The 49,259-nt window shown below is 60.9% G+C and carries 39 protein-coding genes and 6 pseudogenes; 14 read left to right on the top strand and 31 right to left on the bottom strand.

Going from position 1 to position 49,259, the window contains the following annotated elements; translation table 11 throughout:
• Nucleotides 1-530 (top strand): NAD(P)/FAD-dependent oxidoreductase (locus NKH03_RS25330; RefSeq protein WP_502913560.1); only part of this gene is annotated, 530 nt, incomplete at its 5' end.
• A gap of 613 nt (nt 531-1,143) precedes the next feature.
• On the opposite strand, the gene NKH03_RS25325 is transcribed toward NKH03_RS25330, so the two are convergent.
• The 11 genes and pseudogenes from NKH03_RS25325 to NKH03_RS25275 all read right to left on the bottom strand — a co-directional run bounded on the left by NKH03_RS25325 (nt 1,144) and on the right by NKH03_RS25275 (nt 13,712).
• Nucleotides 1,144-1,467: an isopentenyl transferase family protein gene (locus NKH03_RS25325; RefSeq protein ID WP_352971320.1), complete on the bottom strand. Its 324-nt coding sequence runs from the start codon at nt 1,465-1,467 to the stop codon at nt 1,144-1,146.
• A 401-nt stretch (nt 1,468-1,868) separates the two neighbouring features.
• Entirely contained in the window at nt 1,869-2,168 is a 300-nt protein-coding gene (locus NKH03_RS25320) for a transposase (RefSeq protein ID WP_352971318.1), read from the bottom strand.
• A gap of 95 nt (nt 2,169-2,263) precedes the next feature.
• Nucleotides 2,264-2,473: pseudogene (locus NKH03_RS25315) on the bottom strand (IS6 family transposase); the annotation flags it as partial.
• A 113-nt stretch (nt 2,474-2,586) separates the two neighbouring features.
• Nucleotides 2,587-5,322: an ATP-binding cassette domain-containing protein gene (locus NKH03_RS25310; RefSeq protein ID WP_352971316.1), complete on the bottom strand. Its 2,736-nt coding sequence runs from the start codon at nt 5,320-5,322 to the stop codon at nt 2,587-2,589.
• On the bottom strand, nt 5,319-7,502 hold the full coding sequence (locus NKH03_RS25305) for an NHLP family bacteriocin export ABC transporter peptidase/permease/ATPase subunit (RefSeq protein WP_352971315.1): 2,184 nt from the start codon (nt 7,500-7,502) through the stop codon (nt 5,319-5,321). The genes NKH03_RS25310 and NKH03_RS25305 overlap by 4 nt, the downstream gene beginning before the upstream one ends.
• On the bottom strand, nt 7,499-8,761 hold the full coding sequence (locus NKH03_RS25300; RefSeq protein ID WP_352606067.1) for an NHLP bacteriocin system secretion protein: 1,263 nt from the start codon (nt 8,759-8,761) through the stop codon (nt 7,499-7,501). Before NKH03_RS25300 ends, NKH03_RS25305 begins: the two co-directional genes overlap by 4 nt.
• A 72-nt stretch (nt 8,762-8,833) precedes the next feature.
• Nucleotides 8,834-10,807, bottom strand: a complete 1,974-nt coding sequence (locus NKH03_RS25295; RefSeq protein WP_352971313.1) for a RiPP maturation radical SAM C-methyltransferase — start codon at nt 10,805-10,807, stop codon at nt 8,834-8,836.
• Nucleotides 10,804-11,322 carry a hypothetical protein gene (locus NKH03_RS25290; protein WP_352971310.1) on the bottom strand — a complete coding sequence of 173 codons (519 nt, stop codon included), beginning with the start codon at nt 11,320-11,322 and terminating at the stop codon, nt 10,804-10,806. The genes NKH03_RS25295 and NKH03_RS25290 overlap by 4 nt, the downstream gene beginning before the upstream one ends.
• Nucleotides 11,276-11,680 carry a GNAT family N-acetyltransferase gene (locus NKH03_RS25285; RefSeq protein ID WP_352971324.1) on the bottom strand — a complete coding sequence of 135 codons (405 nt, stop codon included), beginning with the start codon at nt 11,678-11,680 and terminating at the stop codon, nt 11,276-11,278. The genes NKH03_RS25290 and NKH03_RS25285 overlap by 47 nt, the downstream gene beginning before the upstream one ends.
• Nucleotides 11,670-13,202, bottom strand: a complete 1,533-nt coding sequence (locus tag NKH03_RS25280) for a radical SAM family RiPP maturation amino acid epimerase (RefSeq protein WP_352971308.1) — start codon at nt 13,200-13,202, stop codon at nt 11,670-11,672. Before NKH03_RS25280 ends, NKH03_RS25285 begins: the two co-directional genes overlap by 11 nt.
• Nucleotides 13,203-13,352: 150 nt before the next feature.
• A complete protein-coding gene (locus tag NKH03_RS25275; protein ID WP_352950438.1) occupies nt 13,353-13,712 on the bottom strand; it encodes a Nif11-like leader peptide family natural product precursor in 360 nt (119 codons plus the stop codon).
• Between the two features lie 430 nt (nt 13,713-14,142).
• Between NKH03_RS25275 and NKH03_RS25270 the strand changes: the two genes are divergently transcribed.
• Nucleotides 14,143-14,832: an IS6 family transposase gene (locus NKH03_RS25270; protein ID WP_352971323.1), complete on the top strand. Its 690-nt coding sequence runs from the start codon at nt 14,143-14,145 to the stop codon at nt 14,830-14,832.
• A gap of 178 nt (nt 14,833-15,010) precedes the next feature.
• Here NKH03_RS25270 and NKH03_RS25265 read toward each other — a convergent pair whose 3' ends face one another.
• Together NKH03_RS25265 and NKH03_RS25260 are read right to left on the bottom strand one after the other, a co-directional pair.
• On the bottom strand, nt 15,011-15,367 hold the full coding sequence (locus tag NKH03_RS25265) for a hypothetical protein (RefSeq protein WP_352971305.1): 357 nt from the start codon (nt 15,365-15,367) through the stop codon (nt 15,011-15,013).
• On the bottom strand, nt 15,339-15,593 hold the full coding sequence (locus tag NKH03_RS25260; RefSeq protein WP_352606083.1) for a hypothetical protein: 255 nt from the start codon (nt 15,591-15,593) through the stop codon (nt 15,339-15,341). The genes NKH03_RS25265 and NKH03_RS25260 overlap by 29 nt, the downstream gene beginning before the upstream one ends.
• A 350-nt stretch (nt 15,594-15,943) precedes the next feature.
• Between NKH03_RS25260 and NKH03_RS25255 the strand changes: the two genes are divergently transcribed.
• Nucleotides 15,944-16,180, top strand: coding sequence for a ribbon-helix-helix domain-containing protein (locus NKH03_RS25255; protein ID WP_352971303.1), 237 nt, complete (start codon nt 15,944-15,946; stop codon nt 16,178-16,180).
• Nucleotides 16,181-16,261: 81 nt separating this feature from the next.
• Here NKH03_RS25255 and NKH03_RS25250 read toward each other — a convergent pair.
• Nucleotides 16,262-16,419: pseudogene (locus tag NKH03_RS25250) on the bottom strand (IS6 family transposase); the annotation flags it as partial.
• 26 nt (nt 16,420-16,445) lie between these two features.
• Here NKH03_RS25250 and NKH03_RS25245 point away from each other — a divergent pair.
• Nucleotides 16,446-16,979, top strand: a complete 534-nt coding sequence (locus tag NKH03_RS25245) for a hypothetical protein (protein ID WP_352971302.1) — start codon at nt 16,446-16,448, stop codon at nt 16,977-16,979.
• Nucleotides 16,980-17,005: 26 nt separating this feature from the next.
• On the opposite strand, the gene NKH03_RS25240 is transcribed toward NKH03_RS25245, so the two are convergent.
• From NKH03_RS25240 to NKH03_RS25195, 10 genes and pseudogenes are all read right to left on the bottom strand, one after another.
• A complete protein-coding gene (locus tag NKH03_RS25240; protein ID WP_352971325.1) occupies nt 17,006-17,446 on the bottom strand; it encodes a hypothetical protein in 441 nt (146 codons plus the stop codon).
• Nucleotides 17,447-17,840: 394 nt separating this feature from the next.
• Nucleotides 17,841-18,218, bottom strand: a pseudogene (locus tag NKH03_RS25235) (molybdopterin-binding protein); the annotation flags it as partial.
• Nucleotides 18,197-18,769 carry a MoeA family protein gene (locus NKH03_RS25230; protein WP_352971322.1) on the bottom strand — a complete coding sequence of 191 codons (573 nt, stop codon included), beginning with the start codon at nt 18,767-18,769 and terminating at the stop codon, nt 18,197-18,199. The pseudogene NKH03_RS25235 and the gene NKH03_RS25230, both read right to left, overlap by 22 nt.
• Nucleotides 18,770-18,830: 61 nt before the next feature.
• Nucleotides 18,831-19,181, bottom strand: coding sequence for a c-type cytochrome (locus tag NKH03_RS25225; RefSeq protein ID WP_352698298.1), 351 nt, complete (start codon nt 19,179-19,181; stop codon nt 18,831-18,833).
• 630 nt (nt 19,182-19,811) lie between these two features.
• Nucleotides 19,812-19,934, bottom strand: a pseudogene (locus NKH03_RS25220) (hypothetical protein); the annotation flags it as partial.
• Nucleotides 19,935-20,076: 142 nt separating this feature from the next.
• A pseudogene (locus NKH03_RS25215) lies at nt 20,077-20,465 on the bottom strand (SMP-30/gluconolactonase/LRE family protein); the annotation flags it as partial.
• Between the two features lie 246 nt (nt 20,466-20,711).
• On the bottom strand, nt 20,712-22,208 hold the full coding sequence (locus tag NKH03_RS25210; protein WP_352971299.1) for a radical SAM family RiPP maturation amino acid epimerase: 1,497 nt from the start codon (nt 22,206-22,208) through the stop codon (nt 20,712-20,714).
• A 65-nt stretch (nt 22,209-22,273) separates the two neighbouring features.
• A complete protein-coding gene (locus tag NKH03_RS25205; RefSeq protein ID WP_352950652.1) occupies nt 22,274-22,771 on the bottom strand; it encodes a hypothetical protein in 498 nt (165 codons plus the stop codon).
• 481 nt (nt 22,772-23,252) lie between these two features.
• Nucleotides 23,253-23,537 carry a hypothetical protein gene (locus tag NKH03_RS25200; RefSeq protein ID WP_352971296.1) on the bottom strand — a complete coding sequence of 95 codons (285 nt, stop codon included), beginning with the start codon at nt 23,535-23,537 and terminating at the stop codon, nt 23,253-23,255.
• Nucleotides 23,527-23,748: a hypothetical protein gene (locus NKH03_RS25195; protein WP_352971294.1), complete on the bottom strand. Its 222-nt coding sequence runs from the start codon at nt 23,746-23,748 to the stop codon at nt 23,527-23,529. Before NKH03_RS25195 ends, NKH03_RS25200 begins: the two co-directional genes overlap by 11 nt.
• A gap of 597 nt (nt 23,749-24,345) precedes the next feature.
• Between NKH03_RS25195 and NKH03_RS25190 the strand changes: the two genes are divergently transcribed.
• From NKH03_RS25190 to NKH03_RS25180, 3 genes and pseudogenes are all read left to right on the top strand, one after another.
• A complete protein-coding gene (locus NKH03_RS25190) occupies nt 24,346-25,722 on the top strand; it encodes a radical SAM/SPASM domain-containing protein (protein WP_352971292.1) in 1,377 nt (458 codons plus the stop codon).
• A gap of 69 nt (nt 25,723-25,791) precedes the next feature.
• Nucleotides 25,792-25,890 (top strand): annotated as a pseudogene (locus NKH03_RS25185) (IS5/IS1182 family transposase); the annotation flags it as partial.
• Between the two features lie 379 nt (nt 25,891-26,269).
• Nucleotides 26,270-26,416 carry a hypothetical protein gene (locus tag NKH03_RS25180; protein ID WP_352971290.1) on the top strand — a complete coding sequence of 49 codons (147 nt, stop codon included), beginning with the start codon at nt 26,270-26,272 and terminating at the stop codon, nt 26,414-26,416.
• A gap of 630 nt (nt 26,417-27,046) precedes the next feature.
• On the opposite strand, the gene NKH03_RS25175 is transcribed toward NKH03_RS25180, so the two are convergent.
• The 3 genes from NKH03_RS25175 to NKH03_RS25165 form a co-directional block, all read right to left on the bottom strand.
• Nucleotides 27,047-28,477 carry a gluzincin family metallopeptidase gene (locus NKH03_RS25175; RefSeq protein WP_352971288.1) on the bottom strand — a complete coding sequence of 477 codons (1,431 nt, stop codon included), beginning with the start codon at nt 28,475-28,477 and terminating at the stop codon, nt 27,047-27,049.
• A gap of 1,956 nt (nt 28,478-30,433) precedes the next feature.
• Nucleotides 30,434-32,611, bottom strand: a complete 2,178-nt coding sequence (locus NKH03_RS25170; RefSeq protein WP_352971287.1) for a S46 family peptidase — start codon at nt 32,609-32,611, stop codon at nt 30,434-30,436.
• Between the two features lie 402 nt (nt 32,612-33,013).
• On the bottom strand, nt 33,014-33,526 hold the full coding sequence (locus NKH03_RS25165) for an ATP-binding cassette domain-containing protein (RefSeq protein ID WP_352971285.1): 513 nt from the start codon (nt 33,524-33,526) through the stop codon (nt 33,014-33,016).
• Between the two features lie 393 nt (nt 33,527-33,919).
• Between NKH03_RS25165 and NKH03_RS25160 the strand changes: the two genes are divergently transcribed.
• Nucleotides 33,920-34,213: a DUF6916 family protein gene (locus NKH03_RS25160; protein WP_352971284.1), complete on the top strand. Its 294-nt coding sequence runs from the start codon at nt 33,920-33,922 to the stop codon at nt 34,211-34,213.
• Nucleotides 34,214-34,247: 34 nt separating this feature from the next.
• On the opposite strand, the gene NKH03_RS25155 is transcribed toward NKH03_RS25160, so the two are convergent.
• From NKH03_RS25155 to NKH03_RS25140, 4 genes are read right to left on the bottom strand one after another with little or no spacing between them, the layout of a single operon-like run.
• A complete protein-coding gene (locus NKH03_RS25155; RefSeq protein ID WP_352971282.1) occupies nt 34,248-34,787 on the bottom strand; it encodes a GNAT family N-acetyltransferase in 540 nt (179 codons plus the stop codon).
• Entirely contained in the window at nt 34,787-35,320 is a 534-nt protein-coding gene (locus NKH03_RS25150; protein ID WP_352971280.1) for a phage tail protein, read from the bottom strand. The genes NKH03_RS25155 and NKH03_RS25150 overlap by 1 nt, the downstream gene beginning before the upstream one ends.
• Before the next feature lie 60 nt (nt 35,321-35,380).
• Nucleotides 35,381-35,911 carry a phage tail protein gene (locus NKH03_RS25145; RefSeq protein WP_352695726.1) on the bottom strand — a complete coding sequence of 177 codons (531 nt, stop codon included), beginning with the start codon at nt 35,909-35,911 and terminating at the stop codon, nt 35,381-35,383.
• 52 nt (nt 35,912-35,963) lie between these two features.
• A complete protein-coding gene (locus NKH03_RS25140) occupies nt 35,964-36,494 on the bottom strand; it encodes a phage tail protein (protein WP_352971277.1) in 531 nt (176 codons plus the stop codon).
• Nucleotides 36,495-36,971: 477 nt separating this feature from the next.
• Between NKH03_RS25140 and NKH03_RS25135 the strand changes: the two genes are divergently transcribed.
• From NKH03_RS25135 to NKH03_RS25110, 6 genes are all read left to right on the top strand, one after another.
• Nucleotides 36,972-41,537: a putative Ig domain-containing protein gene (locus tag NKH03_RS25135; protein WP_352971275.1), complete on the top strand. Its 4,566-nt coding sequence runs from the start codon at nt 36,972-36,974 to the stop codon at nt 41,535-41,537.
• A 345-nt stretch (nt 41,538-41,882) separates the two neighbouring features.
• Entirely contained in the window at nt 41,883-43,988 is a 2,106-nt protein-coding gene (locus tag NKH03_RS25130; RefSeq protein WP_502913559.1) for a multicopper oxidase family protein, read from the top strand.
• A complete protein-coding gene (locus NKH03_RS25125) occupies nt 43,975-45,975 on the top strand; it encodes a tyrosinase family protein (protein ID WP_352971271.1) in 2,001 nt (666 codons plus the stop codon). Before NKH03_RS25130 ends, NKH03_RS25125 begins: the two co-directional genes overlap by 14 nt.
• Before the next feature lie 35 nt (nt 45,976-46,010).
• Nucleotides 46,011-48,656 (top strand): LodA/GoxA family CTQ-dependent oxidase, encoded by a 2,646-nt coding sequence (locus NKH03_RS25120; RefSeq protein ID WP_352971269.1) that lies wholly within the window; start codon nt 46,011-46,013, stop codon nt 48,654-48,656.
• Between the two features lie 2 nt (nt 48,657-48,658).
• Nucleotides 48,659-49,075, top strand: a complete 417-nt coding sequence (locus NKH03_RS25115; RefSeq protein WP_352971266.1) for a hypothetical protein — start codon at nt 48,659-48,661, stop codon at nt 49,073-49,075.
• On the top strand, nt 49,056-49,259 hold a 204-nt coding region (locus NKH03_RS25110), incomplete at its 3' end, for an FAD-dependent oxidoreductase (RefSeq protein ID WP_352971263.1). The genes NKH03_RS25115 and NKH03_RS25110, both read left to right, overlap by 20 nt.

Below are 49,259 nucleotides of genomic sequence, written 5' to 3'. Positions count from 1 at the left end.
CTATACACGCTTTTTCGACCGCGCGCCGGGCGGTTGCAGCATGGTTGTCGAGGCGCGTCCCGAAGGCTGGTGGTACAGCGCCGACTTGCGCGTGCCTCACCGATCTGGATCTGGGCAGCGAACTGCGCAAAGCCGGACATTGGTACCGCGCTTTAGCCGCAACGCAGTCCATCGCGCCGCTCGTGCCGCCCAACGCAATCGAGACCGCCAGCATGATCAAGGCGGCGGGAACCGCAACGATCGATCCGGCCGCCGGTGACCGCTGGGTCGCGGCGGGCGACTGCCTGTTCTGTGCCGATCCACTGTCATCACGCGGGATTGTGCATGCACTCCGCTCAGGGATCCTGGCGGCCTACGCGGCATCGGACATGCTGGACGGGCGTGGCGATTCGCCTGCGCCCGCTATGCAAAATCGCCACACGCGGCTTTGCCGATTAGCTCCCGGCGCTGGCTGCCCACTATGCAGCCGCCGCGCGATGGGACACGCCTTTCTCGCAGCGGCGGCGCAGCCATGTCTTCCACGCGTCTAGCATCGTAGGAGGGAGGTCAGAGGTGGTCTCGGGACGGGGTGCTCGGCACTTATGAACCGACCGAGCGCCAGCGAGTGGTCGTCGGCGGGCTCGATGGCGGCATCAGGTCAGGGAACTCGGCCTCCATGATCATCTCCGATTTAATTCAAATTTGTCTGTATATATTGACGATTGCACTACCTTCACCTCGTAGACGGCAATGCGGGCGGGTAGAGAGGGTTCTATGATATGACAAGCGATTTTTCCGCCGCCCGAGTGCATTTAGATCGAGCGTTGACTACCTTTGTGGGGATGACCCGATGAGTCAAAGGGGCCGCGAAGCCTTGGACCTGCTAATTGAGGCGGTTGCCGTTGAAGAGTTCAAGCAGCCACGCCAAAGCGCTGAGGTGCTAAGGTTTCCGATCGGGCGCCGCTGCTGAGGTAATCTCCACGGCCGCCATGTAGCCTCGCGGGTGAGGCGCTCACGGCAGGGACTCGCCGCCCCGTGAGGGCCGGGAACGAACGCATTGGCAAACGGAAAGCCCACTTGCCAGACCAGCGCCCGGCCGGCGTGGCAAGTAGGCCGGCGGTTCCAAGCGGAGACATGCCGGACTATGTCGTGCTTTGCATCGCATTAAGCTGCCATTCTGGAAAGTCGCGTTCCTGCCAACGTTATTGGAGCTCTTTGCGAAGCCGCGGCATTTTCACTGATGGTCAGGCTGTGCTCTCTCGCAAAACGAATGGCGCAAAGATATCCGTCAACGTCTTCCAAGGTGGGACGGGCTGCATCTTCATTCCAGTGAGCCGCAAGTTCCTGTAGCGATGAAGGTCGTCCTTGTCTTGGGACAAACATGTCTGTGACCCGACGCTTTGCTCTCTCTAGAAAGGCGTCCGAGTTGCCGAGCCGCAACCGCCTTACATGCCACTGAAAGCGCCATCCCGATGCTGACTCGCGCATGTGAATTGAGAAGGGAGATCGAGCCGGCTTCGAGGATGAGCCCAGGCTGAGATCTACGCTCAGCCACGTGCATGATCGCTTACGATGGGCAGTCACGGCGTGGATGATGCCCGCGGTTAGGGGGCGTATCCAAGTAAACCCGCTGGGTAGATTGCAGTTCGGAATCCGAGGCACGCCCGCTGCCGGAGTGGTGGTCATGCGGCTTGGCGTAGAGCGAGTTTCTTGTGCTCGCGCAACCGAGGCGGAAGATGCATGGCGCGTTCGAACGTCACCCAGCGCCTTAAACTTGCGGTCGCGGCCGCCGCGGAACGTTACCCGCAACTCGCGCGTCGCTCGACGCACCCGGGATCATGAAACGCCCAGCGCCCTCACCCTCGCCGCCGCCAGTGTCGGCGGCGTGGTCAGCGGAATCCGCAGACGCACCTTGCCGGGATCTCCAGCTCGATCACCGCTGGGGGCGCCGCCGGCACCGAAGCGGCGACAGGCTCATCGGGAACCACGACAACTTCGGCAAAGCCCGTTTCGCGGGCTCTCAGCGTGCGGCGCCACTTATAGATCAGACTGGTCGCGACATCGTACTGACGCGCCACCGCCGCCACCGTGGACAAGGGCGCGAATGCCGCCGCCAGTATCCGGCACTGATCCTCTTCACTCCAACGACGCCGCCGCTCCGGCCCGGTCAATAATGTCACATGGCTCATGCTGTGCTGCTAACTATGCTGGTAAGGACGACCTTATGAGCGCAGCCTCGCTACCATGCCATCCTCCCGCAAGGCGGCCTCCGCCGGAGGCGTACTTTTCCAGTGACGCTCCGCTTGCGCCGGTTGAATCGGTCCAGCAGCTCAAGCGAGAAGTGCACGACCCAGCGGTGGACAGTGGAATGGTCGACGTGAATGCCGCGCTCGGCCATCATCTCTTCCAGATCACGCAGGCTGAGATTGTAGGCAAGATACCAGCGAACCCACAGTAGGATCACGGATCGATCAAAATGGCGGCCTTTGTACATGACAAAACCCGGAAAAAAGAGCAAGCGTTATGCAGCAAATGACCTTTCCGAAAAGTTTGCGACAGAACCATAATGGCCGCGTGTTGCTGGGAACAGTTCTTGTTCCGGCCCTTTTAGAGAAGCTGGCGTTGTGCGAGCCGCTTGAAAATCCGCCCCTTCTGCAACAGCTCGAGATAGCTGCCGCTTTCAGCTATGCGGCCGTCATTGATAACGTAGATCAGGTCGGCGGACTCCAGGGTTGACATCCGCTGAGCGATGGCGACCCGGGTGCACTGGAGGCTGCGCAGATTGTCCATGACGCGACGCTGCGTGACATTGTCGAGCGCGCTGGTGGCCTCGTCCATGATCACGACGCGCGGTTTGCGTGTAACGGCGCGCGCAATCAACAGCCGCTGGCGCTGGCCTCCGGAGAATGTCATGCCGCCCTCGGCGATGGCGGTGTGTAGCCCCATGGGGAGATCCTTGACCACATCATCGAGGGCGGCAATACGCAGTGCTTCCATCGCCTCGTCTTCGGAAAGCGGGAGGCCGGCTGCAATGTTGTCGTAGATTGAGCCTGCTAGCAGGCGGCCGTTTTGTAGCACGACGCCGTATTGACGCCGCATATCCCGAAGATCGACAAAGCGGAGGTCGGTACCGTCGAGATAAATATTGCCCGACTCGGGAACGTCGAAGCCCAGCAAGAGTCGGATGATGGACGACTTGCCAGCGCCGGATGAGCCGACCAAGGCGACAAACCGCTCGGCCGGGATGCGCATCGACAGGCCCTTCAGAACAAGCGGCGCGTCCGGCGCATAACGGAAACGCACGTCGCGCAGCTCGATCTCGCCGCTCACCCGCGAGAACTGGCTGCCCTGACCGATCCGTTCCTCCTTCGCCTCGAGGATCGGACGGACACGCTGGAAGTAGGCTTGCAGTATGACGATGAACAGCGACGCGCGGGTCAGCGACATGACTGCGCTGACGAACTGGCCAAGAGCAACGTTAAAGCTCGCAAACTCGGCGACCGACATCAGCGGCGTATAGGGACGCGGGTCGTTGGTCGAGCGGAAGAAGGCGAACAGGTTTCCGCTGTGCGCACCCAGAACAACCAGCACGACCACGGTCAGCAGCGGTCCGAAGCCAGATCGCAGAATAGAGAGACAATTGCTCAGGATGCTCTGCCGCAGGCTGAGGGTCACCGTGCGCCGGTAGGTGCGGAGCCAAACGAGGAACGCCTCGCGCTCGGAGCCGGCCACCCGCAACTTCGCGATAGCGCCCAGCAGCTGCAGGACAGTGCCCTGCTGCTTTCCCGACAGCTCGAGCGATTCGAAATTGTAGCTCAGGATGCTCTTGCCGATCAGATAGGCAACGCCGGCGAACAGCACCGAGACGAGCACCAGTAGCAAGGTCACGCGCCATTCGAAGTAGAGCATCAGGCCGACACTGAAGATCATCGACACAGCGCCCGAGAAGACCGTCATGATTGATCGGCTGATCAGCTTGCGGGTGACGTTGATGCTATCGGCGCGACTGGCGAGGTCGCCCGCCGTGAAGCCGCGGAAGAATGGCACCGGCAGGTTGAGGAGCTTGATCCACACAGCGGCCTGGATGCGGTTGTCCGCGCGCGCCTCCAATCTCAGGCCGCTCAGCGACTCCACGAGATTTGTGCTGGTCATGCCGAGCGCTAACAACAGCAGCAGGCCGCTGATCACGCCGACTTGGTCGAGTTCGGCATCTGGAATGATGGGGTCCAGCAGCCAGCCGAGGGCCATCGGGGAGGCGAGTGAGAAAAGGCCGGTCAGAACCATCGTAGCGATGATGGCGAGCACGTCGGCACGGCAGTTATGCAGGCCGAAGCGCAGGAGGCGCCAACCGGTTAGCATGCCGTCAGGAAGCGGGATGTAGAAGGCGTAGGCGGTGCGGTTGATCGTTGCGCCGATCTTGGCATCCACTGCCTGCGGGGCGCCACGGCCGTAACACAGGTAGCGATTGCCGGAGCGGATCAGCGCGCAGGGTGCGGATTCGGGTCCCACGGTCGCTAGCAGTGGGCCGAGGTCGCCTTCCCACCAACGGCCCTCCAAGATCAGTTCCCGATACTGTAGGTGGTTGTCCCGAGCGATCTCGTCGATGGCCCGGGCCAGCGGGGGTGGCGTAATCTTATTGCGACGCCGCGGCAGCGCCGGATGGCCGAGCGCACGTGCCACGCGAGCGGCGATCGTGCCGATCGTCTCGGTTTCCTCACTGCCTTCGACCGCAGTTTTGATGCTTATCAGATCAACGAGGTTGCCCAACTCCGTGGCGAAATCGCCTTCCGCCGCGAGACGTGACGCTTCATGCGCCGCGGAGTTTTGGGCAAGTTCCCCTGCACGGCTGGCGATAGCCGCCCTTACGGCTCTTTCGGCAAGTGCCAAGCCTGGGTCTTGGCTAGATGGTCTGGCCTCCCATGGGGCCAGCAACGCAAGCCAGCCGTTCCGGGCTTGTTCGAGCGCCGGCCGGGCCTCCACGTTAGACGCAAGCTCCCACAGCGCCTTGCGCGTCGTCTCGACGATCTCAGTGTCGGCTGATGGCACGCCAATGAAGCGGAACTCATCGCCGGCCGGCAGGGAATCGATTAGCCCACCCGCCTCGACTGACAGAAACGGGTACCGACCGTATCTGTCCACAAGAAATATTTCGACGGATCCCGAAAGCACGAGCCATATCCGGTCCACTGTCGTGACATCGAGCGTGTTGTTTCCGCCCACAATCCGGCGCTGTCCGGCAATGCCCAGCGCCGATGCGAGCGTCGATCCGGGTGCCTTCCAGCTCAGCGTAATGATCGCATTCAGTTTGGCGCTATTATTGAGGAGGACGTCGACGATGTTCATCCAGCCCTCACAAGGGCGGCATAGACGCCGTTGGCCGCCTTGAGCTTTTCATGCGTGCCTCGTTCCACGATGGTGCCATTCTCGAACACGAAGATCTGATCGCAGTCACGAATGGTACTGAGCCGCTGGGCAACAATAAAGCATGTCGTGCCCCTCAGCCGCATGTTATGGTCGATCTGCGCTTCGGTGACGGCATCCAGCGCGGCAGTCGCCTCGTCCAGCACGAGAATCGTTGGGTTGCGGGCCAGGGCGCGGGCAATCTCGAGGCGCTGGCGCTGGCCACCGCTCAGATTGGTGCCCCCCTCGCTCAGCATGCCCTCATATCCGCCGGGACGTCCCAGGATCGTTTCGTGAATACAAGCGTCCCGCGCCCCGCGCACGATCGAACGCGGGGCGGTAGCACGATTGAACAAGGCGAGGTTGTCTTGAATTGTGCTCTCGAACAGGCGGATGTCCTGATCCACCCAAGCGACGTTCGAGGTGAAGACGTCGCGGGGCACCTCGGCAACCGGGTAGTTATCGTAGAGCACGCTTCCCGAGCGCGGGGGGTAAAGACCGAGCAGAAGATGAACCAGGGTCGACTTGCCGCTCCCGCTGCCACCCACGAAGGCGACGCGCTGCCCCGGCTCGACCTTTAGGTTGATGTCGTGCAGTACGGGCAAGTCGAAGGCGCCGTAGGCAAAACTTAGGTCAGCTATCTCGACTCGCCCGGAGAGTTGTCGGGGCGGTTCCGCAACCGGTGCTGCCGCCTTCGCCGGATGCCCCTCGATCAGCGGATCGCTCTTCGCCGCAAGGACGTCCTCGAGCCGCGCCCAGTGGCCCTTTGCCTCCTGAAGCTGAAGGCTGAGGTTGACGATCTGCTGCAAGGGACTCATGAAGCTGCCGAGCAGCATCTGGAACGCCAGTAGACCACCTATGGTCATCTCGCCCCAGATGATCAGGACCGCGCCGAAGCAGAGAACCATTGCCGTCATGATCTGCCCGAGCAGGGTCGGCGCCGCCCCCAGCGACAGGGAAATGCGTTCGCGCGACTGGAACTGGTTCACCGCGTGCGCCTGGTAGCCCGACCAAATACGGAAGAAATCCGACTCGGAGCCCATGGCCTTAATGGTCTCGATCGACTGAAGGCCGGACATCGCGGCGGCGGCTATTTTTGCACTGATATTGAGGATGACCATGTTGCCGTCCTTCAATCTGCGGCGCACAAGTGCGACAGCAGCGACGTTGCAGGCCACCAGCAAAATCGAGACGATGGTGAGTGGGAGGCTGTAGGCCGCCATCACACCTGCATAGACAATCACCATTGCCAACTGGGTGGCCGCTGTCGGCAGGGGACCGGAAACCAGAATGGCAAGCTGATTGGCCGAGTGGGCGCGACTGACGATGTCGCCGTGCTGGCTCTGCGTAAGGAACAGCAGCGGGAGGCGCAGGACGTGCCACAGGAAGCGCGCACCGATCATCACTGCCAATTTCAGCTGTAGACGCATCAGCACGCGCTGTTGCAGCCAAGTGACAGTGGCCTCCAGTGCGACTCCAAACAGCAGCGCCACGATGATGGGAAACAGCCAGGTGTCGAATCGGCGTACTAGGACCTCGTCGACGAACACTTTGATGAGCGCAGGGAGCAGAATCGACGGCAGCGCAAGCATGACGGTTGTGGCCGCCATCACTACGAGCGCGGCTCTTGACCCAGATGTCCAGCCGAACAGGGTCCGCAGCATACCCTGCCTGTAGCCGCCTGGTTTGAAATTGGATCCGCGCTTGAACTCTAGCGCGACGCCCGAATAGTTTTCGTAGAATTCTTGGTGACCGACGATGCGTCGGCCGAGGGCCGGATCGTTGATCCGGATACCGCGACCTAACCGGCCTTCGACGACGACGAAGTGGTCGGCCGACCAGTGGGCGATGAATGGCAGCGCAAGGGAGTTGAGCGCTTCAATCGGGAGCTGCTGCCCGCGCGCCTCTAGGCCATAGTCCCGCGCCGCCTTGACTATATTGCTGGCGCGCGCGCCGTCACGCGAGACGCCGCAGGCTTGGCGCAGTTCGTCCAACGGGACAAAACGGTGGAAATACCCCAGGACCATGGACAGCGCCGCAGCGCCGCAGTCCGCCTCCATCTGCAACACTGTTGGCGTGGCGACAGCCCGCCGCAGCCGCAGGGTGAACTCACGGCTGGTCACAGATGCGCCCATGTCCGCACGATGGGCAGCACAAGAGAGAGAGGAGTGACGCGGTCCACTACGATATTGACGGCGGCGGTCGTGCCGGGCGTCACCTCTGTCAGTGGACGGGCGGCAGATGTCCAGTGTAAGCCGTCCGTTGTATCCGGATCTGCCTCAAGCTCGATCTCGATGCGCACCGGAGCGCCAGCGCCCATCAAGGTGTCGACGAGCGCCTCGTTACCGAGAACGGCCAGCAGGTCGCCCCGGGACACCGGCAGCAGGCTCACTTGGCTGACCTGGCCCTTGATCGACCCGTAGATTTGTTCATCGATGGACGAAGGACTGATAAGTGCATGCATGCCCGCAACCACGCGCTTGCCTTGGTCGATCGGCAAGTAGGCGTGAACGATCATGCGTCTCTCCAAAGTACTGGATTCGACCGTGATCAGGTTGATTCCAGCGGCAACCGTCGCATTGGGGTAGGTTGTAATCTCACTGACCGTGCCGTCGACCGGGCTGCGGATCGCGGAGCCGACCTCGAACTGCACCTGTAGATCACGGTAGCTGGCTTCCGCATCGATCACCTTTATGCGCAGTTCGGTTCGGCTGCGATGAACCAAGTCTTCGAATTCGATCTCCTCAGTCTGTAACTTCTGAATCTGGTCGGTCATTTGACGGATGGAGCGCTGCACGTCGATGAGGCGGCCGAACTCAAGCTGTTCCTGGATGCGGGTGGCAAAACCGCGCTTCACTTCCGTCACAAAGGCCTCGTACAGGCCTTGAATCATCTGGCGGTTCTTCTCTGCATCCGCAAGGCTGGCCTTCAGCGATGAAATCTCTTGGTGGAGAGTCTGCCTGCGCCGCTCCACATCTGCATGGGAAGTCTTATCGTAATTTTCAGACTCCCCGCGTTGCGCTTGGACAGCGATCCGCGCCTGTTCAAGGCGCTCCGCGACCTCGTCGAGCTTAACCGTAACCAGAAGATCGCGGCGGGTGACCGTGTCCCCGGGTTTGACGTGAATTTGCGCGACTGTGCCCCCTGTCCGGGCTACCACGTCGGCAACGACGCTACGATCGAGCAGAATAACGCCTTGACCCTTGGCATGGAAGGCGAGCCGGCCAACAAACCCCCAAGCCACCGCGCCACTTACGCAAAGCGCGAGCGCAACAAACAGAATCCACGTCGACCGCGATGTGAGTTGGATCGCTTGGTTCAAATGCTCAGGATCACGAAGGGCACGTGGGCTCTCTGCGCTCGTCGTCACAGGGTTCAGCATTTTCTCTCCCCAAGCAGCTGAGAACACCAACGGGCTGTCGCCCTGCGGATATGCGATCGCAGCTGTCCTCATTCACGTGGCGGCATTCACAGGCCTGACACGTCGGTCGAAATAGCCTCCCGGAAACGCGGTCGGCGCGGGCATTGGCGTATATGGATTCCAGAGCGGGAGCCCAACCAGCCGCGCATCCAGCCGCACGACCAGCTTGCGAGCGATCATGTCGGCTATCGCCCCGTTAATCTCGGTCTGCATCACATTCGGCGTGCTCAGCCGTTCGCGCAGGCGGGCGTCTGGCATGCCTTCGTCAGCAGCTAAAAGAATTTCGCGCGCCAGGCCTTTGACCCGGTGTTCACGGTCCACTGCTATGGCGCGCGTGTCCTCGACCGTTATCTCGTCGCCGCTGTCGCGCATCGACAGCATCGGCAGCTTCGGCTCGTTCCAGGCTTTCAGCCATGAATCGATACCCTGGGTAACGGCATGCAGCCCCGGACGACGGTTCGCGGCGCGCGCAGCGAAATGGCCGCCGACATCGTTGTCTTCACTGTCGTCGAAGTAGTAAACCAGATTCGCGAGATCGGCCTCCGAGAGCGGATAGACGTAGCGAAAAGAGACGGCTGGGCGCAGCTTCAGCCTATGTTTGTCGGCTGCGCGATGATAGAGGCTGTAGCGCTGGTAGCGCAACCGAACCGCACGTCCTGGCTGGAGATGATGCAGCAACGGCAGCCAGGAGGCTATTTCCGCATACCAGGCGTCGCTCTCGCCGGGGAAGCCCCACAGCATGCTCCAACTGACCCGCACGCCATACTGGCGGCACCATTTCAAGAGCTGAACATTGTGCGCTGACGTCGTTCCCTTGCCCATCAGCTTCAAAGCACGGGTATCCAAGCTCTCGATACCTGGCTGGATCCAGCGGACGCCCGCGGCAGCCAACTTCTCGACTTCATGGCGTTTCAGATTGGCTTTGACTTCGAAGAAGATCGCAAGCTTGTCGGGTAGGGCGGTGAGGCGAGGCAGGGTCTTTTCGAGGTAGTCAATGGCTAGAATGTTGTCCACCGCTTCGATGCGCGACGAGCCGTAGCGCGCCGACATCTCTATCATCTCCTCTGCGGCCTGCCCGGCCGGTTTCTGGCGATAGGTAATCGATCCGCCGTTCAGCCCGCAGAAAGTGCAGGGGCTGCGCTGCCCCCACCAGCAGCCGCGAGAGAACTCCATCGGCAGCCCCGGATAGACGCGGTCGGCGTAGAGCGATCGTCCGAGTTCGGCAAAATAGTCAGAGAAATCGGGTAGCGGCAGGTCATGCATGTTTTCGACCACTGCGCGGGGCACCAGGTCGCCCATCGACGTGGCGGGATAGCCGGCCTCGCGATGCCCTGGGCCGAAAACGCCGAATGGCAGGTCAGCCGGCGGAATGGCTCTTCCGTGATTGAGGATGTCGCAACACAGCGCGCCGAGCAGTCCGTCAGCCTCGCCCGACACAACGTAGTCAACCCACGGGAAACGCGCGTGAGTGGTACGCCCCATGACCGATTCGCAGTTTGCGCCACCCATGAGAGTCACTAGGGCCGGTGAGCGACCGCTCAGTCGGCGCAGCAACGCGAGTGAGGGAACATGCTGGGCGAAAGTCGAGGTGCACCCAACCATGGCCGGCCCTTGCTCCAGTATCTTGTCGGCTGTCCAGTCGATGAAGCCGCCGATGAGCGAGCGCAGCTCGAGGAGATGGGCACGACGCTCGGCCAAACCGTTGTCTGGGTGTATCGGATTGCGCTCGAAATACCGGTCGAGGAAGACGTCGTGGTCTGCTTCGTAGTCGGGAAAAGCGATGCCTGCGAACAGCCAGTCAACAAGCGCATCCTCAGGCAGAGAACTCTCAAGCAGATTATGGTCGGCGAGGCCCACGTATTCCAGGAACCAGATGTTGGCATACGCTATCCTGGATCGCAGTCCGGCCCGGGTCAGCGCTGACTTCAGCAGACCAAGCGCCAATGACGGCCGTTCAATTGCCGACATCGGCATGTTGACCAAGACGATCGGCACATCGGCGCTCATGTCATGCCACTCTTTTCATTTTGATCCAGGCATGGGCTGAGCTGGCTCAGCCGTGGTTTCATGCGATGGAGTGCAAGCAAGCCATGCGCGGCTCCATGACCGGAACGGTGAACGTGCTGTTGACCAGTTCGGGAAAAGCGCACCGGAGGCGCGCTATTTCGAGCCACATTGGCCGTATCAAGTCCATTGCCTGAAGACTGGCGCGGATGAACGAGCAGGTCCAGCGCAATGTGTCGGAGTGGAGCCGTTGGGTGGATCGCCCAGCCACGGACCGCTCCCCCCTCGGCATCAACCAGCGCCAGGCTCATGTGCGGGTCACTTTCCTCCTCGTAGATGACCGGATAGACGTCGTCATTCACGCCGGGCTCGTCGAAATCCCGGATCATCGCTCGCTGGTCGGCGCCAAGCGACCGCCGGCCGACGATGCGGTAGCGGGCCGGCAAGCGCGCCTCGACAAGCCATGGCGTCTCAAACGTGAGCGGCACGGTCGTGTGGCAGACCAATTTGTTGACCATGGGTCGGGTCCAGTCGTTCTTCACGAAAAAGCATGCGGCGTCCTGCTTGTGCTCGCGGACGCGCAGGAAATGAGCCTAGCCTGAAGCCGAGACCGCGGAACTCCCCTTCGATCGCGTCCAGCATGGAACTGCCAAAGCCCGTTCGGCGGAACATAGGCAGGACGTAGACCGAAAGGAATTCGAACTGCCCGGAAGAGCCTGGCACGGCCAAGGCAAGTCCTGCTGTCACGTCGGTTGTGCGCGCCGCGACGCTGCGGACCGTGGCTGCGAAATGGCTTGTCACCGCAGTCCACACTGCCGGATAGGTAAGATGCCGTACGTCCTTTAGACGGACGTAGCCCAGTATCTCAGGTCGCATCGGCATGGTCGACGCCCGTGCGGGAGGCCGCGTATTTGCCCGCTTCGATGCGGCTCGTCGTCCTCTCGCTGGTCTGCCCGGCGAAGCTGTCGTCGAGGTCCTCTTCGATCACCCCCGCCGCGTATAACTGATCGAGCAGATCGGCGACTGCAAGGGCGCTCGCTCCGTCAGCTATGACGCGCAAGACCAACTCCGACGATGTGCAGTCGCCGTACGCGATGAGATCGCCAACGGAGATCGGAGCGACATCATCATCTATCCGGTGTTCAATGTTGCGTGAGCGGAGATGGAAGTGCCGGTTCCCTGCCTCGTATTGCAGATCTCCGCGGAAGCGGATCGGCAGGTTCGCAGGTGGGCTTTCGAACATATGCTCGTCGATGATGCACTGCAGCCCTTCCCGGAACTCGTCGGGCGTGCTGAAGAAACGTTCGTCGACGATGCGGTAACCGAGAGGCCAGCGTTCGCTACCCGGTACCGGCGTCACCAGTTGTAAACGTCCTTGCCGCATATTTACGAGGAAGCCGGAAACACAGGCGATCGTCGTGTGATCGCGCTCGAGCAACTCGATTGCATCGTCGTTGTTGGCTGCCCTGAGTTTTTCCTTTCGCGCGCGCGCGCGCCCGGCGAAAGCCTTTGCGGTCAGCGCCTCCTTGCCCTGCAGGATGAGTTCGACCCCCATCAGGTCCTCGGGCGAAAACGCCGCGTGAATCTGATTGAGGTGGTTCGTGCTTAGCACGGAGAAACGATTCGTCACGCCACCGTAACGTTTGAACAGTTCGAGCACGCGCCTGGTGAGCGCCTGATCCTTGAGCGGGGCCGCCGTCGTCGTTTGTGGCAATGCGCCCGTAATTTCATAGTAGTCGAACAGAAAGCGGTCGTAGTCCGGATTATCGATCGGATCTGTGGCCCAGTAGCAGAAGCCGGTGCGGGCTGCCGAACCAAACATCTCGCTCGCGACACCGACCACACCGCGCCAAACCCCGGCATGCTCCTCGCTATACTCATAATAGCCCTTGAAGCGGTCGGCCGACAAGCCGCAGAACCAGCAACCGACGGTGCAGCCTTCACTCAGCTCGAAAGCGATGACCGGGTGCGTGACCGACGGTGCCGATCCGCCCAATTCGCCGTTGCAGCGGCGGATTTGGCGCTCTCGCCAGGCATGGAAGCGGGGGTTGACCATCGACATTTCGCCCTCGGCGCGCAGCATGTCGCGATGGCGCAACATCTCGCGGATATACTCGTCCCACATCACAGCCAGCGGCCACGACGCACATTCCGGCTCGAAGCGGTATTTCAGGTAGCTATTGCGCCAGAGCGGCAGCATCTCCATCGGGTCAACTTCGATGCCGTAGCGCTCAGTGACCGTTCGAGGGTTGTCGCCGTTCTCCGAAAGCGCGGTGCGGAACGCCATGTCGCCGACCAAGCGCTCCAGGAAGCGCTTGATGTGTGCTAGCGTACGAAGTTGTCCGGGAGTGCGTCGGTCAAAGATCTGTCGGTAGTGTTCGGTTGCAGCGTGCGTCATGACGTTACGGACGGCCTCTTGATGCGGCGTTTCGCAGGCCAGCTGCCAAAAGCGATCCCATGATCGCTTCTCGCGAGTGGCCTGATTTTAAGTTTTCTTCACACGTCTCATCGAGCACGGGTGGATGCGCTCAGACTCTAAAGTGAGCGGTTAGATCAGGACCGCAGCGACGACTACAACGGCTTCGGCTGCCTCTGCGACAGTCGTAGCTGCTTCCGCTGCCTCCACAGCGGTGGTAACGACCGCAGCGGTCTGCACAACCTTGGTCGAGGTCGCAACGTTGGGATCATGCTTGCCGCCGAAAATCGCATCGAGTTGCTTGTCGGTTAACTCGCGTGGGCTTCGCGATTGAATGTAACTCTTAGCCTCATCGAGCGTGAAATTGTAGCCGTGGCTCTTTGCTATAGCCACAATCGATGCGAGACCCGTAGCATTCGGTTTTACCTTTTCGAGCAGATTACCGTCTTTCGCCAGATCGTCGACGAATCGTTCTACCTCAGCTTGCGACATCGTTACCTTCCTGCCTCGGCACGCTGCGCCTGCAGCTCTTAGCCGAAATCTTCAGTTGCGCCGAGCAATTCAGTAATTCTGGACCAATTGCCATCGTCATCTCCGTTGGGTCTGGAGAGACCGTCACAACGGCTTCCCAAAATTGACCGTGCAAGCGACGTACCATCTTGAGGACGTAGCTGCGCTGATACTCAATTCGGGCCGGCGCACCTTTGCGTCGCGCTTCTGCTGGCTGGGTACCGTTTCGCTTCTGTTCGATAGGTGACAATTTGGTCGACAGTATTGTTTGCTCGGGATCGAGACACCACGTGGTCGGCAGCTCGGTACGTCGGTTTACGTCAGCGAAATACCCTCCTGAGAGGAATGTGTTGCAAAGTTCTTGGTAACCAAGCGCACGGCATTGGGCTCCGGTGTTCCCCGAAGAGTTGAGATGTTCAAAGGCCGCCATTTCGACCAATCCGTGATCTTGCTCTGCATTCGCGGGTGTCTGGCCTACGGACTGAGCCTACGCGATCTTCGAGAAATGATGGCGGAGCGTGGCATTAGTGTCGGTCATTCGACGATCCATCGCTGGGTCGTTCATTTCGCGCCGGTGCTGATGGAACGCTTTAACCGGCGCAAGCGCTCCGTGATCGGCAAATGGGATGCGGACGAGACTTACATCAAGGTCCGCGGGCGATGGATGTACCTCTATCGCGCCATCGACAGCATCGAGTTCTGGTTCAGTGAATACCGGGATTTGCCGGCCGCCAAGCGTTTCTTCACAAAAGCGTTGGCACGCCATGGCCGTCCCGATCACATCGTCATCGACGGCAGTCAGACCAACCGGGAAGCCATTGTTTCCTGCGATGCCACAAGTCGATTGCAGGATTGCTCCCGGCGCCGGTCGAAGCCGATCCGCATCCGCCAAAGCCAATACCGCAATCACCGCATCGAGCAGGATCATCGGCGGATCAAGCGCCGGGTGCGGCCGATGCTCGGTTTCATCGATGCACACCCCGCCGCGGTAACCCTGTCCGGCATCGAGATGGTCCACATGATGCGCAAACGACAGGCGCGGTACGCCTTCAATCCGAACCCGTCTCTCTCCGAGCAGTTCGAAAGCCTCGCTGCCGCATGAGGTTGCCACCACTCTGGCAAATTCTCTGACCAGACAAAACTTGCACATGCCGGGAACGCCCGAGCCATACTACGTGCTGATCGCGATGGGGATTGGTGCTGTGGCCGCCGAGGAATCGATCCGCTTAAGCCTTGGCCGTTCTACGACCCAAATCGATATGGACGAGGCCGCGATTGCCCTAGCGGAGGCGCTCGAAGAGGTCCGGCATAGGCTTGAGTTCTGTAGCTTTCGCCCCTTCCGCATAGGTATAGATGACGTTGACGATGGTGGAGGTGATGTCGGGATATCGCGCGACTAGATGGGCGGCTGCGGCCGTATAGTTACCGGCCGACAGCTTGTCGACAAGGGCGGCGACCTCCCCTTCTGCGTGTCTTGGGATCTCATAGAGGGTGACAGCAAACTCCTCGTTCAGTTCTGGGTCTTGCGGCGGACACCATGCATCCATTTCGGCATAGTGCCGTTCGATCGCCGACGCCGCGTCCGCGCCACGGACCAACGCCCCATAGTCAACCTCTTGGGACATCATCAGGAACATCTTCGTGCTCGTGAGCATCATCAACTCCATCATCATGCGAAAAAGCGGTAGGAGCGAGGGGGCGAACGCCGTTCGCCCCTCCGGGCAGTTCGATCAGGCGGCCATCTTCACGCCCTCCAGGATCGGGGAGTTCGCGGGCGACCTTGGCAGCCTCGGGGTCGTTGACGTCGATGCCGAAAGCTTGATTATAGTTGCGGAGCCCGGCGTCGTGCTCTTCCTCCGTCATGACGTGCCGCGACCATCCAGCAGATCACGTTCGCCGCGCGCGTCCGGGATTCCGAACCGGCGTCGATCGCGCAGCTGACCTTGATGAGTACGCCCTCCCAAAGCAGTGCGTGCATCGCGCCAGTCGTTCTTATTCGCGCGGCTGACCGCCTCAGTGAGTGGCATGCGGCCCTTTGATCAGTGCTTGCACAAACATTCCTTTATGTCTGCGCCCACGTCAAGTTCTGTTGTGCAACACCATAGTAAATTCATAAATGTTGAAGTGTTGAAATGTCGACAGATCAACACCTTGATTACTTATGTTCCTCTTTTATGTAGAGCTCCCGGGCGTTCTTCTTTCGGTGGTGATGTATGGTCGCAAACAAGCCTCCGTCCCGAAGCGGGCGGCGCCAAATTTCCGGTCATTTCGACCCTGAAGTTGTGAAGGCGCTGAAGCGTCTTGCGCTAGAACGAGATAGCACGCTGCAAGCGCTCCTTGGCGAAGCGATCAATGATTTCCTGTCGAAGAACGCGCTTCCGAGATTGGCCAACGAGACGCCGCTACCGCGTGGTGGGGCGGCTCTGCAACGCAGAGTGACCAAGAAGTGAGGCGCCACGCACGCCAAACTGTCCATCGGGCGATGTCACTTTGTCTACAGATGAACGCGTTGAGATCTGCGGCCGCTGATGTCAGCTGACCATGGCCACGGCTTTCCATTGCGCCATGGCCTGCAGGCGGTGAATATGGGTAGCCAGAGCGGAGCATTTTGAGCGGGGCAGGACGAAGAGATTGCGCAGAGCCGTGAGAAGATCGAAACGAAGCGTTGCAGTGCTCCTGGTGACCGGAAGGCACCGTAAAGTTAACGGACGGCTGATGAAGATGTGGGTACACGGGCCATGTCAGAAGTTGCTCGTGATCCGCTCTACGGAGACCGCGCATCTCGACGAAGAGAATTATCCTCTGATCGGCGTGCCCCTGACAATTATCAAGGGTGACAAGCCGCGCACGATCTACCCGCCGATCCGCCTGGTCGACCGCATGCAATCCTATATCAACTTCGCATGCCGCAGGTCCGGGCGTTGCGGCGCCAGCGGCCGGATTATCGGCCGCCGTCGGCGCTCCTCCTCAATCTTCAGGGAAACGCGGTCAGCAAGACACGATTTGACGGCGGTTTTTGCAGAGGCGTTCCGGGGGACCGGTGTGACGGGAACTTTGCATCACCTGAGCCACACATTCGCGATGACCATGCTGGTGCGGTTGCAGCGTCAGGCATTGACCACTTGGCAGGTCCGGGCGGCGGAGATCAATGGCGAACTTCGCAACCGGCTGCGGGCGCCTTTCCGACATCCAGAACTGAACGTGCCTCCAATATTCGAGGCCAAAACGCCTCTTCTACGCGCCGCCTGACCCCAGAGAAATTACCGGTCGCACACTCACACGATCGACTGAGCCGGATGGTCGAATTTCTGCGCCGCCAGCCAGCGGGCATGTACTGGGCGCCAATTCTTGCGTCCGCTAAAAACTCGGCCAGGGCGCAGCAGGAACGATAAAAGCTGCTGGCGCTTCTCGCGCAGATCCTCGCCAGAAGCAGCCCGCACGCGCACCAGATCGCGCACCGCTTCTTGCACCGCGTCGGGAACCCAGATCCCTTCAGTTCCCCGCCCGAACAGTCGCGCCAGGCTGACCGCATCGCGCCGGTGTTCGTCTTGAAGCGCTCGCCCGGGCGCTTGGGAATCAGCGAGGGTGCTACGACATCGCAGCGGTGACCGCCAACTGGCGAGCCCGTAGCCGATCGGGTCGTAGCAGAAATAGAGGCGAGAATGCTTCTTGCCTGTCCTTCCTTTGCTGGGGCTCGGCTCGGCACTCCCGAGCAACCCGGTTTGCTATACAGCTGCAAAGACTAAGGGTGGGGCCGCTAATCACACCACGGTCATAATGTCTAGTTCCCAAACGGTTCGTAGCGTAGCGGCATGCTGTTTGTGATTTCGGCGGCCTCAGGCGGCAGGAGTGCGATGCGTCGGCCAACGCAACGGCCGTCAAATTGGCCGAGGTTCCACGTTCAGGCATCTCCAGCACAGGTTCACCCATTTCGGTGCGGCCGGATATGCGGACGGGCACAAACTCCGTTCGGCCTTGCCGCTTTTTGCAGTTGAAGCCAGCCACCGCCGAAAACCATTGCGGCTGGGTCTCCGCGAGGCCAGCCAGCCTTCGCAAGGCAGGCAGGACAATCTGCCGGAAGGCTATCAGCGCCGCGTTGGGATTGCCTGGCAACCCTGCAAAGACTGTTTTCCTGATCCTTCCGACCTTCAGCGGCTTGCCCGGCCGCATCGCGACGTTGAGGACGCCAAGGTCGGCACCATGGGCCTGAACAGCCACCACCGCATGGTCTTCCTCGCCTGCCGAGACCCCGCCTGTGGTCACCAGGGCATCACAGGACGTGACGGCGCGAGCGACAACGTCTGTGAGGAGACCCAGGCTGTCAGGGACCATGCCGAAGTCGACGATCTCCGCCCAAGGACAACCCGCCAGCAACGAGCTCAGCATGATCTGATTGGAATTGTAAATCTGACCGTATTCGAGGGGCTCGCCCGGTTCTTTTAACTCGGTTCCGGTGGAGAGCAGTCCTATCCGGATCTTTCGAAGCACCTGAACGTTGACGAGCCGCTGCCAACAAGGTTAGATCCCTGGCGGACAGGCCCTTGCCCCGCCGTACCAGTTCCGTGCCGGCGCTGACGTCCTCGCCAGCAAAACGGATGTGACGACCACGACGGGGCCGCTTGTCCATCGTGACGGTACGCTAATTCGCTCGCAGCGCTCTTGCATGACCACGGCATCAAGCCCCACGGGACGGGTGCTCCCGTGAATATCCTGAGTGCAGTTCGTGGGTCGAGGTTCTCAAGAGCGCGCACATCGCCGGCGACCACCCGTTCAGCCAGACGAAATGTCCAAGGCCCTTCCCCGTCGAAATCCGCCGTTCGAACGGCAAACCCGTCCATGGCCGAATTATCGAACGCAGGCAGCGAAATAGGCGAGCATATATCGGCGGCGCAAACCCTCCCTAATGCACCGACGAGCGAGACTGTTTCCCTATATCGAACAGGTTTGGCGAGCGCGATGGCTTTGGCTACCGCCGTCTCGAACGGGATAGCTTCGCCAATCTGCCCGGCAGAACAGTCGGCTTTCAAAACAGGTTTCACGGAGTGACAGACGATCGCTCCCTTCTTTGCGTTGTTCTCGACGCGCAAAGGCCAAAGGTTTCTAACCTGACACACTCTTGAGATAGGCGATGACGTTTTTGGCGTCGTCGGGATTCTTGAGGCCAGGGAACCCCATTTTGTTCGCCGGCACTTTCGCCTTGGGATCTGCCAGATATTGCATCAGGTTCGGCTCATCCCATACCAGGCCCGCAGCGCCCACATCCTTCATGGCTTTCGAATAAGAATAGCCAAGGACGGTCCCCGCTGTCCGGCCCACGACGCCTTTCAAGGATGGCCCGACTCTGTTTGCTCCGGTATCAGCGCTGTGGCAGGCGGCGCACTTTTTGAAGACCGCCTTGCCTCCCTCGATATCCTGGGCCCGGGCGACCGGAGGCAGTAACGCCAAAACCATCGTGGCACCGACGAACAGATATTGCACGCAGGAACTCCCCCCTCCTCCCCTTAGACATTGACGGTGGCTAACGTCGACCAGCTTGCTCCAGCGATTCATGCGTTTCTCCCATTTGTCGAAATGTCGTCGAAAACAACTCTGCAACGGTTGTGCCAACCGGAAAGCCGGCGATTTCATTACAAGATGCGAATGGACCCCACCTCCAAGTGCCCACCACGTCCCGAGTTGGACCATGCTGCGCTGCCGAAGGTTCACGAAGTCGAACGGCCCAAGGTCCCGCTCATTCCTAGACCGGGCCTGCGTTGTGAAGTGCTTGACGTGCAAGACAGAGTCCCTTTGGCCCGGAGGGAGAACAGGGTTGGAGCAGCGAGCGCGATCGCCATCAAGGCGACGGATGATTTCAGGAATGTTCTGCGTTGCATCTTGGTACCTCCCTTGGTTCAAGAAATTGCATGGTCTTTCCGAACTCGGCTTTCGATTGGATGGCGACATGTCACTGGCTGATGTCGCCCGCCCCGGACCAACCCCGGCCGGATGTGTGTTGACGTAGATGGCGTAGAGGGATGTCTGTGCGGTGATGTAGAGGCGGTTGCGCTTGGGATCGCCGAAACAGACATTGGAAACGAGCTCGGGAACCAGGATACGGCCGATCAGGGTTCCGTCCGGCGCATGGACGCGCACCGAGTCGGCGCTGGAGGCCCAGATGTTGCCGTCGCGATCGACCGAAAACCATCGAACAGGCCTGCCCCGCATTCGCAAGGATGCCGCCGGCACGCGCCGACCGGCCGTCGGCGGCAAGGTCATAAATCCTGATCGCGCGCGGCAGGCCGGGCACGTGGCTGGCGCCGCTGTCCGAAACATAGAGGATCGTCTCGTCGGGCGAGAAAGCCAGGCCGTTCGGCTGCACCATATCGGTGATGACGGCGCTCACCTCGCCCGAAACCTCGTCAAACCGGTAGACATGGGAGCCGCCGATCTCCGCTCTGGCGATCTTGCCCTCGTAGTGGCTTTCGATGCCGTAGACCGGGTCGGTGAACCAGATCGTGCCGTCGGATTTGACCACCACGCCATTGGGTGAATTGAACCGCTTGTCGGCAACGCTTTCGACAAGCGTCCGCCATGCTCGCAAGCAACGACGCGGCCTTCGCGGTCGAGCGTGTGGCCGTTCTGATTGTTGCACTGGGTCTCGAAGACACTAACGGAACCATCGCCTTCGTCGTAGCGCAGCAGCCGATCATTCGGGATGTCGGACCACAACAGATGCCTTGCGGCGGGGACGTACACCGGTCCTTCCGCCCAACGGCTGCCGAAATGCCGACCGCCAGGATGATGACACCAGTTATCGTGCCCCAGACATTGACGCGTCCGGTTTGATCGCTGTCGAGCCAAGAAGAGGCCGCCGACGAGTGCCGGGAGAAGATATTGGATGCGGGTCCGAGAAGCGCTTCGTGATTATCGTCTTGCCCATGCTGCTGTCGCCGGAAGGCACTCGCGTCCTCGCGGATAGATAAGCCAGCGCCATGCGGCCCGTCATCCCACCGCTGTTCGGCCAAGCGAAACGGCGTCGAGGTCCTCTTCGATCACCCCGGCCGCGTATAACTGATCGAGCAGATCGGCGACTGCAACGGTGCTCGCTCCGTCCGTCGCGATCCGCATAATAAGCTCCGAGGCTGTGCAGTTGCCGTACGCGATGAGATCGCCAACGGAGATCGGAGCGACATCATCATCTATCCGGTGTTCAATGTTGCGTGAGCGGAGATGGAAGTGCCGGTTCCCTGCCTCGTATTGCAGATCTCCGCGGAAGCGGATCGGCAGGTTCGCAGGTGGGCTTTCGAACATATGCTCGTCGATGATGCACTGCAGCCCTTCCCGGAACTCGTCGGGCGTGCTGAAGAAACGTTCGTCCACGATGCGGTAGCCGAGAGGCCAGCGTTCGCTACCCGGTACCGGCGTCACCAGTTGTAAACGTCCTTGCCGCATATTTACGAGGAAGCCGGAAACACAGGCGATCGTCGTGGGATAGCCCTCCGCCAAGGCTATTGCATCATCTTTGTTGGCTGCCTGGAGTTTCTCCTTTCGCTCGCGCGCGCGCCCGGCGAAAGCCTTTGCGGTCGGCGCCTCTTTGCCCTGCAGGATGAGTTCGACCCCCATCAGGTCCTCGGGCGAAAACGCCGCGTGGATCTGATTGAGATGGTTCGTGCTCAGCACGGAGAAACGATTCGTCACGCCACCGTAACATTTGAACAGTTCGAGCACGCGCCTGGTGAGCGCCTGATCCTTGAGCGGGGCCGCCGTCGTCGTTTGTGGCAATGCACCCGTGATTTGATGGTAGTCGAACAGAAAGCGGTCGTAGTCCGGGTTATCGATCGGATCTGTGGCCCAGTAGCAGAAGCCGGTGCGGGCTGCCGAACCAAACATCTCGCTCGCGACACCGACCACACCGCGCCAAACCGCGGCATGCTCCTCGCTATACTCATAATAGCCCTTGAAGCGGTCGGCCGACAAGCCGCAGAACCAGCAACCGACGGTGCAGCCTTCACTCAGCTCGAAAGCGATGATGGGGTGCGTGACCGACGGTGCCAATTCGCCCAATTCGTCGTTGCAGCGGCGGATTTGGCGCTCTCGCCAGGCATGGAAGCGAGGGTTCACCATCGACATTTCGCCCTCGGCGCGCAGCATGTCGCGATGGCGCAACATCTCGCGGATATACTCGTCCCACATCATCGCCAGCGGCCACGGGGCAGACTCCGGCTTGAAGCGATGCTTCACGTAGTCTCCGCACCAGAGCGGCAGCATCTCCATCGGGTCAACTTCAATGCCGTAGCGCTCTGTTACCGATCGAGGGGCGTCGAGGTTCTCCGAAAGGGTCGTGCGGAATTTCCTATCACCGACCAGCCGCTCCATGAAGCGCTTGACATGAGGCAACGTTCGCCGTTCCTGCGGCGTGCGCTGGTCAAAGATTTGTTGCCAGTGTTCGCGAGTGTACGGGTGAGCCCTTGAAGCGGCCCGTTGTACGCCGGATATCATGATCGCATCCTCGACCGCGGTTTGCTTTGATGTTACATTAGACCGGCTCGTACGAGCCAATGCGGTTATGTTGCGACCACAACAACAATTACGACAATTAATACGACCGCAGCGAAGCCAGTTCTTCCTCCGAGTTGCGCAGGGCTCATGGATACATCAGCAGAATTAGCCAACGCGGTGGTCTGTACAAAGCTGGTTAAGGCCGGAACGCTCGAACCGCGCTTGCGGCCTGCAATCGCGCCGAGCTTCTTCGTACTGGACTTCTGTCGGCTGTTGGATCGGATGTAGCTTTTAACCTCGTCAAGCGTGATGTTGTAGTTGAGGCTCTTTCCAATCGCTACGATCGAAGCGAGCCCTCCAACGCGCCGTTTGGCGTTTTCAAGCGGACTGCCTTTTTTTCCTAAATCGTTGACGAATCGCTCTAAGTCAGTTTTCCGCATAATGAATTCGTGCTCTTGCTTAAGTTGCTCGCTCTCACAAGCGATCGGATGATGCTTCCGCGAACAAGCAAGCGCCGTACCAACCTCAAAATTCTGATTTGCGCGTTCTCTGACCGTACGCATTGTCAACTTGCCGACCTTTTGGGTTGGGAATCGACAATTGGCCCGCTCCGTGCGATGCGGGTGAGGATCTCCCCAAACTTGGCCTGCCGTGATAGTGGGTGGTCGAAATCAAGACGCAAATCCGCCAGCGTTTGTCGACATCCAGGCATTCTGCGCATCGTTCTCGATCGCATCCCCAACATAGCCCGACGGGCGCCGGACGCCCCGAAAACGAACCCGCTGACCTTTCAAATCCGCAAACCCCGCCTTCCATCACAACGGATGATCGCCGGCGCCCATGAGCCTTGTGAAAAAGCACCGCAAGGGCAACCACATCGCCGCTTCAGGCGCCAAAAAACTCATCGCCTGCATCAAGGGGGCTAGGCGCCACTCGAGGACTTTCGGCGGGCGCAACGTGACCAAACTCATTCAAGTCTTGCCGGAGGCTGCCAAAGTGAAAGACGTATTAGGTCCTCACGCTCGGAACCGAAACGGGTCCGATCTACGATGTTTCGCGATAGCGGCCCTTCTCGACCCACAAGTCGCGCAATCCCTCGAGCATTGCCTCGCGCGGAAGCGGTTTCGGCCGCCGCTCGTCCAGGCGCTTCCGCGCCTGATCAAGAACGACATGATCCTTGGCGCGAAGTTCCTTCTGCGCCAGCGCACGTGGTGCGATGCGCGGCAGGATGCAGAGGCGATTGGGATCTAACGTCCCCCGGTTCGACTGGCTGTGCGGAAAGTTCGACTGCTGGAGGATGTTGGCGAAGTAGGAGAATTCAACCGGCACGGAAAATGATCGGCCAGATGTCGCGCCAGAACCATGGACGATAGGCTGGGCTCCATTCCACCGGTCCAGCTTTCCAGTGAAGCAGGGCTGCGGTCTCGGTCGGATCGATCTTTTGCGGCGCGTCAAACGTGCCTGATGTGCCAAACATGTCGGTGCGATAGGCGAATTCGCGGATCGACATGTCATCGACCACATCTTCCAGCGTGATCATGTCGAGCACTTCCGGCGCGTAGCGGGGATACCCGTGCTGCGCAGATCTGTGCTCCGGCCACTCAAATGCACCCTGACCGGATCTACCCGGTCCGTTCGATCAAGGACAATTTGTCCGATAGCTAACAGTTTTGTCTCCTCGGAATTTTAGGTGCATTCATCAAGCACACTCCGACCTCCTATCAAAAACCCCAGCAAAAAAGGCCTATAGCGATTCGCTGGGCGAGATTGGCGGCTACATCCTCAACATGGTGCGCTCGTTGCGGGTCATCTGCCGCAAGCCTTTGAGGGTTGCGATCAACCAAGGGAGATTGACCTATGCCGAAGGAAAAAAAACCAGGATATCTACATCAACCAGACGTTCTGCGGAGTTTGGCTGCTCAGCTTCGTGATGAGGCTTCGCGAGCCGAGGCGCGGGCGCAGCGGCTGACAGACGGGGTTGAAGCAGTCACCTGTCTTCCCGGCTGCTGGAATACTCTGTCTACCTGCATTCAGGTCCAGCCTCTTTAAGTGGTGCACTGGCCGGCATTTTCGTCGGCCAGCTACTTTCTTGCTTTCTTAAAAGCGCAGCTGTGCTTTGAAATCCGGATATCCGACCATGGGCCATATCGAATTGCTGCCCCAACTCAAAAAATCGGTACGACTCAAGCCAATGCATGGCTATGCCTTGGTTCATGCTCGCCATCCATCACAGATTCGCATGGTCGATCCCTCTCACGCGTTCTTTCTGTCGCTGTGCGACAGAACACTCCTCACCTCCGAAATCGCCTATATCTATGGGCAGACATTTGGGCTTACGGATGTTGAAGCAAAGTCCCAAGTAGATCAGCTCCTTAGACTTTATCGGCAGTTTCTCACGTTCGAAGCCAAACCAAATCCAATCGAGCGATTTAGTCCACAGAAATTCCTCTACCCGGCCGACACCCCCGCGATAGAACGCGCCACCTTCGGAAAGTGGCCCGTTCCTGCGGGAATCAGTTTCACTCTCACTTTCAACTGCAATTTCAGCTGTTCGTACTGTTACCAGTATCGCCACCAGAGGAGCGACAGACGCTGGACCCTGAGCAAGTGCCTCGAACTGCTGCACGAGGCGGCGGATTGGGGAGTCGTATTTGTCGGGCTTACAGGTGGTGAGCCAACGCTTTTCGACGGCTGGCTTGAGGTAGTGGAGCGCACCCTCTCGCTGGGCATGCTTCCGGCCATGACCAGCAACGGCACGGTGATCGGAACTTGTTCGGACATTGCCCTTCGGTTGGCAGCTGCGGGCATGGAAGAAATGACGATCAGCCTAGACGTGCCTTCACCGCAGTTACACGATCAGGTTACGCGGTCTCGCGGGCACTTCCCAAAGGTGATCGACGCGATTCGGTTTTTGCGGGCGGCGGGGATTCGGGTGGTGGTCAAGAGTGTGGTGACACCAATGACCCAGAACACAGTGGAAGAGACTATAGATCTTCTGGTGGATTTGGGTGTCGCGGAAGTCGGCATCTCCTTCATGGAGAGTGGGGCCATCAAGTCTCCTGCCAATCGCGCTCGCAAGGTGACCTCCAAGGACCTGGCCCGGATAAGAAATCGGATCGAGCGAAAGCGAGAGCAGTATGCACAAGTCTGCACTGTGCATACGCCGAAGGATGCAAAGGGAAAGTGGAACCACAGCGAGTGGTATCCCTGCGGTGGCATCAATATGGGGATGTCGATATTTCCGAGCGGTGACGTCTCAGTTTGTGACAAGATGCATGGGGTGAAGGCCTTTACCTACGGCAACGTGTTCAGCGCGGGACTCAAAGCAATCTGGGACAGTGAAGCGTTTGCTGTCCTTCGTGCGCGGACCGCGAACCCGAAGGTCGTTGATCCGGACTGCGCCCGCTGCAGCAAGTTGCACCTCTGTCGGACATCCTGCTTTGTTGATTCATTCAACGCCACGGGCAGCTACTTCTGCAAGGCCCCATCTTGCGGTGGTCCTTTCTTCAACTAAGTCGCAAACTCATAAACTGGATTTCCGTTTTGTGACGGTTCTGATTCAAGGCTTCCTTTGGAGGCTTGAATGCGTCGATACGAATTGAGCGACTTCGAGTGGGGTGTGATCCAGCCGCATCTGCCCAACAATGCTCGTGGCGTAGCGCGGGTTGATGACAGGGAAATTGCGGTGGCGACATTGTCGCCGGCGCCGTGATCTGGGCGACCGGCCGCAGCTGGCGGCTGGCGCGATCCTTCGGCGCGAAGCTTCGTGTGCACGGCCACCTCGCCGCATACACCCGCTTCCCGGGCGATTGCCGCATGGTCCATCGAGGCCCGGCCCGAGGGCTGGTGGTACAGCGCCGACTTGCCTGGCGGACGCCGGGTGGTGGCGTGCCTGACCGATCCCACTGGGCAGCGAACTGCGCGATCCGCAATCCTGGTACGGCGCACTGGCGGCGACGCAATTCATCGCCCCGCTCCTACCCCCAGGCACACGCGAAACCTCGGCGTCGATCAGATCGGCGGGAACGGCCACGATCGATCCGGCCGCGGGTGAGCGCTGGGTGGCGGCGGGCGACTGCCTGTTCGCCGCCGACCCGTTGTCGTCGCGCGGCATCGTGCATGCGCTGCGCTCGGGCATCCTCGCCGCCTATGCCGCGTCGGACATGGCCGACGGACGCGATGACCTCGCCCGCGCGCGTATGGGATGATCGCCGCGCAAGGCCTTGCCGACTACACGCCCGCGCTTGCTGCCCACTACGCCGCCGCCGCGCGATGGGAGACAGCTTTCTGGCAGCGGCGACGGCCTCAACCTGAAGAATGCGCGGCATGTGAAGAGCGCGGCGGATAAATTCATCATGCCCGTCGAAACCTTTCTTGGGTGTACGACGTCCATAATGGAAATGCTCGCCGCGCAATCAGGCTCGATCGCTGCCCTGTCCTTGCAACTGGCACGACGGCGATTGTGGAGCAAAACGTGCCGCCTAGCCTGCTCGCTCGTGTCCGCTTTTGCCGTACGGACAGGGTATGCCGAACGACCAAGCTGACGCGCTAGGCGGACCTATGACTTTGGAACCAAGCATCAGTTTTCGGGCACTAAAACGCGCTGAACCTGGCACGCTTGACGATCGGCAGTCCATTCTCTGTCTTCCCGACAATAAGATGGGTGGCCCCTGGAGGCAAAGAACCGTCGGGATGGGCCTGTACGGCTTCGCCCCGTTCGATCATACCTCGCACGAACGCTGCTTTCTCGGAGTCGTTCGGGACTATAAGATCGGCCTTCCTTTTAGACGGCACCTTCGCTCTCTCTATGATTTCGCACTATCATATTGTCCAGCTTATCATTGGCATCCACAGTCGCAATCGAATAGCAGCCTTTCCAAGCGCGCGCCGCCGGGGGTCGTTACCAGCCGATGTGACTTTAGCTTACGTCCGTGATCCAGCCGAGCCTCAGGCAATACCACATCGTCATAGTCCACACGACCTCGGCTAAACAGATCGTCGACGAACATCTGAGCCGCGGTCGCTGCGCTGAGAGGTTGTACCGGCGACAAGTCACCGGCGGCGCTTAATGCGACAAAATGGTCTCTCTGTGATGGCGTCCTGACGAAGAGCACCCCGTTGATCCCGTAGTCAACGGCCGGCAACGCTGTCTCGGCCAGTTCTTCCTGTGCGGCAGCAGCGGCAGGGCCAGCAGCTCGCGCGGTTGGGACAGAGGCAATGCTCGCTGCGGAGTGCAGAGAGAGGATCAGACGACGCACGTAGATTGCTTTGATGATCGGCGGATATCTGGCATCCACCGGGCCAGCTGCGATCACCATATTCGCGGCCACTTGGGCGTACCAGTTGGACACCACCGGCGAAGCTTTGATCGCGCTTATGAGAATGCCGGCCAGATCGCTTGCGACTGAGAGCAATTCAGCTTCCGTCGGCATCGTTGGATCTTGCGCCTTGGCGGAAAGGGCCGTGCCGAGCGACTCGAAGAACGCGCCTGTAAAAACGCGCGAAAACGAGTGTGGCTCCGAGGAAAGCTGTGCTGCCGGAGCCGAATTGGGGAGCGTGCTCGGGTCTTGGTACCCAAAGGAATTCACCGCATTCCGCAGGCAGTCCGCATCTACAGCGTCCGGACGCTGCGCGCGGATGGCCGCGCCGATCTGTTCGGCGAGGCGAGACAGCCGCGAATTTCTGTAAAGGCGGCCGCCGGTATCGTGCAGTATGCTGATGCGAAGCGACGGAAGCTGGATGGCCGACAAGATTGCGCTGATGTCGGCGAACGATTCATGGAATGCCGCGACTTCCTGGCTGCCTACGTCCCACAACTCCGGCTTGAAGGAATCCAGTACCGCGTGTCCCATCTCGTGGCAAACTACATCGGGGCTCTCTCCCGAATAAACGGTACCTGTTCGAGAGGGACTGTGGAAGAAGTTAAGGGCCTCGCGATCGTAGTAGGCATTGAGATCGTCTCCTTCGTCGAGGATGACCTTTAGGGTCGCGCCGACCTGCCACTTCGTCAGCGGAACGCGCACCGACCAGAAGTCCGCGCCCCGTCGCAACGCCTCCGCTGCGGTCCAATACCTGAAATCGGCCGCTCCGGGAGGGTATACGCCCGGCTTTGGAGCAGGCTCGGGAAACCCAAAAGCAAGAGGCTTCTTGGAAAGGTCTGGAATGGGTCGGCTAACCAGTATCCCCGTTCCGGGATCGTCCTCCCAAACGGAAACCGATTTGCTTCCCTCCGCTTTGGCGTTCTTCGCCGAACCTTTCGCCTTCGCCACTGTCGTCTCCTCTTTGGTTTCGATTGAATGGAACTTCGAACTGCTCGCCACAGGCGGCGCCAAATCGGGGTTGTCCGCCCTCGAGCGTCGGAGAGCGTTCTGCGTCGCAGTTAGCTGGCAACGCGAACACGCTCCGGCAGCGATCTGGCTACAAGACGCGATGGAGCATCAACCGTGCCGCGCCGCCTCGATCGCGGCGACGCCGATTTTCAGAGCCATCCATGACATCGAACGCGCGCTTTGCTTCAGCGCCACCAGCCGCAAAGGAGGGGCAGCGCAACCTGAGACGGTGCCGTATGGCTTCGGTGCTCGGCCCTTGACCAATTGGCGGCGATGTACAGGGATCCCGAGAGCTTAATGTCGACCGCGCCTGCTACGGCTGATGGACGGGAGAGCACTTGAACGACAACCATCCGAAGGGATCGAGACGATTTTTCGCAACGGTACAGTCACCGTCGTGGGGATCTTGCTTGCCTTTTCGCCCGGCTTCGTCACGCATTGGGCTGCTAACCCCAGGCCATGGCGATTCTACGATCTGTTCACCGTTGTGCCGATCCTCTTCGGCATCGCGTTTCAGATGCGGGCGGTGTCCATGTTGCTCGACATGAGTTCGCTGCGCCGACACACCTACGAACGCGCCAACTGCATCTTCATGGCGAGCCTTATCCTGACCGCGTGCGGCGTGGGGCTGGCCATCCTGCTGATTTCTTCGCGATGTCGGCGAAGGGCGCGCTGCCCGGCGCTTGAGGGGCCTGTGACTGCGCTTTGGCGCTGCCGCTCATGGGCCGACGGGACGTCAGATCCGGAGGTGGTTAGGCTTCAGCCGACGCTTGCGTGGTGCTGCCGGACGATGTTCCGCCTCAGCAGTTCACGCCGTCGAAACTTTGGCAACTCGTTTCGGACCTCGATGCGTCTATCCAAGTGTACCCGTTGCGCCGCTCCGCGTTTGAGGCCAAGAGGGACGATATAAACAGCCTGAGCCACGACATTGCACGTGATGGATACCGGCCTGCGCGAACGGCTGAGCACGGCGAATGTGATGCAGACCGAAACTGACGGGGCGATAGCCGAGATGGTCGCTCGCAAGCTGGTCGTGCGGCTGGATGCGCGTGATTGGGCTCCCGCTTCATATATGCCAATGCCCGCGCCGACCGCGTTTCCAGGAGCTTATTCGACCGACGTGTCACGCCCGTGAGTTCCGCCACGTACATGAGGACAACCGTGATTTGCATATTCGCAGGCGAAAGCCCCGTTCGTGTCTGGACTGCTTGGTCAGATAAAATACTGAACACTATGGCAACGAGCGCAGAGAGCCATATGCTCGTCGTGGTCTTGAGCATTCGAACCAAGCGATCCAACTCACATCGCGGTCAACTCTCACATCGCGGTGAACGTGGAGTCTGCTTGTTGCGCTCGCACTTTGCGTAGCTGGCGCGATGGCTTGGGGGTTTGTTGGCCGGCTCGCCTTCCATACCAAAGCGTCAAGGTATTTCGGCGATGCATTCCTCGAGACGCGCCAGGCTGAACTTCGCATTGCGAAATTCATGTCCCGCTTCGAAACGCCGACGGCGCCCATTGGTGCGGTCACTATGAGGTCGCGCTCCAGTTCGGCCATGCGCGCTCGGACCCTGTCGACCCTCGCCCTGATGCAACGCCTTGGTCCATCCACACCCGCGCATCAGTCTTCCTGCCAGCACACCAAAAGCCATGAGAGGTAGCCACCGAGCTTCCAATTTCCGGCAAGCCGAAACGCTCAAATTTAACATCGGCGCCCGCTTGGGAAGAAGCGCTGGGACCGGATCGGTAGAGGACCATCGGCGTATCAAGCGCCGCGATCATGAAATGGTTCAAATGATGCGTAAGCAACAGGCGAGCCTCGCCTTGCCGCGTGATTGGCCTCGTGTCAGACCTCTCTGCGCCTCCCATTCAGCCATTGCAACAAGACCCTGACATTTATCAACGTTTTCTATCCGCACAGGAGCGCGATGACGGCCGCACTCCCATTTCCTTGAGCAGCCGGCCCGCCCCGTCAATCTTGTCCATGGTCCACAGCATGAAGCGACTGTCGACATGGATGGCGCGGTCACGGTCCGCGTCGGGAGCCCAGTCCGAGATGACGCCCTCGAGTGTGCCGTCGAAAGCGAGACCCACGAACTCGCCACGCCCGTTCAGCGTCGCCGAGCCGCTGTTGCCGTTGGTGATGTCGACGGTGGACATGAAGTCGACCGGCAACGTGCCCAGCGTTGGCGCGACATATGGGCCATAGTCCTTGGCCTGAATCGCGGCAACTATGGCATCCGGCGCATCGAACTCACCTTTGCCAGTGTGCTTCGCTAGAAGTCCCTCGGCCGTGGTGAAGGGCGTCCAGATCTGCCCGTCGCGCGTGCGTCCTGTCACCTTACCCCAGGTGATGCGCAGCGATCCATTGGCGTCGGGATACACGGACCGGCCGATCGACTGCCGATAGGCACGCAGGCCCTGCATATAAGTCGCCCGGGCTGCCTGCGTGCGGCCGGCGCGGTCCTTGGCCGCGCGCTCCGTAGCTATATCGCCGGGGTAGAGTGCGACCGCCAGCTTGATGAAAGGATCGTCCGACAGCTCGAAAGCAGCCGCGGGCTTGTCGAGCCAGCCGAGCCGCGTGGCCGTGTCAGCGAGTTTGGTGTCTGCATAAAGTCGGTCAAGGCCGATTTGGTCCAAAGCGGTCTCGAACGCAGCATCGCGGTCCTTTTCGTTCAGCCGGCGATATTCATCGAGCGCGGCCTCGAAGAGTTTGCGATCGATGTCGGGCAGATAACGGCGTTCGATCTGCATCAGTTGATCCACGGTCTGGTTACGGTCGCGATCCTGAAATCCGCTTTCACGGTCTTCGTCAGACTTCTCGCGCTCCTTGGCCCAGCGATAGAGACCGCGCGCGGATGAGAGGATTTGCGCGCGGTCCAGCAGCGCCTGCCGCAGCTCCTCGAGTGAGGCCCGGCTATTCTCGGCCACTATGGCGTCCAGTTCGCGGATTGCTGCTCCATAGCGCGCCTGCCGCGCAGGATCGTCAGCGACCCAGTCGCGATAAGCTTTCTCCTCGGTGGCCTTGCGCGCCTCGAGCCCAATTGCATCGGCGCCGGCGAGATCGCCCGCCAGCTTTTTCTCGTAGTTTTCCGCGCCTTGCAGGATGGAGGCGTAGCGGATCTGCGCCTCGCGATTGCCTGTCGTGGCTTGCCTGATCTGGGCGGCATAGTCCGACAGCAAACGCTGCAGCAGCGGTTCGTAGTGCGCGAAATTGAACCGGACTTCGTCGGCGGTGCGCAACCGATTGGTGGACCCCGGAAAGCCGGCGACCATGACGAAATCGCCTTCCTTGACCCCGTCACGGGCTATGGGCAGCCAGCTCTTCGGCCGGTAAGGAACATTGTCGCGCGCATATGGACGGGCGGAACCATCAGGAGCGACATAGGCGCGATAAAAGCCGAAGTCGCCTGTGTGACGCGGCCACATCCAATTGTCCGTCTCGCCCCCGAAGTTACCGATGCCAAGCGCGGGCGCATAGACAAGGCGCACGTCCTGAATTTCGAGTTTCTGCTCCAGATAGTAGGAGGCGCCGCCATAATAGGCCCATACCTCGCAGCGGCGATTGGGCTGTTCTTCACATGCGGCGATCAGCGTTTTGCGGTTTGTGTCGAGCCGCTCATAGCGGGCAAAGCCGTTCAGCTTGTCCGAGACGCCGTTGAGCATGTCGGCGGTCACATCCCGCATATGCTCGATCACATAGATGCGGCTGCCAGGCGCCGCGGGCAATTCTTCGTCCACGCTCTTCGCCAGAAAGCCGTTTGTGAGATAGTCCTGACCCTCCTTGCTGTGGTATTGGATGGATCCGAACACACAGTGGTGATTGGTTGCGACTAGCCCTTGTGGACTGACGAAGGAGGCAGAACATCCGCCAAGTGATACGATCGCGTTGAGCGGGCCAGCGTCCAGACGGCCCAGCTGTGCGGGATCGATCTGGAGCCCATCCGCGCGCATGGCCGCGCCCACTTCCGCAGTCTGGCCCGGCATCCACATACCTTCGTGCGCCCACGCAGCGCTGACCGTCCAGAGCAAGGCGATGGCAGTTGCCTTGGCCAACCGTTTCAAATTCGAGTTCATGCTGGTTGTCCCTCTAATCCGCTTCCTGTTTTCCGCAGACCGGAATCGATGACAATCGGGACGGCCGGCATCCGCCCGCGCCCATCGGCTGCCACTCCGAGTGGACCGTTAACGCAAGAATCCGGATGACGCCCACCTCTCTTGTGGGGTGGCCTGCATGTTTGCGAATCGTTCGCCGCACTAACCGTGCCAAAGGAATAAAGCTTTCAATTACAATGTGGTGGTGAGCCGCCCCATCTGTGTCCGATCTCCGACATCGTCGTAAACCCGACACTGTCGTCACCCGACACTGTCGTCCTAAGTGATCATCTGCGGCGGGAAACATCACGCTTATAGCTGACGGTCGCGGTGTTCATGCCGTCGCGTTTAGCCGGCCGGCGCAAGCTTGAGAGTCACCTGAGATCAACCTGGCAAACGTTTCCTCTGGCGAGAACGGCCGGTTGAGCGCATGCCGATGCCGATGCCTTCCTCCTGCACTAACCGCTTCAGCACCGAGAAAAGTTTGGCCGTCTCGCCGGCAGTTGGGTTGGCCGTCGGCTCGTCAAGAAGCAGCACTTCCGCTCCAGTTGAAAGTGCACGAGCGAGCTCGACGATCTGGCCCTCGTGGAGGGACAGTTTGCGTGCCGGCAAATCGATGATCTCTTCGCCGATCGCGGGGTCGATCAGCCGGAGCGCACCAAGGGCGATTTCGCGCATGCGGCGACGGCTGATTTGCGACCAGCCCGACCTTGCATACACGATGCCGATGTTTTCCGCGACCGACAGCTCGGGCAGCAGCCCCAGCACCTGATGCACCACAGCAATGATCGGGCTGGTGTGGCCGGCCTTCGACGAGGCGAAGCTAATATCGCCGGCATCGCATGAGGTCAGTCCCGTCCACGCGAACTCGGGCGCTCTTTGCCTGTTCGCCATCATCGGTGGCCCGCGGGATGCAAACGGCAACAATCCCGATGCGATCGCATTGATTTCGCAGTATGGCAATACAGGCCCGGAACCGCCAAATCGGCCCCTGCCGGCTATCATGCGACGACCAGCGGGGGGGGGGATTCTATGCTGCCAGTCTACTGTTTCGCAGCGGATCCGCCCTGGCGAATATTCCAAAGACTGAGGACGCACCTCCCACAGCGACACTACAGTCGACCAACAATGCTTGGATCGAAAAGCCACATCTTGCCGGAAGGAAGGGCTCGCAAGAACTTTCATGCCGTGCCAGAACACGGTATCAATCGAGCCGATCGGCGTGCCGTCCACGACCCGACCATGGAATGGTTGCCTGAGACGCACAAAGTGCGGGAAAGTGGAGAGCTCATGGGACTTGTGACGCTGGAGCATTTCGCCGGGTGCGTCGGCAGCGCGTTCGACCTCGACATGGGGGAGAGTTCGCTGCCCATGACGCTGTCAGAGGCGCGGCCGCTGCCGGAAAGCGGATTTCCCGGAATTCGGCGATCGCCCTTTTCCCTGATGTTTCGAAGCGGCTCACCGATCGTCCTGCCGCAAAGGCTCTACAAGCTGAAGAATGCGACGTTGGGCAGCCTCGAAATGTTCCTTGTCCCTGTCGCCAGGGACAAGGAAGGCATTGTCTATCAGGCAATCTTCAATTGACGGTGCATCCGGTCGACCGGACAAGCAAGGCCGGTCAGGCCGTAGACCACTCCATCCCGATATGGGTGTCGGTAGCATCGACTTCCTGAAACTGAAGGCGGCGGTACAGAGCCTGTGCGCGGATGTTGCGTCGCTCGACATGCAGGAATACCCCCGATGCCCCGGAGGTTTGCGCCTGGCGTTGAATTGCCTTCAGCAGGGCGATCCCTCGGCCACGCTTGCGCCATTCCGGCAGGCAACCGATGTCGATGATATGCCAACGCTCGGCGCTGGTATCGACATAGAGCCGTCCCATCGGCTTGCCCTTGTCCTGAAGGATCAGGAAATCGGCGTTTGAAAATGCGCTGACATAGTGGCGATGCTGGAGGGCGAATTGCCCGTCGATGAAAGCCCGCTTCATCTCCTGCAGCCAAGGCACGGGTTCCATTTCCTCTATGCGGAATGACCAGTAGAGCCGGCGCAGAAATGGAATGTCCGCGAGCGTCGCCCTGCGGGACGCGCCACGTGGAAAGCTCAGCCGGGAGCTTTCGCCGGCAGGAAATGCCGGCAACGCTTCTGCTTTGCTGGAGGCCATCAACCGAAGGACGGAAAGACCCCCGACATCGCTATACTGTAATTCACCGCGAGGTAAGGCTGGCGATTCTCATGCGGCTGACTGTTCCCGGTAGCGCCGAGCATGGTGGACAGGAATTGCGCGTTCGCCTGCGCATTGGCCACAAAAGGACTGGTGCTTCCGGGCGGGGCCAATGAATTGCCGGCAGAGGGCGAGCCCGTTTTCTTGGCCAGATCCGGCTGGTTGTATATGGTGAACTGATGCGCGTGCGCCGGCATTTGTGCAACCGTCAGCGTCTCGCTGCTTGCGCCAAACGTCTCGCCGATGGTGCGGCTTGAAAGCCCGGGGCCCCTGCCCTGGTTGCAGCCGGCGCGGTTGGTGAAGTTGGGCAGTTGAAAGGTAGTTGTGCCATTGCCGCCGTAGTTGGTGCCAAGCAAAGAGAACAGCGCCGAATTTTGCTGGATCGGAACAACGGCGCCATTGCAGGAAGCCCACCCGCGCGGAGCGAAGCTGAACCCGAAAACCTGTATCTCACCGAGGAAGGGCTCAGTCATTGGAATGTCCTTGCGATCTGGATGGCGAACCGGTTTCCATAAACAATCCCGTGCGCGGGCTCAGCCCTGCGATGGGTAAATTCCCGCCCATGCAATGCAGAACTGCACTGTCAGCGTCGGCATCGTGTTGTCGTGAGCCGTGTTCCCGCCGATAGTCTGCGTCGATTGAGGGGCGGTGACATAAGGCGTAGCGCCGGCAATATCGGTCACATACATGGTGTCGTTTGAGATGGCACCAAGTTCGGCCGCCGTGTTGACCGATTTGCCATCGGCGCTCGACGTGGTCGCGGTCATCGAATGATTGTGCTGCGGCATCTGCTGAGGGAGCAGGGTGACGTCCTCGTTGCCGGCCGCCTGGCCCAGGACATAGCTCGATAGGCCAGACCCTGTGCCCTGATGGATGGGCACACGACCGGAAAGATTGGGCACGGCGAACGTGGACTGGCCATCGCCGCCATAGGTGGTGCCGATCAGTGTAAACAACACGTCATATTCCGAGATGGGATACACCCCTCCGTCGCAGGCGAACCAACCGTTCGGCACGCGCGAAAAACCGAACATGCGGATTTCTCCGACAAAGGGCGTGCTCATCGATGGACCTCCTCAGGGCAATGATTTGGCGGGCAATTGTGTGCTGGCGGCGTCAACTGCGTGACGGAAAAATCCCGCTCATCGCGATGTTGTAGTTGATGGTCTCGTAAGGCTGAATGTTCGGGTGCGACTGGTTGCCGCCGACATAGGTGACGGTGGGAGCCGACAAGGGAACCGCGCGGCCATTCGGTGCGGCATAGATGGCGTTTGTGGTGGCGCCATAGAGCGCCCCGCTGGGATTGCGCGCCGCACCCGCTGCCGTGGTCGCATTACCCACATGGTTATGGGCCGGCAGTTGCTGAGACAGCAGCGTGACGTTTTCAACCCCGCCCGTTTCACCCCACTGATAGGCCGTCGGGTTCCAGTTCGGATCGGCGGATGGGCCAAATCCGACCGGGGTGCGGCACTGCAGATTGGGCAGGCCGAAGGTCGTGGTACCATTGCCGCCATAGGTCGTGCCGAGCAGCGAAAACAGCGCCTGGTTCTGAGCGATGCCGATTATCGAGCCGTTGCAAAAGGCGAAGCCCTTTGGCGCGAACCCGAATCCCGTCATCATGATCTGACCGAGAAAAACTTCCGCCATTAGCACCTCCTAATATTAGACATCTTAGTTTGTTGAATTCATCATTGCTCATGAATCACGGATTCTGCAAGTGGAGTCTTTCACCTGAGGTAGACATGGTGAAGACTGTATGATTTACTTTGCATTCGAATCCGAAGAAGGTGATCGCGCCCGGATTCTGGGGCAGATTAAAGCTTTGATTGATTGATATTTTTCGCTTCGGCAATAAAGCGTGTCGATTGGCGGCATGGGGGGCGTGCATTGGATCTGACTGTAAAGTATTGCGTCGGGCGTTCGGACGCGCTTGCCAGCAGGTTCCTGCTATGGGTTGCCACGCTAGCGTTTGTTGGCATGGCTGCGTTCGCTCCATCCCGGGCACAGGCCGCTCCATCATTAGGCTGCCCCGCCCCCATAACGTTTACCGTGGCATCTGGCGGCTCTCATCAGATCGACGCGTCATCATGCGATGCTTTCGGAACAAACCCACAGAGCCAAGTGGTGCAGCCCGCACACGGCACCGTCACCATCGACAACCCGTCGGCCGGGCTCCTGACCTATGTCAACAATGGCGACGGCGCCCTGTCCGACAGCTTCACCTTTGAAGACGCCTCCTCGGGTGTCGTCACGGTCAATGTGACAGTCTCCCCTGCCAGCTCGCCGATCACCGTTACCCCTGCAAGCCTGCCGACACCGGCAGTCGGCGTTTTCTACGACCAGACACTTTCCTCTAGCGGTGGCGTGGGGCCCTATACCTATACGCCGGGGGGCGGCAGCTTGCCCCCGGGACTCAGCCTTGCAACAAACGGCAGGATTTCCGGCACGCCAACGGGCTCGGGCCCTTACAATTACACCGTGCATGTGGTGGATTCCACCGCCGGCACGCCTTTGACGACTGACAAAAGCTACAGTTTGAGTGTCCCTGGACCCACGCTGGCCGTTTCGCCGACCAACCCGCCCGCAGGCTCCGTAGGCTTTGCATACAGCCAGCAACTCAGCACCAGCGGCGGCACCGCGCCCTATACTTACAGCGTCGAGATTGGCCCCCTGCCGGCTGGATTGAGCTTGTCTTCCAGCGGCCTGATCTCCGGAACGCCGAGCGTTCAGGGCACCGTCACATTCAAGGTCAAGTCGCAGGACAGCACAACGATCTCGACCGGGGGCGTCTGGTTCGTCATCCAGGACATAACCGTCGTCATCAATGCCGCGCCGACCATCGTCGTTAATCCGCCCACTCTGCCTGGCGGCGCAGCGGTCGGATCGACCTACAGCACGACCATTTCCGGCAGCGGTGGAACAGGCCCTTATACATTCGCCGTCACCGCGGGATCGCTTCCGGCCGGTCTGAGTTTGAACACGACAACAGGCGCACTTTCGGGCACGCCAACCGCCGGCGGCACATTCAATTTCACCGTCCAGGCAACCGATAGCAGCACCGTGCCCGGGCCATTCAGCGGCACACGTGCCTATACGCTGGTTGTTGCCGCGCCGACCGTCAGCCTACCGACGACCACACTTGCCAACGGCACGGTCGGCGCGGCCTATTCGGCCTCGCTCAATCCCGCGACCGGTGGCACCGCGCCCTACGCATATGCAGTGACGGCCGGCGCCCTTCCGCCAGGCATATCGCTGTCCGGCGCGGGTGCGTTTTCGGGAACGCCGACCGCAGAGGGAGTTTATAACTTCTCTGTAACCGCGACTGACAGCAGCACGGGAACCGGCCCCTATTCAAGCGCGCCCCGCGCCTACAGCATCCAGATCGTCAACATTCCGCCGGTTGCCAATCCCGTGTCGGCCACGGTCGCCTATAACAGCAGCGCCAATCCAATCACGCTTAACATTACCGGCGGAACGCCGACATCGGTTGCGCTCGCCACAGCGCCTGCCCACGGCGCGGCAATGGCCAGCGGCACATCGATAACCTACACCCCCACTGCCGGATACGCCGGTCCAGACTCGTTCACCTATACGGCAACGAATACGGCCGGAACGTCCGCACCGGCGACAGTAACCGTCACGGTCAGCAATCCGACGATCGTGGTCGCGGCATCCGGGACTTTGGCCGCCCAAGTCGGCGTTACCTATTCACAGACCTTCACCGCATCCGGTGGTGCTGCGCCGTACACACTGACGGTAAGTGGCTTGCCGGCGGGCCTTTCCGCCACAGGGACGACGACCAACAGCGTGACCGTTTCCGGGACGCCGACAGAAGCGGGCAGCTTCGGCCTCAATGTCACAGGCACTGACAGCAGCACCGGAAATGGCCCATTCCCGATTTCCCAGCCCTTCACGCTCACCGTCAGTGCGCCGACGCTTTCCATGACGCCGGCGGCGGGGGCACTCACCGTTCCCTACGCTGCGCCGTTCAGCCAGCAGTTTTCGACGACAGGCGGCGTTTCGCCCTATGTTTTCGCCCTCACCGGAACGCTTCCCACCGGCTTGTCCTTCGATGATACGACAGGGCTGCTGTCCGGAACGGCGACCCAGACCGGAAGCTTCCCGATTTCGGTCAAGGCAACCGACAGCTCTACCGGAACCGGAGCGCCATTTTCCGTCACAGCCAACTACACGCTGAATGTCGGCGCGCCGACCATCACGATCACGCCGGCTTCGCTGGCCGATGCGACTGCGGGGGCTGCCTACACACCCGTCTCCCTTGTCGCGTCCGGCGGCGTTGGTCCCTACAGCATCACTGTATCTTCCGGTCCGCTGCCGAACGGCACGTGGCTCACTACGGCGGGCGTTCTTTCGGGGACGCCGACGCAGTCCGGCACATTTCCGATCACGGTTCAGGCGCAAGATGCGAATGGCCAGACGGGCACCCAGAGCTACGGCTTACAGGTCCTGGTGCCTGGCCTGACGGTGTCGCCCGCCAGCCTTCCGGGCGGTGTGGTCGGAACCGACTACAGCCAGCCGCTGTCGGCGAGCGGCGGCAATAACCCTTACAGCTTTGCAGTAACTTCGGGTACGCTGCCGGCAGGCATAACGCTCACGGGAGATACTCTCGCAGGCACGCCGACCGTTGCCGGTAGCTTCAGCTTCACCGTAACGGCAACGGACAGCACCGGCGGCACCGCGGCCACTGGGAGCCTGGCCTACACGCTGGTGATCGCGCCGCCGACCATAACGCTGGCGCCGGCCACCTTGCCCACAGGCCAATACGGCGTTGCATACAGCCAGACGCTTGCGGCCAACGGCGGCACCGGCCCATACACCTACGCGCTGACCGGCACGCCGCCTGCTGGAATAACGCTGTCAACCGCGGGCGTGCTTTCGGGCACGCCGACGGAAATCGGCTCGTTCAACATCACCGCCACGGCAACGGACGATCTCGGTTTCACCGGCGCGGCAAATTATACCCTGGTGATTGGAAACAACCCGCCGGTCGCCAACCCGGAGACGGCTGAAACGCTTGAAGGGCAGCCTGTGACCATCCACGTCACGGACAACGATGGCGGGACCATCACCTCCGTGGCGATCGCCACCGCACCCGCGCACGGCACCGCGTCGGTCAGCGGCACTGACATCATTTATACCCCGGGAGCGTCCTTTAACGGGTCGGACACACTGACGTACACGGCGACCGGACCAGGCGGAACCTCAGCGCCTGCCACCGTCACGATCAACGTCAGGCCTCTGCCCGTCCCTGTCGCGCAAAATGTCACGACATCGTCCGGCAAGGCTGTGGTCGTCGACCTGACCAAGGATGCGGTCGGCGGACCGTTTACCAGTGCGACCCTGGTTTCCGTGCCGCCGCCTTCGTCCGGCACGACGACACTGAACGGGTTCCAGATGACGTTCACGCCGACCCCGACCTTCCGTGGCACGGAGACGGTGACCTTCACCGTGAGCAATGCCTATGCAACGTCGGCGGTGACGGCGATCACCATCGAGGTCGTCGAGCGTCCCGATCCGACGCTGGACAGCGAGGTCATGGGCATCCTCAACGCCGAGACCGCGGCTACGCGCCGTTTCGCCACCTCGCAGATAGGCAATTTCCAGCAGCGCCTGGAAGGCCTGCATGACAGCGACAATGGCCAGGAACCCACGGATGGTCTGGCCTTTGTCCAGGGCATCGTGCTCTCCTTCGACAGCACCTGCGGGGAAGCCGAACAAGCGGCAAAAGGACCAGACTGCGGTCGCAGCAAGGCGGCCGACCCGGACTGGCCGTTCAAATCGTCCCTCGACGACACCACCACATCGGGCACGCCGGGCGGCTTCGGCACCGGCAGCTTCGGCCACAGCAAGGTAACCATCTGGACCGGAGGCTCGATCAATATCGGTGAGCGTGACGGCAACGACGGCTACAAGTTCGAGACCACAGGCCTAAGCGCCGGCGTCGACTATCGCCTGAACCGCGCCTTCGCGATCGGTCTTGGCATGGGTTACGGCCGCGACGTCAGCGACATCGGTGACAATGGCAGCCGCAGCAAAGGTGAAGCCTACACAGCGGGCCTCTATGCCAGCTATCATCCAGGCCAGGATTACTTCATCGACGGTCTGGTCGGATATCAGTGGCTTTCATTCGACTCGCAGCGCTATCTGACATCCGGTGGCGGCTTTGCCACCGGCGAACGGGACGGCGGCCAGTGGTTCGCCTCGGTTTCAGCGGGCAAGAAATTCGAGATCGAACAGTGGCAGATTTCGCCTTATGCCCGTCTCGACGTGGCACGGGCGACGCTGGACGAATTCACTGAAAATGGCGACCCGTCATTGGCCCTGCACTATGGTGAGCAGGATATCAGCACCACCACCGGCAATCTCGGCCTGACGCTCGCCTACAGGTTCGCCGCTGACTTCGGCGTGGTTTCACCGCAGGTGAGGATAGAGTACCAGCACGACTTCCAGGGCGACAGCGCGATCACCATGAACTACGCCGACATGTTCGGCGGGCCGATCTATCACACCTCGATCGACGGGCTCGGCAAGGACCGCTTCATGCTCGGCCTCGGCGTGAATGTGCAGACGGTGCAGGACTTCAACGTGCGGCTGGAATATCGCGGCCTGTTCGGCAGCGATGGCGATACCGACAACGGGTTCCTGGTCAATCTGGGCAAGAACTTCTAATCCAGCCGCCACGAGACCTGTGGCGCCCGTTTAGTGCTTGTTCTTCGCGGCCCAAACGTAGGCGAGGAGCTTGCTCGGGGAAGACGCCCTGCGAAGCGGACATCGGCGTAAACGCCAGCTGGATACGAAATTGGTGATCGTGCCGCGCTGCAGAGCCGCCGATCGCGGCTGAACTTCTACAAGTAAATGAAATTGCAATAAAATCTTAATGAGCCGTATAAGCAACCCTGCACATGGCCATTGAAGTAACTTTCACCTTTTACATTCAATCCATCTGGACAATTCTCACGATCTGGGTCACTATGCTTGCGGATTGAAATCTAGAGCCAATTTGAGGGAGGCCCCATGTCACGTGGTGGATCGATGGTGCGCGCGCGAATCTTCGCGGGTTTTTTCGTTAGTGGCCTGGGACCAATGGCGGCAGCGGCAGCCGAGATCCTCAATCCACCCTTGTTGCAGGACGAACGCGCGCCGATCGCCAAGCCTATCCTGACGGAGGCAGCACCGGCCTCGCCCCTGCCCGGCAACACGGCACCGGTGCGCGGCGACCGGCTGCTCGACCTCAAGATCAACTATATCGACAATCAGATCTACAACCCGTCGACGGGCGGCTACGACAAGGTTCATCTGCGCGGCTACACGGGCAAGGGTGTCGATCCCGGTGCGCCCTATGTCTCGCCGACCATCGAGGCCGTTCCCGGCGACACGGTGCGCATCATCCTCGACAACCAGCTGCCGGCAGGCCCGCAGCCCGGCGACCCCGGCTGCATGACGGGCGGCCAGATGCCCGACATTCCGCACTGCTTCAACGGCACCAACCTGCACACCCATGGCCTGTGGGTAAGCCCGACCGGCAACAGCGACAATGTGCTGTTGTCAATCAACCCGCAAACCAAGTTCACCTACGAGTACAATATCCCGTCGGACCACCCCTCCGGCACGTTCTGGTACCACACGCACCGCCACGGCTCGACCGCGTTGCAGGTGTCGAGCGGCATGGCCGGCGCGTTGATCATTCGCGGCGGTCGCCCGCCGACGCCAACCGCCCATGGCGACATCGATACGCTGATCCCGACCTCGGCAGTTCCGGAGCGGGTGCTGGTGATGCAGCAGATTCAGTATGCCTGCCGCGGCCCGGCCGCGAAGCAAGGCGACCTCGGCCCGATCAAGCAGGATATTAAAGGCCGCTATTTCTGCGACCCCGGCGATGTCGGCGGCATCGAAGGCTACGACCAGTTCGGCCCGGGCACCTGGCCGGCATCGGGTCGTTATACCTCGCTCAACGGCAAGGTGTTCAACCCCACCGACCCTATGAAGGCGACGCAGGGTCAGATCGAGCGCTGGCGCATCATCCATGCCGGCGTGCGCGACACGATCAGCCTGCAGTTCTTCAAGGTGCTCGACGGCAAGTTGAAGCCTGGGGTGAAGACCCTGCTCAGGGCCGAGACCACCGCCGCCTTCATCAAAGATACCTGCGACACCGAGCCAGTGCCTTATGCGCTGGTCGCCGCCGATGGCCTGACAATGGCGGCTGCGCAAATGACCAAGCTGGCGACGCTCCAGCCCGGCTACCGCTTCGACGCGCTGGTCGTCTTTCCGGAAGCCGGGCGCTACTGCGTGATCGATTCCTCGGCGCCCAAATCGGGCGTGGTCAACGGGCTGGATGTGAGCCCACAACTGCTCGGCCTGATCGACGTTGCGCCGGGCAAGCCGGTCGACAATGTCGAGTCCTATGTTAAGAGCATACTGGTTGCACTGGCCGAGACCAACATGCCCGCCGACGTCAAGGCGGCAGTGGTGTCCGATCTCAAGGCTGGCATAAAGTTCACCAGCTTCACACCGCACCCCGACGTCACGGACGAGGAGGTCAAGGGCAACGGCACGCAGGAACTGACCTTCTTCATCGATACAACAGGGCCGGACATAAAGTTCGAGGTTGGCAACACCCTCAACACCGCCGACACCAAACCCTATGATCCGACCCGCATCGACCGCCAGCTGCCGCTCGGCAAGGCGCAGGTGTGGACGCTGCAATCGCATTTCGTCAGCCATCCGTTCCACATCCACGTCAATCCGTTCCAGATCGTCTCAATCACCGACCCCCTCGGCAAGGACGTCAGCGCGCCTGGAGCGATAGACGACATCGCCGGGACACCCGACCCGCAATATCCGGGCCTCAAGGGCGTGTGGAAAGACACGCTGTGGATCAAGAGCCTGATCCCGCAAAACCTGCCCACGGGTTTTTCAGGCATCTACACGATCACGCTGCGCACCCGCTACGAGCGCTATATCGGCGAGTATGTGCTCCACTGCCATATCCTAGACCACGAGGATCAGGGCATGATGCAGAACGTTGCCGTGGTGCTGCCCGGTGAGGTGGGTGACGCCGTGCAGGGCGACGTCATGCAGATGCATGGGATGCCGATGGGTGGCCACGATGCCCACAAGTAAGGCGCAGGCGTCCGAACCCGATGCGCCGTTTACGTGGAGCGACGTGGAGGCGATCCTCACCGCTGCGGGCGGCAAAGCTGGACCAGGCAGCCTGACCGGGGTGACGCTGCCGGATTTCCTGACGCTTGAGCTCCAGGGCATGCCGCTGATCGCGCCGCTTTCAACAACGTGTTGCGGCAAGAGCGACGCCGAGGGGCGCGGTGCGCGCTCAGCGCTGGTCCGCGGCTTGCGCGGACTGCCGCCCTTCGACGGCAAGCAGCTCCCCCGCCTGCCCTGGGGCGGCAAGCCGATCGCTTATGACGATATCGACCGGATCGAGACCTGGATCGACGAAGGCTGTCCCGGAGAGCTGATCGGATCAGTCGCGCTTGCCGGCGAGGTCAGTGTGGCCACCGAGGCACGCGTCGAGGTAAAGGGGCTTTCCGGCCCGATCTTCGGCCCGGCATCTGATCCCGCGGCATGGCGCTATGCCAAGGGAGAATTGCGACAGCGCATGGACGTCGATGTGCTCGACGACGCGCAGAAAGAGCGGCTGCGCCATGCATTTCGCGAGCTGTACAAGCTCAACAAGTGGGTCGGCGACAAGCGCAGCTACAACAACCTGGCGCTGATCCACCAGAACCACTGCCAGCATGGCTGGGAGCGATTCCTGCCGTGGCACCGCGTGTATCTCTATGAATTCGAGCAGGCCTTGCAGGATTTCTGCCCCGACGTGACCATGCCGTGGTGGGATTTCCCCGCATCGCGCTACAAGCCTGAAGACCCGGCCAACGGCGCAATCCTTCCCGATGCCTTTAAGGGCTTTCTGACGGAAGAATCGGCACGTTTCCTGGGCGATAAGGGTTTTCCGGCCAAGATCGACACGCTGGTCGGCCAGTTCTGGGCCAATCCGACCCAAGTTTACGACGCGGTGAGCACAGCCTGCGGCAAGGAATATGTTGCGGGCGAAAACCGCAAACGGCTGATCGACGCGCTGCTCGAGGCCAATCCGCTCTGGTATCCGCTGCGCTATTCCAGCCAGTTCGGCAACGGTTCGATCAACACCGTCATCCATTACCATTACCCGGCGCAGGAGGACATTGACGAGATCCTGTCGCTGCGCACCTTCCGCGACTTCGGCGGCGGCAGCCTTTATGTCGACAGCTTCGGCTTCCTAGACCAGAACCCGCACAACACCATGCATATCTGGACCGGTGGCATGAACCCGGCGTTCAAGACCGACGCTCCCGCCGATCGCAACAGCGCGGTGCGTGTTGCCGGCCGAAAATTCCACCAGCGTGACGATCTCTACTCCGAGCCGCAGTTCGGCGACATGTTCTCGAACCTGACTGCGTCCTACGATCCGATCTTCTGGCCAGTGCATGCCAACATCGACCGGCTCTGGTCGCGTTGGCAGCAGGAGCATCCCGACGGCCTGCCGGCGGACCTCGATTCCGCGCTGACGCCGTGGAGCTATGCGGTGCGCGACACGCTCGAAATGAGCCGTTTCGGCTATGAATATGTGCGCGGCGGATGCCTGATGCCGGTCGGCCTGACCAACCCGGTGGGGCGCTTTGTCTCGGCGCCGATCGCGGTGCCCGAAGCGACCAAGGGCTTCCGCTCGGCCGAGGTGCGGCTGCATCGCGTGCCGCAACTGCCGCGCTCCTGCTTCATCCGCGTATTTCTCAACACCCCGGATGCCGATGCCACGACACCACTCAACCTGCCTGGATACGCGGGCTATGCCGCCGTGTTCGGCCATGGCGAATGTTATGGCGGACCCGGACATTGCGAGGTGCCGCCAACGGAAAACCGCAAGTTCGATTTGCGCGAGCGCAGCATGAACACGCCGCGCAACCACCGCATCGACGTGACGCGCGCGGCAAGACGCTTGATCGCGGCCGGCGCCGCCAGCCTCACCGTCAGCCTGGTGGTGATCGGCGCTTCCTATGAGGAAGACCGCGAGCTGTTGCGGCTCGACGGCGTCTCGCTCAATTTTCTCGACTAACCCACGGCCGGCACTGGCACCAAGGGGAAATTAATATGGCCGACCCAACGATCTATCGTATTCATCCCGCTGTCGGCATTGCCCGGCTCGGTGACAGCCCCGATGCCTTTTGCATCGCGCCCGAAAAGCCGGCGCAGATGCCGATCGAATGCGACGTCAACGGCAACGCCGCTAAGGGCGATGCGCCGATCAAGCACTTCAAGGACGATAAGGGCCGCATCAAGCGTCAGGCGGCACGCTTCCAAATCTTCGTCTATAACGAGGCCAACCCTGACGGCGTCCCGCTCAAGATCGGCGACCATGTCGAGGGCGGTGGCAATCGCGGAAAGCTTGTCGACATCCAGTGGCGCGTTCAGCTCGCCAACAAGAAGGCGGCCTGGTTCACCTTCGACGGGCTGCGAGGGGAGGCCGGCTACCCCGACGGCGCGCCGCTGCGCAACGCCGGCATCACCGATCCGGTCGAACGGCAGAAGCTGATCATCGACGCGGGCCCGCAAACGGTCGACAGCACCTCGCGGCGCAAGGCAAGCTTCGGGCGCGACACCAACCTGGCCTATGCCGTCACCTTCCCGCCAACCGGGATGGCGCCCAACGCGATCGATACGCTGGGCGAGATGATCACGGACGACGACGGGCGGCTGCTGGTGCTTGGCGGGCATGGGAACAGCGGCTCGTTCCTCTCAGGCTTCGGCCATCCGCGCATCGAGACCTATGCCAACAGCGACGGCTGGTTCGACGACATTTCGGACGGGCCGGTGATGGCGCGGCTGATTATGATGGAAGAGCGCGTCCAGGCGCTGCGCTACATCGACGTCGAATATCCGGCCTGGGCGCTGGTCGGCTATCCCCGCTACGCGCCGGAAGTGCTCGACATGATCACGCTGGATGACGTGATCGAGGACATGTCGATCCGCGAATTCGCCTATCGCACCGACTTGTATGGCACCGCAGGAACTTTCAGCGCACCGCAGAAGATCGACCCCACCGATACGCCGGCCTTGCTACATTGGAAGGCCGGACCGGTGGAGTGGAACCCGGCCTACCGGCCGTGGTTCTGGCGCGACGTCTGGCCGATCATTTTCCGCGCCGACGAATTCTCGTACTTCGCCAACATACTCCAGCAATCGAATTTTCCCCACAACCAGTCGAGCCGGGGCACATTCGATCCCTACCGATTGTGCATTCCACCGCGGGTTGCGCCCCGCGCGCTGGCGCAGAAGGAAGGGCGCGCAAGAGACGATCATGTCGGCGGGCGACTGCTTGAAGCTGCGGTCGAACCAAGCCTGATGCTGCTTGACGCCACGCATGCGCCGGGCGCTGCGAAGGATGCCGTGGTCGGCGAAGCCGGGGCCTCGCTTAAGGCGGCAGCAGCGGCTTTCACCGCCGCGGTCTGTCGGCCCGGCGAGGGCGAGGCAGCGCGGGCCTACGCCGCGCGCTGGCAAGCGGCTTTCGCTGAGAACGATGCCGTAGCCGACCCAGCCTATGAAGCCGCCCGCAACGCATTTGACGCGGCCGTCGGCGATGTGATCGAACACATTAGCGCCGCAGCCGCGCCGCCCAAGAAGCGGATGCTCACCCTCGCCCGATCCTCGTCGCGGCAAGAGCCCGCCGAACCCGATCGCACCACCGACCCGGACGAGCCGATCGAAGCCGCACTGCGCCGGCTTGCGTTTGAGTACCGCTCCGGCCAGTTGCTGGACCGCGCGCTTGCCGCGGCAACCAAAGACGCGACGACCGATCCGGGCCGCTCCGCGCGGCAATACCTGTTCGACCTCTTGCGCAAGCCCGGCGAGGAAAACCTATTTCGGCTCGAGGCCAATCCGGCGACGCGCACCTACCACCTACCGCTGATGCCGCTATTGGCCGGCGATAACCCGATCACCAACAAGACGGTGAGCAAGTTCCTGCGGCTAACCGACACGCAACTCTTCCTGCTCAGGCAATGGGCGGCGGGTATCTTCATCGACGAGGTGGATGCCGGCTTCGCACCGGCCATCGACCCGTGGCAGCCCTACAAGGACTGGAATGTGCCGGGCGGCCGCGGTCTGGACCAGGGCGTGCTCTCGAACGGTCTCGGCGGCGCCTTCTGCCCGGGCGGCGAGGTGACGTGGATCATTCGCAACCCTGCGATCTGGCGCGAGCCCTATCGCATCAAAGCCGACCCCGAATGGTATAGCTTCGCGCTGACCGCCGCGCAGGAGAATGCCAATCGCTGGGGCGCGGGCACCAGCGAGGAAGGCTACATCGCCTATGCCTCCGACCCGCTGTCGCAAGGCAGCGATTTCGATATCGGTCTGCAGCCCGGCGACCTGACCAAGCTCAGCGGCCTGCCCTGGCAGGCCGACTTCAACGAATGTTCCACCCAGACGATCGACGTTACCTATGAGGAGTGGAACGTGCTTTATCCCGATAGCGTAGGTGACACGTTGCTGGAGCGCGAGGGGCGGGTATGGGAGACGCTGTGGTGGCCTGCGCACCGGCCGATGCAAGTCTATTATCCGGTCGGCACCGACTTCCAGTTCCGCAATTGGGCACGCGGTATTCCGCAGACTCTGGCCGGCGACCTCAAGATGGTCACCGAGTGGTCGAAGCTCGGATTCATGATCCGAAATCCTGCCGGCGGTCTCGACCAACCCTCACCCGGTGTCAAATACATCTGCGTCGAAGATTCGGGAGAATGACGATGAGCAATCCCTTTGTCGGCAACTGGACCTATCGCAGCTTCCTCAACGATCCGGACATCAGCAAAGCGGCCAACGACCTGCTCTTCGGAGAAGGCACGCTGGCCATTTCCGAGAACTCGCAAATCGAGCTGTCGGGAACGATCGGCGGGCCAGGTTGGTCGCTCGATCTGCGTGGCGGCTTCGGCTACGGCTCGCCTATGCAAGTCCGGTTCCAGGGCAAGGGCGTGGTCGGCGGCGAAGAATGGATCTACGACTATATAGGCTGGCTCGTACCGGTCTGGCCGAACAGCACGGACCGGCTGGAGGTTCCGGCTATCGTTGGCTCTGTGGTGCGCACCATCCCGCATTCAGGCGACGGCGGCAGCACCAACCCGGCAGGAGTGGTGGCTTCCTTCTATGCCGTCCGAGCAAGCTGACTTTGTCGTGATCGGTGGCGGTCCTGCGGGTGCGGCGGCGGCGCTGACGTTGCGTCGGCACGCACCCGCGCGGAGCGTGCTGTTGCTGGAAGCAGGAAAGCATGATCGGCCAAAGCCGGGAGAGGTGCTGCCGGCAGTAGCGAATGGGCTGCTGCGTCAGCTTGGTGTCTGGACGCCGTTCGCC

The sequence above is a fragment of the Mesorhizobium sp. M1406 genome, assembly GCF_040317555.1.
Taxonomy (GTDB): Bacteria; Pseudomonadota; Alphaproteobacteria; order Rhizobiales; family Rhizobiaceae; genus Mesorhizobium.
Note: the sequence above shows the minus strand (reverse complement) of the source record. Positions and strands in the feature narration are given on the sequence as shown.

What these genes read in the sequence shown, in the direction of transcription:
- NKH03_RS25325 (WP_352971320.1), bottom strand. Translation starts at nt 1,467, where the DNA reads ATGCGCGAGTCAGCATCGGGATGGCGCTTTCAGTGGCATGTAAGGCGG.
- NKH03_RS25320 (WP_352971318.1), bottom strand. Translation starts at nt 2,168, where the DNA reads ATGAGCCATGTGACATTATTGACCGGGCCGGAGCGGCGGCGTCGTTGG.
- NKH03_RS25310 (WP_352971316.1), bottom strand. Translation starts at nt 5,322, where the DNA reads ATGAACATCGTCGACGTCCTCCTCAATAATAGCGCCAAACTGAATGCG.
- NKH03_RS25300 (WP_352606067.1), bottom strand. Translation starts at nt 8,761, where the DNA reads ATGCTGAACCCTGTGACGACGAGCGCAGAGAGCCCACGTGCCCTTCGT.
- NKH03_RS25295 (WP_352971313.1), bottom strand. Translation starts at nt 10,807, where the DNA reads ATGAGCGCCGATGTGCCGATCGTCTTGGTCAACATGCCGATGTCGGCA.
- NKH03_RS25290 (WP_352971310.1), bottom strand. Translation starts at nt 11,322, where the DNA reads ATGGTCAACAAATTGGTCTGCCACACGACCGTGCCGCTCACGTTTGAG.
- NKH03_RS25285 (WP_352971324.1), bottom strand. Translation starts at nt 11,680, where the DNA reads ATGCGACCTGAGATACTGGGCTACGTCCGTCTAAAGGACGTACGGCAT.
- NKH03_RS25280 (WP_352971308.1), bottom strand. Translation starts at nt 13,202, where the DNA reads ATGACGCACGCTGCAACCGAACACTACCGACAGATCTTTGACCGACGC.
- NKH03_RS25275 (WP_352950438.1), bottom strand. Translation starts at nt 13,712, where the DNA reads ATGTCGCAAGCTGAGGTAGAACGATTCGTCGACGATCTGGCGAAAGAC.
- NKH03_RS25270 (WP_352971323.1), top strand. Translation starts at nt 14,143, where the DNA reads ATGTTCAAAGGCCGCCATTTCGACCAATCCGTGATCTTGCTCTGCATT.
- NKH03_RS25265 (WP_352971305.1), bottom strand. Translation starts at nt 15,367, where the DNA reads ATGTTCCTGATGATGTCCCAAGAGGTTGACTATGGGGCGTTGGTCCGT.
- NKH03_RS25260 (WP_352606083.1), bottom strand. Translation starts at nt 15,593, where the DNA reads ATGACGGAGGAAGAGCACGACGCCGGGCTCCGCAACTATAATCAAGCT.
- NKH03_RS25255 (WP_352971303.1), top strand. Translation starts at nt 15,944, where the DNA reads ATGGTCGCAAACAAGCCTCCGTCCCGAAGCGGGCGGCGCCAAATTTCC.
- NKH03_RS25245 (WP_352971302.1), top strand. Translation starts at nt 16,446, where the DNA reads ATGAAGATGTGGGTACACGGGCCATGTCAGAAGTTGCTCGTGATCCGC.
- NKH03_RS25225 (WP_352698298.1), bottom strand. Translation starts at nt 19,181, where the DNA reads ATGGTTTTGGCGTTACTGCCTCCGGTCGCCCGGGCCCAGGATATCGAG.
- NKH03_RS25210 (WP_352971299.1), bottom strand. Translation starts at nt 22,208, where the DNA reads ATGATATCCGGCGTACAACGGGCCGCTTCAAGGGCTCACCCGTACACT.
- NKH03_RS25205 (WP_352950652.1), bottom strand. Translation starts at nt 22,771, where the DNA reads ATGCGTACGGTCAGAGAACGCGCAAATCAGAATTTTGAGGTTGGTACG.
- NKH03_RS25195 (WP_352971294.1), bottom strand. Translation starts at nt 23,748, where the DNA reads ATGATCACGCTGGAAGATGTGGTCGATGACATGTCGATCCGCGAATTC.
- NKH03_RS25190 (WP_352971292.1), top strand. Translation starts at nt 24,346, where the DNA reads ATGGGCCATATCGAATTGCTGCCCCAACTCAAAAAATCGGTACGACTC.
- NKH03_RS25170 (WP_352971287.1), bottom strand. Translation starts at nt 32,611, where the DNA reads ATGAACTCGAATTTGAAACGGTTGGCCAAGGCAACTGCCATCGCCTTG.
- NKH03_RS25165 (WP_352971285.1), bottom strand. Translation starts at nt 33,526, where the DNA reads ATGATGGCGAACAGGCAAAGAGCGCCCGAGTTCGCGTGGACGGGACTG.
- NKH03_RS25160 (WP_352971284.1), top strand. Translation starts at nt 33,920, where the DNA reads ATGGGACTTGTGACGCTGGAGCATTTCGCCGGGTGCGTCGGCAGCGCG.
- NKH03_RS25155 (WP_352971282.1), bottom strand. Translation starts at nt 34,787, where the DNA reads ATGGCCTCCAGCAAAGCAGAAGCGTTGCCGGCATTTCCTGCCGGCGAA.
- NKH03_RS25150 (WP_352971280.1), bottom strand. Translation starts at nt 35,320, where the DNA reads ATGACTGAGCCCTTCCTCGGTGAGATACAGGTTTTCGGGTTCAGCTTC.
- NKH03_RS25145 (WP_352695726.1), bottom strand. Translation starts at nt 35,911, where the DNA reads ATGAGCACGCCCTTTGTCGGAGAAATCCGCATGTTCGGTTTTTCGCGC.
- NKH03_RS25140 (WP_352971277.1), bottom strand. Translation starts at nt 36,494, where the DNA reads ATGGCGGAAGTTTTTCTCGGTCAGATCATGATGACGGGATTCGGGTTC.
- NKH03_RS25130 (WP_502913559.1), top strand. Translation starts at nt 41,883, where the DNA reads ATGTCACGTGGTGGATCGATGGTGCGCGCGCGAATCTTCGCGGGTTTT.
- NKH03_RS25125 (WP_352971271.1), top strand. Translation starts at nt 43,975, where the DNA reads ATGCCCACAAGTAAGGCGCAGGCGTCCGAACCCGATGCGCCGTTTACG.
- NKH03_RS25120 (WP_352971269.1), top strand. Translation starts at nt 46,011, where the DNA reads ATGGCCGACCCAACGATCTATCGTATTCATCCCGCTGTCGGCATTGCC.
- NKH03_RS25115 (WP_352971266.1), top strand. Translation starts at nt 48,659, where the DNA reads ATGAGCAATCCCTTTGTCGGCAACTGGACCTATCGCAGCTTCCTCAAC.